36 protein-coding genes and 2 riboswitches (1 of these 38 cut by a window edge) are annotated in these 43,675 nt (G+C 65.3%); of the genes, 12 read left to right on the top strand and 24 right to left on the bottom strand.

The window, feature by feature from the left end:
- The 8 genes from BMY84_RS21715 to BMY84_RS21680 all read right to left on the bottom strand — a co-directional run.
- Positions 1 to 233, bottom strand: a 233-nt coding sequence (locus tag BMY84_RS21715; protein ID WP_143075127.1) for a transposase, incomplete at its 3' end; no start/stop codon positions are given.
- 114 nt (positions 234 to 347) lie between these two features.
- Positions 348 to 1,955, bottom strand: a complete 1,608-nt coding sequence (locus BMY84_RS21710) for a DUF5597 domain-containing protein (protein WP_093086518.1) — start codon at positions 1,953 to 1,955, stop codon at positions 348 to 350.
- A gap of 11 nt (positions 1,956 to 1,966) precedes the next feature.
- On the bottom strand, positions 1,967 to 2,311 hold the full coding sequence (locus BMY84_RS21705; protein ID WP_093086516.1) for an L-rhamnose mutarotase: 345 nt from the start codon (positions 2,309 to 2,311) through the stop codon (positions 1,967 to 1,969).
- Positions 2,311 to 3,066, bottom strand: a complete 756-nt coding sequence (locus BMY84_RS21700; RefSeq protein WP_093086515.1) for an SDR family oxidoreductase — start codon at positions 3,064 to 3,066, stop codon at positions 2,311 to 2,313. The genes BMY84_RS21705 and BMY84_RS21700 overlap by 1 nt, the downstream gene beginning before the upstream one ends.
- The gene (locus tag BMY84_RS21695; RefSeq protein WP_093086513.1) at positions 3,039 to 4,241 is read right to left on the bottom strand and encodes a UxaA family hydrolase; all 1,203 of its coding nucleotides are present in this window, start codon (positions 4,239 to 4,241) and stop codon (positions 3,039 to 3,041) included. Before BMY84_RS21695 ends, BMY84_RS21700 begins: the two co-directional genes overlap by 28 nt.
- Positions 4,238 to 5,503: an aldo/keto reductase gene (locus BMY84_RS21690; protein ID WP_177204118.1), complete on the bottom strand. Its 1,266-nt coding sequence runs from the start codon at positions 5,501 to 5,503 to the stop codon at positions 4,238 to 4,240. The genes BMY84_RS21695 and BMY84_RS21690 overlap by 4 nt, the downstream gene beginning before the upstream one ends.
- On the bottom strand, positions 5,500 to 6,732 hold the full coding sequence (gene fucP, locus BMY84_RS21685) for an L-fucose:H+ symporter permease (protein ID WP_256215352.1): 1,233 nt from the start codon (positions 6,730 to 6,732) through the stop codon (positions 5,500 to 5,502). The genes BMY84_RS21690 and fucP overlap by 4 nt, the downstream gene beginning before the upstream one ends.
- Positions 6,733 to 6,831: 99 nt before the next feature.
- Positions 6,832 to 9,597 carry a TonB-dependent receptor gene (locus BMY84_RS21680; protein WP_093086512.1) on the bottom strand — a complete coding sequence of 922 codons (2,766 nt, stop codon included), beginning with the start codon at positions 9,595 to 9,597 and terminating at the stop codon, positions 6,832 to 6,834.
- A 245-nt stretch (positions 9,598 to 9,842) separates the two neighbouring features.
- On the opposite strand from BMY84_RS21680, the gene BMY84_RS21675 reads away from it, so the two are divergent.
- The 7 genes from BMY84_RS21675 to BMY84_RS21645 are packed head-to-tail and all read left to right on the top strand — an operon-like array spanning position 9,843 to position 18,629.
- Positions 9,843 to 10,628: an IclR family transcriptional regulator gene (locus tag BMY84_RS21675; protein ID WP_093086510.1), complete on the top strand. Its 786-nt coding sequence runs from the start codon at positions 9,843 to 9,845 to the stop codon at positions 10,626 to 10,628.
- Positions 10,625 to 11,593 (top strand): alpha/beta hydrolase, encoded by a 969-nt coding sequence (locus tag BMY84_RS21670; RefSeq protein WP_093086508.1) that lies wholly within the window; start codon positions 10,625 to 10,627, stop codon positions 11,591 to 11,593. The genes BMY84_RS21675 and BMY84_RS21670 overlap by 4 nt, the downstream gene beginning before the upstream one ends.
- Positions 11,590 to 12,378 (top strand): GDSL-type esterase/lipase family protein, encoded by a 789-nt coding sequence (locus BMY84_RS21665; protein ID WP_093086507.1) that lies wholly within the window; start codon positions 11,590 to 11,592, stop codon positions 12,376 to 12,378. The genes BMY84_RS21670 and BMY84_RS21665 overlap by 4 nt, the downstream gene beginning before the upstream one ends.
- 17 nt (positions 12,379 to 12,395) lie before the next feature.
- Positions 12,396 to 13,190 carry an SGNH/GDSL hydrolase family protein gene (locus BMY84_RS21660; RefSeq protein WP_093086505.1) on the top strand — a complete coding sequence of 265 codons (795 nt, stop codon included), beginning with the start codon at positions 12,396 to 12,398 and terminating at the stop codon, positions 13,188 to 13,190.
- Entirely contained in the window at positions 13,190 to 14,815 is a 1,626-nt protein-coding gene (locus tag BMY84_RS21655) for an alpha-L-fucosidase (protein WP_093086503.1), read from the top strand. The genes BMY84_RS21660 and BMY84_RS21655 overlap by 1 nt, the downstream gene beginning before the upstream one ends.
- An 18-nt stretch (positions 14,816 to 14,833) precedes the next feature.
- Positions 14,834 to 17,158, top strand: a complete 2,325-nt coding sequence (locus tag BMY84_RS21650) for a glycoside hydrolase family 31 protein (protein WP_093086502.1) — start codon at positions 14,834 to 14,836, stop codon at positions 17,156 to 17,158.
- A gap of 13 nt (positions 17,159 to 17,171) precedes the next feature.
- Positions 17,172 to 18,629 carry a GH1 family beta-glucosidase gene (locus tag BMY84_RS21645; RefSeq protein WP_093086500.1) on the top strand — a complete coding sequence of 486 codons (1,458 nt, stop codon included), beginning with the start codon at positions 17,172 to 17,174 and terminating at the stop codon, positions 18,627 to 18,629.
- A gap of 36 nt (positions 18,630 to 18,665) precedes the next feature.
- On the opposite strand, the gene bluB is transcribed toward BMY84_RS21645, so the two are convergent.
- Genes bluB through cbiE form a run of 7 tightly spaced genes read right to left on the bottom strand, consistent with a single transcriptional unit; the run spans position 18,666 to position 24,317 of the window.
- Positions 18,666 to 19,313, bottom strand: coding sequence for a 5,6-dimethylbenzimidazole synthase (gene bluB, locus BMY84_RS21640; protein WP_093086498.1), 648 nt, complete (start codon positions 19,311 to 19,313; stop codon positions 18,666 to 18,668).
- A complete protein-coding gene (gene cobO, locus BMY84_RS21635) occupies positions 19,310 to 19,915 on the bottom strand; it encodes a cob(I)yrinic acid a,c-diamide adenosyltransferase (RefSeq protein WP_093086497.1) in 606 nt (201 codons plus the stop codon). Before cobO ends, bluB begins: the two co-directional genes overlap by 4 nt.
- A complete protein-coding gene (cobF, locus tag BMY84_RS21630; protein ID WP_093086495.1) occupies positions 19,912 to 20,667 on the bottom strand; it encodes a precorrin-6A synthase (deacetylating) in 756 nt (251 codons plus the stop codon). The genes cobO and cobF overlap by 4 nt, the downstream gene beginning before the upstream one ends.
- Positions 20,664 to 21,971, bottom strand: a complete 1,308-nt coding sequence (locus tag BMY84_RS21625; RefSeq protein ID WP_093086493.1) for a cobyrinate a,c-diamide synthase — start codon at positions 21,969 to 21,971, stop codon at positions 20,664 to 20,666. The genes cobF and BMY84_RS21625 overlap by 4 nt, the downstream gene beginning before the upstream one ends.
- A complete protein-coding gene (gene cobM, locus BMY84_RS21620) occupies positions 21,968 to 22,753 on the bottom strand; it encodes a precorrin-4 C(11)-methyltransferase (RefSeq protein ID WP_093086492.1) in 786 nt (261 codons plus the stop codon). The genes BMY84_RS21625 and cobM overlap by 4 nt, the downstream gene beginning before the upstream one ends.
- The gene (locus BMY84_RS21615; RefSeq protein ID WP_093086490.1) at positions 22,750 to 23,115 is read right to left on the bottom strand and encodes a cobalamin biosynthesis protein; all 366 of its coding nucleotides are present in this window, start codon (positions 23,113 to 23,115) and stop codon (positions 22,750 to 22,752) included. The genes cobM and BMY84_RS21615 overlap by 4 nt, the downstream gene beginning before the upstream one ends.
- Positions 23,112 to 24,317, bottom strand: coding sequence for a precorrin-6y C5,15-methyltransferase (decarboxylating) subunit CbiE (gene cbiE, locus BMY84_RS21610; protein WP_093086489.1), 1,206 nt, complete (start codon positions 24,315 to 24,317; stop codon positions 23,112 to 23,114). The genes BMY84_RS21615 and cbiE overlap by 4 nt, the downstream gene beginning before the upstream one ends.
- On the opposite strand from cbiE, the gene BMY84_RS21605 reads away from it, so the two are divergent.
- Positions 24,316 to 25,065, top strand: coding sequence for a cobalt-precorrin-6A reductase (locus BMY84_RS21605; RefSeq protein ID WP_093086531.1), 750 nt, complete (start codon positions 24,316 to 24,318; stop codon positions 25,063 to 25,065). The two genes, cbiE and BMY84_RS21605, sit on opposite strands and share 2 nt — an antisense overlap.
- Here the strand turns inward: BMY84_RS21605 and cobJ are convergent.
- From cobJ to BMY84_RS21560, 9 genes are all read right to left on the bottom strand, one after another.
- Positions 25,041 to 25,790: a precorrin-3B C(17)-methyltransferase gene (gene cobJ, locus BMY84_RS21600; protein ID WP_093086487.1), complete on the bottom strand. Its 750-nt coding sequence runs from the start codon at positions 25,788 to 25,790 to the stop codon at positions 25,041 to 25,043. The genes BMY84_RS21605 and cobJ overlap by 25 nt on opposite strands.
- Positions 25,787 to 26,509 (bottom strand): precorrin-2 C(20)-methyltransferase, encoded by a 723-nt coding sequence (gene cobI, locus BMY84_RS21595; RefSeq protein ID WP_093086486.1) that lies wholly within the window; start codon positions 26,507 to 26,509, stop codon positions 25,787 to 25,789. Before cobI ends, cobJ begins: the two co-directional genes overlap by 4 nt.
- Positions 26,510 to 26,514: 5 nt before the next feature.
- Positions 26,515 to 27,144, bottom strand: a complete 630-nt coding sequence (locus BMY84_RS21590; RefSeq protein ID WP_093086485.1) for a precorrin-8X methylmutase — start codon at positions 27,142 to 27,144, stop codon at positions 26,515 to 26,517.
- Positions 27,128 to 28,255, bottom strand: a complete 1,128-nt coding sequence (locus tag BMY84_RS21585; protein WP_093086483.1) for a cobalamin biosynthesis protein CobG — start codon at positions 28,253 to 28,255, stop codon at positions 27,128 to 27,130. The genes BMY84_RS21590 and BMY84_RS21585 overlap by 17 nt, the downstream gene beginning before the upstream one ends.
- A complete protein-coding gene (gene cobN, locus BMY84_RS21580) occupies positions 28,252 to 31,491 on the bottom strand; it encodes a cobaltochelatase subunit CobN (protein WP_093086482.1) in 3,240 nt (1,079 codons plus the stop codon). The genes BMY84_RS21585 and cobN overlap by 4 nt, the downstream gene beginning before the upstream one ends.
- Before the next feature lie 9 nt (positions 31,492 to 31,500).
- Complete coding sequence (gene cobW / locus BMY84_RS21575) at positions 31,501 to 32,538, bottom strand: cobalamin biosynthesis protein CobW (RefSeq protein WP_093086481.1); 1,038 nt, start codon at positions 32,536 to 32,538, stop codon at positions 31,501 to 31,503.
- A 188-nt stretch (positions 32,539 to 32,726) separates the two neighbouring features.
- A riboswitch (cobalamin riboswitch) is annotated at positions 32,727 to 32,949 on the bottom strand.
- A 36-nt stretch (positions 32,950 to 32,985) separates the two neighbouring features.
- Complete coding sequence (locus BMY84_RS21570; RefSeq protein WP_093086479.1) at positions 32,986 to 34,032, bottom strand: HoxN/HupN/NixA family nickel/cobalt transporter; 1,047 nt, start codon at positions 34,030 to 34,032, stop codon at positions 32,986 to 32,988.
- A 160-nt stretch (positions 34,033 to 34,192) separates the two neighbouring features.
- Positions 34,193 to 34,434: riboswitch (cobalamin riboswitch) on the bottom strand.
- 211 nt (positions 34,435 to 34,645) lie between these two features.
- A complete protein-coding gene (locus BMY84_RS21565) occupies positions 34,646 to 38,041 on the bottom strand; it encodes an acyl-[ACP]--phospholipid O-acyltransferase (RefSeq protein WP_256215346.1) in 3,396 nt (1,131 codons plus the stop codon).
- A gap of 51 nt (positions 38,042 to 38,092) precedes the next feature.
- Complete coding sequence (locus tag BMY84_RS21560; protein ID WP_093086478.1) at positions 38,093 to 40,999, bottom strand: DUF2339 domain-containing protein; 2,907 nt, start codon at positions 40,997 to 40,999, stop codon at positions 38,093 to 38,095.
- Between the two features lie 105 nt (positions 41,000 to 41,104).
- Between BMY84_RS21560 and BMY84_RS21555 the strand changes: the two genes are divergently transcribed.
- From BMY84_RS21555 to BMY84_RS21540, 4 genes are all read left to right on the top strand, one after another.
- Entirely contained in the window at positions 41,105 to 41,698 is a 594-nt protein-coding gene (locus tag BMY84_RS21555; protein ID WP_093086476.1) for a TetR/AcrR family transcriptional regulator, read from the top strand.
- A gap of 108 nt (positions 41,699 to 41,806) precedes the next feature.
- Positions 41,807 to 42,625 carry a tonB-system energizer ExbB gene (gene exbB, locus BMY84_RS21550; RefSeq protein ID WP_218147000.1) on the top strand — a complete coding sequence of 273 codons (819 nt, stop codon included), beginning with the start codon at positions 41,807 to 41,809 and terminating at the stop codon, positions 42,623 to 42,625.
- A 5-nt stretch (positions 42,626 to 42,630) separates the two neighbouring features.
- On the top strand, positions 42,631 to 43,047 hold the full coding sequence (exbD, locus tag BMY84_RS21545) for a TonB system transport protein ExbD (RefSeq protein ID WP_093086473.1): 417 nt from the start codon (positions 42,631 to 42,633) through the stop codon (positions 43,045 to 43,047).
- Positions 43,048 to 43,052: 5 nt separating this feature from the next.
- Positions 43,053 to 43,675 carry the 5' portion of an energy transducer TonB gene (locus BMY84_RS21540; protein ID WP_256215351.1) on the top strand. Its footprint extends 166 nt past the window's final position, so 623 of the gene's 789 nt are visible here — the first part of the coding sequence; it begins with the start codon at positions 43,053 to 43,055; its stop codon lies beyond the right edge, outside the window.

Raw genomic sequence — 43,675 nt, 5'->3', positions numbered from 1 at the left:
ATCTTGGCGTGCAACTTCTCTACCTCGCTCTCGCTGGCAGCCTTGACCGCATCGCCGGCTCCGGAGAACGTGCTTGCCATCCCGTCAATGGCCTGACGCTTCCACGCCGCGATCATCATATGATGCACGCCATGCTTGGCTGCCAATTCCGCCAGCGTCAGATCCCCACGGATCGCCTCCAGCGCTACCTTCGCCTTGAAGTCTGCAAAATACCGCTTTCTCGTCGTCTTCATTCCCGTCCGTTCCTCACGTCGGGATTAGCTTAGCATCCTGCCCAGAAAACCGGCACCACCTCAATGTTAAGTGGCGCAATGTCGGAGGACATCCGCCGCAGCATCAGACACTATTCACCGATAGCGACCCATCGTCACCTTGATCCAGACCGGCTTGTCGATCAGGTTCAGGCCGTAATCGGTCTGGTCGCCATTCCAGATGCGGTCCATCACCCATTGGCCCTTGTCGAAATGGCCTTCCTCCACCTTGACGATCATGCCGCCCGGCGCGCTGCCTTCCTTCGGGGCGAAGTCCACGCGGACATGGTCGCCGGTGAAGAGGAATTCATTGGCGGACAGTTGCGCCACCACCATGCCGCCGGTCGGCTCGGTCGCCCAGGCGGGCAGGTCCGCCTTGGGGAACCATTCGCGCTGGCCGAACTGCCACTGACCAAAGCTGGCGGTGATCGTCCAGTCGCCCATCGTCGTGCTGAGCGGGGTGCCGTCATCGGGCTTGGCCGCGCCCCAGACCGGATGGTCGAAGGCGATCTTCGCCCAGGGGGCGGCAGCCAGGATGCGATATTTCTGGCCGAAGGCATGGAGCGTCGCATCGTCGAAGCTTTTGGCGCCCAGCGGATAGTTGAAATAATCGGTGTCATCCATGCCGAAGGGCGAGAAGCCGATCGCCCCGCGCCCCAGCGTCGCCCAGAAATAGCGGGCATATTCGCGCGCATTGCCGATTTCCGGCACCATCAGCGCATTGTCCGGCCGTGTGTAGAGATCGAGATGCTTGAACACATTGCGGCTGGCGCGATCGTAAATGTCAGGCGCGGCGATATCGATGGAGGGGGCCGCCGCCTTCCAGATATCGATGACATCGCCCTGCGGCCCGCCGCTGGACAGCGCCATCGGATCGGGCTTGGCAAAGGGATCGCCCAGCGATGCGTTCACATACATGGGCAGCGGCTTGATCGCCTTGCCCTCTGCCGCCAGCGCTTCGATATAGCGGGCGGTATACCATGTGTTGAAGGCGCGGTCGGCCTGATCGCCAAAGACGCCGGCCCATGTCTCGCCCGGCTTCTTCAACGCCTTGGTCAGCGTGGCGGGCACCTGCCCGTCGAACAGCTTTTGCGCGGCCGGGGCATAGTCGCGCGGGTTCTTGTAGCTGCCAACCTCATTTTCCGGCTGCACCATGATGACCGTATTCTGGGCATCATGATCGCGGATATAGGTCATCAGCTTCAGGAAGGCGCGCTTGTCCGCCTCCAGCGTCGCCGCGCCATGGGGAGACAGGACGCCATGATCCTTGCCATCCTTGGTCTTCATGCGCGGGAAGCGGCGATTGTCGAGCTTCACCCAGTCGGGCGTATAGGCCAGCCCCGTATTCTTCCACGCACCGAACCACAGCAGCACGATGCGCTTGTCATGCTTGCGCGCTTCTTCGAGCAGGGTCTGGACGAAGCTATAGTCGAACGTCCCCTCCTTCGGCTCCAGTTGCTCCCAGGCGATCGGCACTTCGACCGTGTTGGCGCCGATCCGGTCGAGCGTTACCCAGACCTTTTCCAGCGGCGCGGCATAGTTGCTGCTGTTGTTGACCTGTCCGCCCAGCATCAGGAAGGGCGCGCCGTCCACGATCAGGGCATGGCGGCCAGCCTTGGTTTGGATATGCGGAACGTCACTTTGCGCCAGAACGGGCGTGGCGGTCAGAAGAGTGGCGGCGAGCAGAAGCCGGGCAAGGGTCATGAAAGGGCCTTTCAGGGCTGTTCGTCGAGGGAGAAGATGCGGGTCGCTTCGGTCCATTTGGCGCCGGGCACGGCCCAGGGCAGCGGGCGCTGGACACCGTCCATCTGCGCTTCCCAGGCTTGTACTGCCGGATCGGCCGCATCCGCCGCCGCCTTGACCGCAGGATCGAAAGCGGGGCCGGTTTCCATCAGCATGACGAGGCGATTGCCGCTGCGATAGATATCCATCGCCGTCACATCGGCGTTGCGGATACTGGCGCCGATCGCCGGTGGCAGCACCCCCGATGCGTGCCACGCCTCATAATGGGCGATGGCCTCCGCATCGTCGGCCAGATCGATCAGCAGGACATGCCGCATCAATTGACCCAGCCGCCGTCGATCACATGGACCGCGCCGGTAGTGAAGGCAGCCTCGTCACTGGCGAGATAGAGGACGAGATTGGCAATCTCCTCCGCCCGGCCGAGCCGACCCATGGGCTGACGCGCGACGAAGGCGGCCTGCGCCGCTTCATAATCGCCGGTGTCATGCAGGCGCTGTTGCAGCGAGGGCGTGTCGATCGTGCCGGGGCAGATGCAGTTGCAGCGCACCCCCTGCCCCACGAAATCGGCGGCCACCGCCTTGGTCAGGCCGATGACGCCCGCCTTGCTCGCGCCATAGGCGAAGCGATTGGGGATGCCCTTCACCGAACTGGCGATCGAGGACATGTTGACGATCGACCCGGCGCCCTTTTCCACCATGGCGGGCAGGAAGGCGCGGATCGTGTGATACATGGCGGTCATGTTGAGCGAGAGGGCGAAATCCCAATCCTCTTGGCTGCATTCCAGGATAGTACCGGCATGCACCACGCCCGCGATATTGGCGAGAATGTCGACCGGGCCGACTTCCGCCGCCAACGCCCGCACCGCTGCGCCATCGGTCGCGTCGAGCGCACGCAATTCGCAGCCGTCCAAACCTTCCAGCGCATCGAAATCCCGGTCGGTCGCGATCACCCGCGCGCCCTCCGCCACGAAACGCTGTGCGCTTGCCCGGCCGATGCCGCGCGCCGCCGCCGTGATCAGCGCGACTTTGCCTTCCAGACGGCCGCTCATGCGCGGACACTCGTCGGGAGACATTCGGGGCCGATGGGATCGAAAGCCTTGTAGGTCAAAATAAACTCCTGATGGCCAAGGGATTCTGAAATGCTGCGTGTCCCCGCCGCGATGGCGAGCACCTTGTCGTATATCTCCGTGCCGACCTGTTCCAGCGTCGCTTCGCCTTCCAGGATGCGGCCGGCATTGACGTCCATGTCGGCGGCCAGACGGCGGCCGGTGTCGGGATTGGCGCAGATCTTGATGACTGGCGAAATGGCCGATCCCACCACCGATCCGCGCCCGGTGGTGAACAACGTCAGATGCGCGCCGCACGCGATCAGTTCGACGATCTCGGCATTGTCGGAGATGTTGGGGAAGCCGAAGCGCGGCTCGCCATCGGGCACGACATCCAGCAGATAGAGGCCACCCGTCGGTGGCACATCGCCCGGCTTCAATATGCCGTCGATGGTCGAGGAGCCGGATTTGGAATAAGCCCCCATCGACTTTTCCTCCTGCGTCGTCAGCCCGCCTTCCGCATTGCCCGGCGCGAAGCTGCCAAAGCCCATGATGGTGTAATAGCGCTCCGCCTTCTGCACGCACTCCTCGATCGCGACCGCCAGTTCGGGCGTGCGGGCGCGATCGGCCATGATCGTTTCGCAGCCGACCAGTTCGCCTGTCTCCTCGAAAATGCAGGCCGCGCCGTCCGCGACCAGCCGGTCGAACGCGCGCCCCACCGCCGGATTGGCGGTGATGCCGCTGGTTCCGTCCGACCCGCCGCAGATGGTGCCGACGACCAGTTCCTCGACACCCATGTCGACGCGCGGCACATCGGCGATGGCGGCGCGCACGCGCGCCACCGCCTCCAGCCCCGCCGCGATCGTCGCCGCCGTGCCACCCACCTCCTGGATCACCAGCAGTTCGGCCGGCCGCCCGCTCGCCCGCGTCATCGCCAGCAGGCGCTCGCGGTTGAAGCTCTCGCAGCCCAGCGACACGATCACCAGCCCGCCGACATTGGGATGGGTGGCGATCGCCTCCATCACCTTGGCCGCATAGGCGTTGGGATAGCAGCCGGGAAAGCCGATCAACTGGACATCGGGATCATCCGCCTTGTCCACGATCCGCCGCGCGACATGATGGGCGCATTCCACCAGATAGGCGACCGCCACGACATTGCGGATGCCCTTGCGCCCATCCTGTCTCTGCCAGGCGCGGATCATGCCCCCTGCTCCAGTGCTGTGCGGGTGTGGCTGCTGATATAGTCGCTCTTCATATTGTGCATATGGACCCATTCGCCGGTAGCGGCGTCGGCGGTCATCGATCCGATCGGCGCGCCATATTTGATGATCTTGTCCCCGGCGCACAGCGCCGTGCGGGCGACCTTGTGCCCGATAGCGATCCCTTCGCGCGCCGGGATAGTGCCCCCCGAAGATGGCAGGATATCGCCAGCCTCAATCGCGCGGACGCAGATGAGGACATTGTCATTGGGATGCAGCAGGATCAGCCGCGCATCATCCTGAAGCATCGCATTTTCTTTCAAGGAAGCGTCGAGCGCGGGCCAGAGCGCATCGGGCAGCGGGACGGCCATCCGCGCCATCGTGTCCGCCACCTGATCGGCACCGACCAGACCGGGGATGACGCTGACGACCGCCGGATGGCGCAACGGGAATTGCAGTGCCGCGACAGGCAGCGGGACATCATATTGGCCGCAGGTGTCGGACAGGCGCTGCGCCTTGCCCAATATCTCCGCGCTGGGTACGGCATAGTCGAAATGCAGCGGGCCTTTGAGGTCGCGGGCCAATATGCCGCTATTATAGGGGCCGCCGACGATCACCCGCACGCCCAATTCCGCGCAACGCGCCAGCAGCCGTTCCGCGCTGCGGTCCAGCAACGTGTAGCGGCCGGCGAGCAGGATCATGTCCAGTTCCACATGGTCGAGCAGTTCGTCGCAGATCGCGACTTCATTCACGCCGATGCCGATCGCGCCGACCGCCCCCGCATCGCGCAAATCGCGCATCGCCCGGTAGCCGCCGTTCAGAAAGGCGCGCAGATGATCGGCATGCGCCTCGCCATGCGTCACCCGACCCAGATCATGCGCCAGCAACAGGTCGATCCGGTCCCGCCCCAGCCGCGCCCGGCTGCCGTCGAAAGCGTGCAATATCGCATCATAGCCATAGTCGAACACCGGCTCGAACGGATCGGCATCGACAAAGCCATGCCGTTCGCCCTGCGCATCGGTGGGCACCAGCAGGCGCCCGACCTTGGTCGACACCACAGCCTCGCCCGCCGGATCACGCTCCGCCAGCATCGCGCCGAGCCGCCGTTCGGCGAGGCCAAAGCCATAATGCGGCGCGCTGTCATAATAGCGAATGCCCACGTCCCAGGCGGCGTCCAGCGTGGCGCGCGCCTCCGTATCACTCACCACGCGATAGAGATTGCCGATGGGCGCGGTGCCCATGCCAAGGGTCGGAAAGGGGATCATGCGGTTCCTTCCCGGCACGCGGTGCGGGCATGGAGGGCGACGACGGCGAAACAGAAAGCGGGCACCAGCATCGCCATGCGGATCGTGCCGCTGATGTCGGACAGCAGGCCCATCGCCATGGTCAGCACGGCGCCGCCGATAATGGCCATGACGATCATCGATGCCCCCGCCTTGGTCAGCGGGCCAAGGTCACGCAACGACAACGCGAAGATGGTGGGGTACATGATCGACATGAAGAAGCTGGTGGCGACCAGCGCCACAAGGCCGACAAGCCCGCCAGCGACCGCCAGCAGAGACAGGGCGATATTGATCCCGGCAAACAAAGCCATCAGCCGCGCGCCCTCGACCTTCGCCAGCAGCGCGGCGCCAACGAAACGGCCGACCATGAACAGCGCCAGCGACAGGGTCAGCAGCCAGGCCGCCTTCTGCGCGCCGATGCCCGGCATCACCTGTTCGGCATAGCGGATCAGATAGCTCCAGATGCCGACCTGCGCACCGACATAGAAAAATTGCGCGACCACCCCGGCCAGATAGCGGGGTCGACGCAGCAGCGCGCCATAGCCCGCCAGCGCCGGGCCGCCATGGGGCTCGCCCTGCGTGGCGGCGCGCGGGAAACGGGTGAAGGCCAGCGCCGCCGCCCAGCCCAGCACGACGATCGCGATGGCAAGATAGGGCAAGCGTACCGCCGCCGCCCCGGCCGCGCCTTGCTGTGGCGCGTCGGACAGGATCAGCGTCGCGCCCAGCGCCACGCCTGCGATCGACCCCAGCGGGTTGAAGGCCTGCGCCAGATTGAGCCGCTGCGCGGACCTGTCCGCCGCGCCCATCACCGCGACCATCGGATTGGCTGCCGTCTCCAGAAAGGCGAGGCCACTGGCAATCACGAACAGCGCAAAAAGAAAGAAGCCATAGCTGAGCTGGCTTGAGGCCGGCAGAAACAGCAAGGCACCGCCGCCGAACAGCAGCAGGCCCAGGATCACCGTCGCCTTGTAACCCAGCCGTTCCGCCACCAGGGCGGCGGGAATGGCGAAGCAGAAATAGCCCAGATAAAAGGCCGACTGGACCAGCCCCGACTGAAAATCCGTCAGGGAAAAGACGTGCCGAAAATGCGCGATCAGCACGTCATTCAGATTATTCGCCATGCCCCACAGGAAAAACAGCCCCGTAGTCAGGACCATCGCCGCGCGGCTGCTCCGTTCGTGGTCGCTCCGTTCGACGCTGGCTCCAGGCATGTGCATCAGGCTCTCCTCTCTTCTACCCAAGAAGGCAGACCGGCCCTTTATGGGTCCGGTCTGCCAGGGGAGGGACGCTATGAACGCCCGCACCATGCATCAATAGGTGATGCGAGCGGTAATGCTGACGCGACGGTCGTTGACCACCGAAGACTGCGGACGGCTGGCAATGCCATAATAGGTCTTGTTCTCGGTATTGGTCAGGTTCACGCCATCCACGGTCAGGCCGAAATGATCGTTGACGGTATAGGTCAGCGATGCATCCACCTGGCCACGGGCCGCGTTGAAGATCGGCAGGTTGCCGCTGCCATTGCCGCTGGTGGTTACGACATATTTGCTACGCCAGTTATAGGCGACACGCGCCGATAACGGACCCTTGTCGTAGAAACCGATCAGGTTGTAGCTGTATTTGGACAGCTGCTCCAGCGGCACGAACAACTGGTTGCCTTCATTGTCCGTCGCGCCGGGGCTGGGTGCCTTGCTGTCGACATAAGTGAAGTTGGCCTGCACGCCAAAGCCCGACCACAGACCCGGCAGGAAGTCGAAGAAGGTGTTGCCGCCGACTTCGAAGCCCTTGATCTTGCCATTGTCGCCATTCACCGGACGCGACACCTGATAGGTGTAGCTATTATCGCCGAAGGTATAGGTTTCCGGCGTGGTCACATTGGCGATGAAGCCGTCAACCTTCTTGTAGAAGGCCGCCGCATAGACCGACGATGTGCGCGAGAAATAATATTCCAGGCTGGCATCAAGCTGCTTGGCCGTCAGCGGCTTCAGATAGGGGTTGCCCGACGAAGCGGTACGCTGCGCACCGGTCGGGTTCAGCTCATAGATGATGATGTTCGGATTGAGCTGGGTGAAGTCCGGACGGCTGAGTGCTTCTGATGCCGCCAGACGCAATTGCAGCCGGTCGGTCAGGTGGAAGTTCAGGTTCAGGCTGGGCAGCGCCTTGGTATAGCTCGAATTGACACTGATCGCCTGATAATTGATCGGACCATTGGTTGGCAGGCCATTGTCGTCAGTGATCTCTTCCGAATAGCCCTGGAAGCCCGAAGTGCCGACCTTCGTCTTCACCACGCGAACGCCGATATTGCCTTCGAACGGCACGACGAAACCGTCGGACCCGAACTTGGCCAGCGCATAGGCGGTATAGGTCTTTTCGCTCTGCGTGTTGCGATCGCTGGGCTGATAGCCCACGCCTTGCAGCAGGGCAGCGGAATTGGCGGTATAGGGCGCCAGCGCCGCACGGGTCGCATCATAATCCAGCACTGTGCCGCGATCGAAGAAGACCGCGCCAGCAGGCACATTCGCAGCGCCGCGATACAGGTCACTGAAGCTATGCACTTCCAGCAGGCTCGCTGGCAGCGTGCTCAGGCCATAATAGGCGTAGGTGCTGCTGTCGGTGACGGCCGAACGATCCGTGTAGCGCGCGCCCACCTTGATCGACCGCAGGAAGCTGTCGTCGAACTTATATTCCGCGTCCAGACGACCGGCATATTCGGTGCCGACCGAATGTTCGATATGGTCGAGATAGCCTGCACCCGATGCATAATTGGCAGGGTCGGTAACCAGACCATTGCCGTTGCTGGCATCATTGTCAGGCGTGATGATCATCGTCGGCACGCCATTGCCGACTTCCTGATACAGACGCTCGGCCGTGGAGGAGAGGATCACGATCGAGCGCTGGCCGTCGGTAACACCCTTGATATACTGGAAGTCGCCCGTGAAGGACAGGCGATCGGTCGGCTTCCACTTGGCGTTGAACGAATAATCACTCGTCACCGAATGGCGCGTTTCCAGGCTGGTGTTCGAATTGATCGGCACATTGACGAAGGTACCGCTGCGGAAATTGCCGTCTTCGTCATAGGTGAAGGGCGCCGAATAATCGGGGGTGATGTCATTGTCGCCGGTATAGGCGAAGAAGCTGTAGTCACCGTAACGGAACTTATAATCCGAACGGACATATTCCGCAGTCAGTTCCAGCGTGTCGCTGGGCCGCCACTGAACGGCGGCGTCGATGCCCAAGCGGCGGCGATCGCCCAGATACTGACCGATGCCCACGCCATGCGCGAGATAGGTCGTCTGGCCGGTGCGACCAAGGCCGCTGAGAACGGCGGCGTCCGCTTCATCGCTGGGATCGAGCAGATAGAAGGGCTGGCTCGAAACCTGGTCCTGACGGAAGGAGGTCTTCTGATAGCCGACGTCGACCATGACGCCGATTTCACCGATGCCCGTGTTCCAGCGATCCGACAGCAGCAGGTTCGCCTGCGGCTGCGACTTGCCATACAGGTCATAATAGTTGTTCGACACGCTGGCCGATGCCTTGAACCCGTCAAAGTCGAACGGCTTGCGGGTGCGCAGGTTGATCAGGCCGCCAATGCCGCCTTCGATCAGGTCGGCCGACGGGTTCTTATACACGTCCACGCCGGCGAGCAGTTCGGAGGGCACATCCTCCAGGCTCAGATTGCGGCCGCCATTGGCGGTGAAGACGTCGCGGCCGTTGATTTCGGTACGGACCTGGCTGAGGCCGCGAATGGCGACGGAGGAGCCTTCGCCAAAGCTGCGCTGAATCTGGATGCCGGTGATGCGTTGCAGGGCTTCGGCGACGTTGCGGTCGGGCAGCTTGCCGATGTCTTCCGCGACGATGGAGTCGACGATCACGTCGCTGTTGCGCTTGATCGACTGCGCGCTGGACAGGCTGGCGCGGACGCCGGTGACGACGATGTCGCCATCTTCGACTGCGGCCGTGGCCTGATCAGGGGAGGTCGCATCCTGCGCATGGGCGCTGACGCCCAGCGTCAGGCTGGCGATCGAAATGCCGGCCAGCAGCACGGCGCGACGCGGCGTGTAAATCATCTTGGTCATGAAACCCTTCCTCTCCCTGGCTCCCGATCGGAGCGCTCAATCGATTCGCGGCCGCAAACTGGCCGAAATATTTCCCTTTCATGTCCTGAGCCGCGTTTGGGAGCGGTACCAAGACGCGGTCCTATTACTCCCACATTTTCGATTATGAAATATAAAAATTGATTTCACATGTGGATTACGCTTAGGAAGCGCTGTCCATGCAGTCGATTGCGACAGCCAAGGGCCCATAAATTCGGGGGAGGAAAATGACCGGGAAGACGCGCTATCAAGCCCCGGCGCTGACGAAGGGCCTGGAAATATTGGAGCTTCTCGCCGCCGCGAGTGAGCCGCTTATCATGTCTGACATATCCATCGCCCTTGGCCGGTCTGTCAGTGAAATATTCCGCATGCTGCAAGTGCTGGAAGAGCATGGCTATATCGCCCGGGCAGAAGAGGGCTATCGCCTGACCAACCGCCTCTTCGCGCTGGGCATGAGCCAGCCCCCCATTCGCGACCTGGCATCCACCGCCCTGCCGGTGATGCAGGATCTGGCGCGCAAGGCCGGCCAGAGTTGCCATCTGGGTGTCGTATCCGGCGCGGAAATGGTCGTCATCATCGCGATCGAAGCGCCGGGCCTGTCGGGCTTCGCCGTGCGCGTCGGCTATCGTCGGCCGCTTTACCGATCCAATTCGGGTCGCATCCTCCTCGCCTTCCAGTCGCCCGATGTACGGGCCGCCATGCTGGAGGATATCCGCGCAACCGGCGCTCCCTTCGATGAAGCCGAACTGATTGCCAGACTGGATGCGGCCGTGGCGACGGGCGGCGCCGTTTCGCCCAGCCCGATGCTGACCGGCATTACCGATCTGTCCGCGCCGATCCTGGTCGGCGATGTCGCCCGCGCGGCGCTGACCATGCCCTTTGTCGATGGCGCGGCCAACCGGGTGAGCATGGACGATTGCAACAGCATGTTGCGCAGCGCCGCCGCATCAATCGGCACCGCCATGTCGCCATTCATGGCGATCCCCCCGCGCCCCATGGAGAATGGACAATGACCGCCATCGACCGCCGCGCCGCGCTGATCGCCGCTGCCGGACTGGCCGCCCTGCCCAGCCTTGCCAGCGCGCAGATCATGGCCGCCGACGAGATTATCGATCTGTGGCCCGGCACCCCGCCCGGCGGCACCAACGCGCGCATCGTCCGCAAGATAGCCGATCAATCCAAAGACCCGTCCAAGCCCGATCGCTTTGTGACCGGCATCGACCGTCCCATTCTGGTCGTGCGTCGCCCTGCCCGCCCCAATGGCGCGGCGATGCTGGTGGTGCCTGGCGGCGGCTATGGCTTCCTGTCCTATGACAATGAAGGCACCCGTCAGGCCGCATGGCTCAATGCGCGCGGCATCACCGCCTTCATCCTGCTCTATCGCCTGCCCGGCGAAGGCTGGAAGCGGCGGGAGGATGTCCCGCTTCAGGATGCCCAGCGCGCCATGCGCCTGATACGCGCAAGAGCTGTCTCGCTCGGTGTCGCAAAAGACCGGATCGGCGTACTCGGCTTTTCCGCTGGCGGCCATCTGGCCGGATCGCTCGCGACGCGCCATGGCGAGCCGGTCTATGATCCCGTCGACGCCGCCGATCGCGAAACGGCCCGGCCCGATCTGGCGGCCCTGATCTATCCTGTGGTCAGTCTGGACGCCCCCTTCACCCATGGCGGGTCGCGCGACATGCTGCTGGGCGAAAGCGCCGATGCACAGGCGCGCCGCAACCGGTCGGTCGAACTGCGGGTCGATGCCGCCACGCCCCCCGTCTTCCTCGTCCATGCGAGCGACGACGGGCTGGTCCCGCCCGCCAACAGCATTGCGCTGTTTCAGGCGATGGAAGCGGCCAAGCATCCGGTCGCGCTGCACATCTTCGAGGATGGCGGCCATGGCTTCGGTACGCGCCTACCCCGCACGATGCAGGCCGCCGCATGGCCAGACCTGTTCGCGACTTTCGCTGCAAAGCACGGGCTGATCCCGGCATGAAATATATGCTGCCTGTCCTGTTTCTGCTGACGGCAGGTGCGGCGCAGGCCGTGGCCGGCGACTATCAAAGCTCGCCCGAACGGCGTACTGTGGCAGAGAAGGATTGGGGGCCATGGCTTGGCCCCTTCCGTGCCAAGCTGGTGCCCAGCCTGATGCAGGATTTCGGCGAACGTTATCTCTATGCCCCCGCCAATGCTGCCCTGCCCGCGCCGAAACCTGGCGAGCAGCGCGTAGTCTTTCTGGGCGATTCCATCACCGATCGCTGGAATCTGGCCGCCAGCTTCCCCGGCAAGCCCTATGTCAATCGCGGCATCGGCAGTCAGGTGACGGCGCAGATGCTGCTGCGCTTCCATCAGGATGTGGTGGCGCTGAAGCCCAAGGTCGTGGTGATCCTGTCCGGCATCAATGACGTGCAGGGCTTCCTGCAACAGGAAACACCCGATCAAATCGAGGCCAATTGGGAAGCGATGGCCGACATCGCCACCGCTCATCATATCAGGGTCGTGTTCGGATCGATCCTGCCGGTCAACAACTACACCGACGCGGCAAAAGATGTCGTTGCGGAACGCAAGCCTGCCGAACTGGTCGCACTCAACCAGTGGCTGCGCGCCTATTGTGCGCAGCATGGCCATGTGTTCGCGGACTATCATAGCGCGATGGTCGACCCGAACGGCCTGATGACCGCCGCCTATACGCAGGACGGCGTGCATCCGCTCGACAATGGCTATGCCGTGATGGCGCCGATCGCGCAGCAGGCGATCGACCGGGCGCTGCGACAGAAATGAAAAAGGGAGAGATAAGGATGTTTCGCCTGACGGCTGCTCTTTGCGCGCTGGCACTCGCCGGCGCCGCGCATGCGGAAACCAAGGTGCCGGGCGATCCCCATGCCGACGATCCGGTCGGCATCGTCGCCGATCCCTGCCCGGTCCACCCTAAACCGACCGATGAGGCGGGCTGGAAATTTTGGAACCTGCACATGCTGACCCGCGATTTCGGGCAGCTGTGCCGCTATGCCGCCGCCAACAAGGCGATTGAGGGGCAAAAGGTGCGGGTCGTCTTCATGGGTGATTCCATCACCGACAACTGGATCAACCTGGACCCGGCCATGTTCCAGAACGGGCTGGTCGATCGCGGCATCAGCGGCCAGACGACGCAGCAGATGCTGGTGCGCTTCCGCAATGACGTGATCGCGCTGAAGCCGCAGGCGGTCCACATCATGGCGATGACCAACGACATCGCCGGCAATACCGGCGCGGCGACGATGGAAACGGTGCTGGGCAATATCCAGACCATGGCCGACCTCGCCCGTGCGCACGGCATCAAGGTCATCATCGCCTCCGTGCCGCCCGCCGCAGCCTTCCCCTGGAGCCCCGGCATGACGCCCGCGCCGCAGGTCGCCGCGATCAACAAGTGGCTAGCCGACTATGCCCGCGCCAACGGCTTCACCTTCGTCGATTATCATAGCGCGATGGCGCAGCCCGATGGCGCGATGAAGCCGGGCCTGTCCAGCGACGGCGTCCATCCGACCAGGGAAGGCTATGCCATCATGCGCCCGCTGGCCGAAGCCGCGATCGCCCAGACTTTGGGGAAGAAGTGATGCAGGATTTCGGACGCCGATCCTTCCTGGCGGGCGCGGCTGCGCTGGGCCTCGCCAATGCCGCCCGCGCGGCCAGCCCGATGGGCACCGCCAAGGGCCCGGTGCAGGCAAGCTGGCCCTCGCTGGTCGACAATTACCGCTATCCCGACTGGTTCCGCGACGCGAAGCTGGGGATGTGGTCGCACTGGGGGCCGCAATCGGTGCCGGCGCAGGGCGACTGGTATGGCCGCTTCCTATATATGCAGGGCCACCCGATGTACGAGCACCACCTCAAGACCTACGGCCATCCGTCGGTCGCGGGGATGAAGGACATCCAGAATCTGTGGACCGCCGACAAATGGGATCCCGATGCGCTGATGGCCAAATATCAGAAGGCCGGCGCCAAATATTTCATGGCGCTGGCCTGCCATCACGACAATCTGGACTGTTACGACAGCCGCTACCATGCCTGGAACAGCCTGCGCGTCGGGCCGAAGAAGGACATCGTCGGCATCTGGGAAAAGGCGGCGCGCAAGGCCGGCCTGAAATTCGGCGTGTCGAACCATGCCGCCCATGCCTGGCACTGGTATCAGCCCGCTTATGGCTATGATCCGGTCGGCCCGCAGAAGGGCGTGCGCTACGACGCGTACCGGCTGCGCAAGGAAGACGGCAAGGGCCAATGGTGGGACGGTCTCGACCCGCGCGAACTCTATACCGGCGGCCATGCCGTGCTGCCCGACGGCATCGACACGATCGAGGCGATGGACAAGTGGCACGACGCGAATAACGGCCAGTGGATCGAGACCGGGCCGAAGGACGACCCGGCCTATGTCACCCGCTGGCTGCTGCGCCAGACCGATCTGGTCGCAAAGTACAAGCCCGACATGGTCTATATGGACGATCATGAACTGCCCTTCGGACCCGTAGGGCTGGAAGCGGCGGCGGACTATTATAACCGCTCGATCGAGTGGCACGGCAACATCGATGTGGTGCTGACCGGCAAGCAGCTCAAACCCTATGCCCGTTTCGGCATGGTGCAGGATGTGGAGCGCGGCTTCACCGACCATCTGTGGGACGAACCCTGGCAGACCGACACCTGCATCGGCGACTGGTTCTACAATGAAGCGCGCCTGCACGACAAAAGCTACAAGAGCGCCGAGGAGGTCATCCAGCGCCTCGCCGATGTCGTGTCAAAGAACGGCAACCTCATGCTCTCCATCCCGCAGCCCGGCGATGGCTCCATCGACAGCGAGACGGAGAAGGTGCTGGACGGCATGGCCGGATGGATGGTCCATGGTGGCGAAGCGATCTTCGGGTCGCGGCCCTGGCGCATTTATGGCGAAGGGCCGACCCAACTCATCGCCGGCATGCAGAATGAGGAGAAGGCCAAGCCCTTCACCGCGCAGGATATCCGCTTCACCACCAACAAGGGCGCGCTTTACGCTCTGTTCCTCGGCCGGGCGCAGGGATCTACGACTATAAGCGCACTGGCGCGCGGCCGCACGGGCGGTCAGATCGAACGGGTGACACTGCTCGGCGGTGGCCCGCTTGCCTTCCGACAGGATAGCGCGGGCCTTCATTTCACCATGCCGCATGGCGTCAATTTCGTGCCGGCCGTCCGCATCGACGGCCATGGCCTCGTTTAAGAACAGGGATTTACAGGGATGATCGCAAGAAAACTCACCGCCTTCGCGCTTGGCGCGTCCTGCCTTGCCATGGCCGCGCCCGCCTTTGCCGAACCGATGGCGCTGCTCGATCGCCATGGCAGCCGGGTCGCAGTCGAACCCTATGCGCCCAACATCGTGCGCGTGACGATCGCGGTCGACCCTGACCTTGCCTCCGCCGCGCCGGGCGAAGGGCCGAACGCGAAGGCGGATGCATCGGGCTGGACCCACCGCACCGACGCGACTGGCGACATCTTCTCCTCCTCCGCCATCAGCCTGACCATCGATGCCAAGGAATGGCCCAAGGCACCGACCCAGATGGAGCGCTATTTCGCGCCCGCCCTGCCGCCGGTCAGCCTGTCGGTGAAGGATGCCAGCGGCAATCTCCTCACCAAGATGACCGGCTGGGAAATGTCCCCCGTGACGGTCAATGGCGAAAAGACCTTCAAGGTCGGCGCCAGCTTCGATTCCCCGGCGGACGAACATTATTATGGCCTGGGCCAGAACCAGGAAGGCTATATGGATCTGCGCGGTAAGCAGATCGACTGTTCGCACAGCTATGACGCGCCGGCGGGTGAAACCGTCTGCGTGCCCTTCCTCGTCACCAACAAGGGCTATGGCATCGTCTGGGACAATCCAGCCCGCACTTTGGTCTGGCCGGGCCTGCACAGCAGCACCCGCTTCCAGAGCCAGGTCGGCGAGCGCGTTTCCTTCTTCGTCATCACCGGCAAGACCACCGACGAACTCTATGCCGGCTATGCCAAGCTGACCGGCGCAACGCCGCTGCCGCCCAAGGCCGGCTTCGGCCTGATCCAGAGCAAGGCGCGCTACGAGAGCCAGAAGGAACTGCTCGACATCGCCAATGGCTATCGTCAACGCAATCTGCCGCTCGACGTCATGGTGCTCGACTGGTTCTACTGGACCCGCATGGGCCAGCTCGACATCGACCACACCTATTATCCCGATCCCAAGGGGATGAACGACACGCTCAATGCCATGGGCATGCGATCGATCGTCAGCGTCTGGCCCCGTTTCGAGCGCGAGGGCCGCTATTTCGAATATTTGAAGGCCAAGGGCTGGTTCCTGCATGACAAGGACGGCAATCCCATCGACGGCCTGCCATCTCGCTCCGACCGGGCTGGCGCGCTGATCGACAGCACCAATCCGCAGGCGCGCGAATGGTTCTGGGGCAAGATCCGCGACAATATCGCGAGCCAGGGCTTCGACTGGTTCTGGCTGGACGAGACCGAGCCGGACCTGATCCCCGACGGCTATCAATATTCGATCGGGTCGGGCGACCGCTATCACAACCTGTTCCCGCTGGTGCACACCACCGGTGTCGCCGAAGGATCGGAGCGGGACCGCCCCAATTTCCGCAACATGATTCTGGCCCGCGCCGCCTATCTGGGGTCGCAGCGCAATGGCGGCCTGTTCTGGTCGTCGGACGTCAAGTCGACCTGGGAAGCGCTGGAGCGGCAGGTGCCCGCCGGCCTCAACTTCACCGCGTCGGGCCTGGCCTATTGGGGCAGCGACATTGGCGGCTGGCAGTGGCCGAGCGGCCCGAAGGCGGAAAATCCCATTCTGGTCGATCCCGCCGGGGCTACCGCGATGGGCGCGGATTATCCCGACTATCCCGAACTGTTCGTGCGCTGGTTCCAGTATAGCGTGTTCACGCCGACGCTGCGCATCCATGGCCAGCGCCCCGGCACGGCGCTGTGGGAATATGGCAAGGCGGCCGAGCCGATCCTGGCCGACTGGCTGCGCCTGCGCTACACGCTGATGCCCTATATCTATGCGCTGGGCCGTCACACCTATGACACTGGCGCGCCGTTCATGCGCGGCCTGTTCATGGACTTCCCGAACGATCCCAAGGTGTCGGATATCGGCGACCAATATATGTTCGGCCCCGCCTTCCTGGTCGCCCCGGTGACGAAGCAGGGCCAGACCAAGCGGTCGGTCTATCTGCCCGCCGGCACCGGCTGGTATGATTACTGGACCAACCAGAAGTTTGAGGGCGGCCAGACGATCGAGGTCGACGCCCCGATCAACCGCCTGCCCGTGTTCGTGAAGGCCGGTTCGATCGTGCCGATGGGCGTGCAGGTGAAGAGCACGGCCGAGAAGCAGGCTCTGGAAAGCATCCGCGTTTATCCGGGTGCCGATGCGCGCTTCACCCTGTATGACGATGACGGCACGACCAATGCCTATCGCAAGGGCGGCATGAAGGCCGAACTGGTCTGGGACGACAAGGCAAAGACGCTGACGAGCAAGACGAAGCTGCCCACCGGCCAGGCCATCGGCGGCCTGGTGCAGATCGTCGGTCAATAAGGAGACTAGAGACATGACGGGTATCAATCGCCGCGAACTGGGCCTGGGCCTTGGCGCCGCTGCGCTGGGTGCGGGCCTGGCCGGATCGACGGGCGTTTCCGCGCAGGCGACCGCCACCGGCGCGCCGCAGGGCAATCTCGCCTTCCCTTCCGACTTCCTCTGGGGCTGCGCGACAGCCTCCTATCAGATCGAAGGCGCGGTGAACGCGGATGGCCGGGGCCAGACCAACTGGGATGTGTTTTCGCACACCCCCGGCAAGGTCGCCAATGGCGACACCGGCGACGTCGCCTGCGACAGCTATAACCGCTATCAGGACGATATCGCGCTGCTGAAGGCGCTGGGCGTCAAGGCCTATCGCTTCTCGATCGCCTGGTCGCGCATCTTCCCCAATGGCCGGGGCAAGCCCAATGCCAAGGGGCTGGACTATTATAACCGTCTGGTCGACGGGCTGCTGGCGGCGGGCATCACACCCCATGTCACCATGTTCCATTGGGATCTGCCGCACGCGCTGCCGGGCGGCTGGCAGAATCGCGACACCAGTTATGCCTTTGCCGATTATGCCGGCTACACCGCGGGCAAGCTGGGTGATCGCGTCAATCACTTCATGACGCTCAACGAACTGCGCTGCTTCACCGACCTCAGCTACATGACCGGCGGCAAGGCGCCGGGCCTGAAACTGCCGATGAAGGAGGTGAACCAGGTGCGCCACCATGGCGTGCTGGCCCATGGTCTGGGCGTGCAGGCGATCCGCGCGGCGACCAAATCGGGCACGCAGGTCGGCATTGCCGACAATCCCAACATCTATGTCCCCGCGATCGAGACGCCCGAACATATCGAGGCGGTGAAGAAGGCCGTGCGCGAAGAAAACGCCATGTTCCTGACCGCGATCATGGAAGGCCGCTATATCGACAGCTATCTGACCGCGCAGGGCAAGGATGCGCCGGTGGTCAAGGAAGGCGACATGAAACTGATCGGCGCGCCGCTCGATTTCCTGTCGGTCAATGTCTATACCGGCAACACCGTTCGCGCCGACGAAACTGCGCCCTCGGGCTACAAAATCCTGCCCCATCCGGGTCAGGCGCCGCGCATGCCCTCCCCCTGGCTCTATGTCACGCCGGAGGTCATCTATTGGGGCATGCGCGCCATCAGTGAGAACTGGAAGCCCAAGGGCCTCTATATCTCCGAAAATGGCTGCTCGGCCGACGATACGGTCGCGGCGGACGGCAAGGTCTATGACACCGACCGCGTCATGTATCTGCGCAACTACCTCACCCACCTCCAGCGCGCCACGCGCGAGGGCATCCCGGTGAAGGGCTATTTCGTCTGGAGCCTGATGGACAATTTCGAGTGGGAGGATGGCTATACCAAGCTGTTCGGCATTCACCATGTCGACTTCAAGACCCAGAAGCGCACGCCCAAGCTCTCCGCCGACTGGTATCGCGAACTGGTGCGCACCAACAAGCTGGTGTGATCCGATGAAAGGACGGCCCGGTGATCCGGGCTGTCCCTATCGTTCGAACAGGCGATCGGCCAGCGGCTCGCGCGCCTGCCAGCCGCGTTGCTCCAGTTCCGGCGTATCGGAAGATTGCGCCGGATAGCCGATGCACAGCAAAGCGATCAGCGTCCATTCGCTCGGCACGTCGAGCATCGCCGCCAGCGCCGCCGGATCGACGATCGACACCCAACCCATGCCGATCCCTCGCGCCCGCGCCGCCAGCCACAGGCCATGGATCGCCATCACCGTCGAATAGCGCAACATTTCGGGCATGGTGGCGATGCCCAGCCCATGGCCCGCGACCGGCCGATCATCGGAAAAGACGGCGAGGATTTCCGGTGCCTCCCGCAGGCCATGCAATTTCAGCCTGCGATACTGGTCACGCTGAACCGGATCGGCATAGCGCTCCGCCGCCGCCACTATCTGCGCATCGACATGATTGGCAAGGCGCGCACGCCGCTCGCCCGATCGCACCCGCACCAGCCGCCAGGGCTGGGCATGACCGACCGAGGGCGCCAGACTGACGCTGGCCAGCACCGCCTGCATCTCCGCCTCCGGCACCGGATCGTTACGAAAATGGCGCACATCTCGCCGCCAGCGCATCAGCGCGTCGAGTTGCTTCCCGAAAGCCGCATCGAAATCCGGCGGGCCATCGGTCAAAATTCGATGCCCTTCTGCGCCTTCACCCCCGACCGGAAGGGATGCTTCACCATCACCATGTCGGTGACGAGGTCCGCCGCCTCGACCAGCGCATCGGGCGCATTTCGGCCGGTTATGATGACATGCTTCATCGGATCGCGGGCATTCACCACCGCCAGCACCTCCTCGACCGGCAGATAGTCGTAACGCAGCACGATATTCAGCTCGTCCGCCAGCACCATGGCGTAGGACGGATCGGCGATCATTCGCTTCACCTCGTCCCAGGCGGCGCGGGCATTGGCGATGTCGCGGCTGCGATCCTGCGTGTTCCAGGTAAAGCCCTCGCCCATCGGCTTGAATTCGACATGGTCGGGGAAAGCGTCAAACACCGCCTTTTCGCCGGTCGCCATCGCGCCCTTCACGAACTGGACGACGCCGACCTTCATGTCATGGCCGATGGCGCGCGCCACCATGCCCAGCGCGGCGCTCGTCTTGCCCTTGCCCTTGCCGGTATGGACGATCAGCAGCCCCTTTTCCTGGGTCTTGTTGGCCATGATCTTCGCCTGCGCCGCCTGTTTCTTGCGCATCTTTTCGGCGTGGCGGGCTTCGTCCGCTTCGCTCATCTCGCTTCCTTCCGCATCAGATAGACATCCATGATCCAGCCATGCCGCGCCCGCAGCGCCGCCCGTTCGGCGATGATGCGGGGACCGACTTCGTTAAGCGGCCCGGCGATCAGCGCCTGCTGCGCCATGCCCAGATAGGCACCCCACCAGATGGTGACGCCGGCCGGATCGACCGCCTGAAACGCCCCGCCGCCATCCAGCATCACCGCGACGCTGTCCGCCTGAACGGGCCAGCCATGATCGCGCAACTGCCGCCCCGTTGTGATGACGACCGGCTCGGCCAGCGCGTTCAGGGGGATGGCATGGGCAGCGGTCAGCGCCTGAAGGCTGCTGATCCCCGGCACCACATGGACGCGCAGGTCCATGCCCTGCCCGCGCAGCCGGTCAGCGATCCGCAATGTGCTGTCATAGAGCGACGGATCGCCCCAGACGAGCAGCGCCAGCCTGCCGCCATCGGGCAGATGCGCGGCGATCTGCGCACGCCAGCATAGCGCAATGGCATCATGCCAGTCGCTCACCGCCCCCAGATAGTCGCCCTGCGCGCGTCGGACCGGCAGGTCGAATTCGACCACATTCGTCGCGCCGGTCAGCACATCGGCACATATCTGCCGCCGCACCGCGATCAGGTCGCTTTTCTCCTCGCCCTTGCGCGGCAGCAGGATCAGGTCGGCGGCGTTCATCGCCTTGATCGCCGCCAGCGTTAGTTGCTGCGGATCGCCGGTGCCGATGCCGATCAGCGTGAGGTCGATCATCGGACGGGCGCGATCATGTGGAAGAAAGTGCCGGTTACTTGGTCGCGATGCGACCCGGTTTCGGGGACGGCCACGCCATCAGCATCCGTGACATGCGCCAGCGGGGCGTCCGGCTGGTCGATGATCGTCGAATAATGAAATTCATGCCCCCGCAAAGCCGTACCGGCCGCCATCCCCGCGACCGGGGCCAGCAGCGCCGCATGCCGATAGCCCAGATGCATCCGCCGCTGCGCGTAGCTGGTGACGAGGCCGAGCAGCCCGGCCATCGCATGTCTCTCGCCCGCCTTGTCGATCAGTGCTTCCCCCAGCACCATATAGCCGCCGCACTCGCCATGCACCGGCCGGCTTTGCGCATGACGACACAGCCCGGCGAGGAAATGCGATGCCGCCGCGATCCGCCCGGCATGGAGTTCGGGATAGCCACCGGGCAGCCAGACCAGATCGGCATCGGCCGCAGGGGCTTCATCGGCCAATGGCGAGAAGGGCAGTATCTCCGCCCCGGCCCGCTGCCAGCCTTCCAGCAGATGCGGGTAGGTGAAGGAAAAGGCCTCGTCCCGCGCCAGCGCGATACGCTGGGCGGGCGGCAACGGCAGGCCATCGCCCTGCCCCAGCGCCCTGCCCTGCGCCGCCTGCCGGATAGCCTCCAGATCGGCATGGGCGCGAAGGAAGGCCGCATAATCGGCGATGGCGCGATCCAGATCGGGATGCTCGACCGCCTGCACCAACCCCAGATGCCGCTCCGGCAGCGTCAGGTCGCCACGCCGGGGCAGCGCGCCCAGCACCCTGATCCCCGCTGCCTCCATGCCCCTTCGCGCCAGCCGCTCATGGCGCGGACTGGCGACCCGGTTCAGGATCACCCCGGCAAAGGGCAGGTCGGGATCGAAACTGGCAAAGCCCAGCGCAGTGGCGGCGGCGGACTGCGCCTGGCCCGACACATCGATCACCAGCACCACCGGCCAGCCCATGCGTTTGGCGATGTCGGCGCTGGCGCCATGGCCGGTCCCGCCGATGCTGGCAACGCCATCATAGAGCCCCATCGATCCTTCGGCGATGACGATGTCTGCGCCTGCCGCCTCTCCCGCGATGGCATCGATCAGGCCGGGCGCCATCGCCCAGCTATCAAGGTTGAAGGACGCCCGGCCACAGGCGGCACGGTGGAAGGCCGGATCGATATAGTCCGGGCCGCTCTTGTAGGGCTGGACGGTCAGGCCATCTTCGGACAGCGCCCGAAGCAGCCCCAGCATCACCGTGGTCTTGCCAGTGCCCGAAGCAGGCGCGGCGATCATCAGGCCGGGGACGCTCATTCGTTGGACTCCGCAAAGCGCGAATCCGCCGATTGCGGGCGGAAACGGCGGTCATAATCGGGGGCGTAGAGGCTGCTTTCGCCGAAGTCGGGCGATCCCAGCACCTGCCCGACGAGGATCAGGGCGGTGCGCTCCATGCTGCCCGCGACGGCCGCTTCGATGGTGGAAAGCGTGGCACGGACGATGCGCTGGTCGGGCCAGCTTGCGCGCCACACCACCGCCACCGGGCAGTCCGCGCCATGATGCGGGATCAAATCCGCCACCGTCTGCGCCAGATTATGGATCGACAGATGAATGGCGAGCGTCGCGCCGGTCGCACCAAAGGCGGCAAGGCTTTCGGCCGGTGGCATGGCGCTGGCGCGTCCAGGCGTGCGGGTCAACACCAGCGACTGTGCGAGGCCCGGCAGGGTCAGCTCCGCCTCCAGCGCTGCGGCGGCAGCGGCAAAGGACGGTACGCCGGGCGTCACGTCGAAAGGGATGTTTAGCGCCCGCAAGCGCCGCAACTGCTCGCCCATCGCCGACCAGATCGACAGGTCGCCTGAATGGAGCCGCGCCACATCATGGCCATCTTCATGGGCGGCGGCCATTTCGGCGATGATATCGTCCAGCGAGAGCGATGCCGTGTTCACGATCCGCGCGCCAGGCGGGCAATGGTCGAGCAGAGCCGCCGGCACCAGCGACCCGGCATAGAGGCAGACCGGCGAGGCCGTGATCAGATCGCGCCCACGCAGGGTCAGCAGGTCGGGCGCGCCGGGGCCAGCGCCGATGAAATGAATGGTCATAGGGTTGGTCCTTGAGCGATGGCACAGGTCGCCATGCGATCGGATGAGATGCTGCGATGGACGATCAGCCGCGCACCAGAACCGACGGCGGCCAGCGCAGCGGCTTCGCTGACGCTACCTACCCCACGTTCCGCCAGACTGGGGACAAACCGGCTCGGGGTTTCAATGGCGGTCAGCGCGCCGGGGCCAACACCGATGACAGGCAGACCCAAATCCTGTGCCAAAGCCTCCAGCAACGGCAGCTTGTCCTGCGGCGCGGCCAGATGGGTGATCGACAGTCGGCCATCCCGCGCGCCCTCCAGCGCCAGATGCAGCGACTCCACCGTCGCTCCGGTGCGAAAACCGAAACCGGCGACGATCATAGCGTAACGCTCCATTGCACCAGCGGATAACTGGCCCGCCAGCCCCGCCGCGACCCGATCGGCGCAACTTCGGCCAGATCGATCCGCAGCAGATGGCCGCCCTTCTCCGCCTGCCAGCGCACCAGCAGAGCTTCGGACTCTAGCGTCACGGCATTGGCCACCAGCCGCCGCCCGGCGGGCAACCGCGCCCAGAGCGTTTCAAGCAGCGCCTGCGACAGCCCGCCACCGATGAACACAGCGTCCGGCACGCCTTCGGGCAGTCGTTCCGGCGCACGGCCGGTCAGGATCGCGATCCGGTCGACGCCCAGCGCATCGGCATTGGCCCTGATCCGCGTGGCACGCACCGGATCATACTCCACGGCGACCGCCCGATTGGCGGGATGGGCGAGCAGCCATTCGATGCCGATCGATCCCGACCCCGCGCCAATATCCCACAGCAATTCGCCCGGCCGGGGCGCGAGCGCCGACAGGGTCAGCGCCCGCGCCGGACGCTTGCTGATCTGGCCATCATGGTCGAACCAGTCGTCGCTGATCCCCGATGCGCAGGGCAGCACCCGCCCTTCGCCCGCAGTATCGATGCCGATGGCAACGGGGTGCACGATATCCTCAGGGATAGGCGCATCGGCGCGAACCACCCGCACCCGTTCACGCGGGCCGCCCAGTGCCTCAAGGATATGCAAGGGCGTTGCGCCAAAGCCATGATCGCACAGATAGCCAGCCACCTCGCCCACCGCCGCACCATCGCGCAGCAACGCCACGATCCGCTGGCCCGGCGCCAGATACGGCCGCAACCGAGTCACCGGCGCGGCATGAAGCGCCACGCACGCCATGTCCTGCACCGCCCAGCCCAGCCTCGCCGCCCCCAAGGCAAAGGTCGAGGGTGCGGGATGCGCCACCCACTCGTGCGGTGCCAGATGCCGGGTCAGGCTGCTCCCCGCGCCGAACCAGAAGGGATCGCCCGATGCCAGCACCACCACGCGCCGACCCCGCTGCGCCAACAGCAGCGCTATGCCATCGGCAAAGGGGACTGGCCATTCGACCGCCTGCCCCTTATGCTCGCCCAGCAGCGCCAGATGCCGGGCCGGTCCCATGACCAGTTTCGCCGCCTCGATCGCCGCGCGGGCCGGTGATGCCAGCCCGTCCCATCCATCCTCGCCCACGCCGACGATCGTCAGCCATGGCTCTTCCGGACCCTCAACCATACGCAACATCCTGATTTTGGGCGGAACGACTGAGGCAAGCGCGCTCGCCCGCTTGCTGGCCGAACGCGGCGAGCAGGCGACGCTCAGCTATGCCGGTCGGGTCGACAATCCCCGGCCGCAGCCGGTGCCGGTGCGCGTCGGCGGCTTTGGCGGCGCGGAAGGACTGGCCGCCTATCTGCGCCAGCAAGGCATCACCCATCTGGTCGACGCCACTCATCCCTTCGCCGCCATGATGAGCGGCAATGCCGTCATGGCGGCACGACAGACCGGCATCCCGCTCATCGCCCTGACGCGGCCCGCGTGGCGCGCGGAAGAGGGCGATCACTGGACCCATGTGCCCGACATCGCCGCCGCGATCGCCGCGCTGGATGGCCCCACCCGGCGCATCATGCTGGCGCTCGGCCGGATGCACGCCGATGCCTTCGCCGCCCAGCCGCAGCATTTCTATCTGCTGCGCTTCGTCGATGCGCCGATTGTGCCGCCGATCCTGCCCAACCATCATCTGCTGATCGATCGCGGCCCCTTCGATGCCGATGGCGACATGCGATTGATGCAGGATCATGGCATCGACCTGATCCTCTGCAAAAATGCCGGGGGCAGCGGCGCACAGGCGAAACTGATCGCCGCCCGGCACCTTGGCCTGCCTGTGATGATGATCGACCGACCGGCCCTGGCCGACCGGCTGGAGGTCCATGATCCGCGTGCCGTGCTGCACTGGCTGGATCATGCCACCGACCGAGGCGTGTAGAGGATCGGCGCACCCGCCCGCGGGATGAGCCGCGTCTGGCTCGACCCGATGATGACCATGGTACGCATGTCCGCCATCTCCGGCTTCGCCTGTGACAGGGGCACGATGGTCAGCACCTCCTCCGGCGTAGAAACGGCGCGGGCGAACAGGATCGGCCGATCGTCGCCACAGGTTTCGCGCAACAAATCAAGCGTGCGGACAAACCCCTCCGGCCGCGCCTTCGACCGGGGATTATACAAGGCAATGGCAAAGTCCGCCTCGACCGCCAGCCGCAACCGCCGTTCGATCAAATCCCAAGGCTTCAGATTATCCGACAGGTTGATCGCGCAAAAATCATGGCCCAGCGGCGCGCCCGCCCTCGCACTGGCCGCCAGCATCGCGGTAATGCCGGGCAGCACCCTTATGTCGATGTCCCGCCATGCCTCCGGCCCCGCCTCCAGCGCTTCGAACACCGCCGCCGCCATGGCGAAGACGCCCGGATCGCCGGACGACACCACCACCACGCGCCGCCCCGCCGCCGCCATCGCCAGCGCATGGGCCGCCCGCTCCCCCTCCACCCGATTGTCGGTGGGGTGCAGGGTCAGCCCCTCGCGCGGCGCGACCCGCGCGACATAGGGAATATAGCCGACAATGTCGGTCGCTTGCGCCAGCGCCGCTATGACTTCGGGCGTCACCAGCGCCTCGCTGCCCGGCCCCAGCCCGGCAACCATCAGCCAGCCGCTCATGGCCGCCGCCCCTGTCCATGGATCAGCAGGATCGAGAAATAGGGGGTAACGCTGTCCGCCTCCAGCAAAGGCGTCACTTTCTGCTCCGGCATGGCGGCATGTTCGACCAGCCAGGCCTCCGCCTCCCGCCCGGCCGCCGCCACCGCGCGGCGCAGCTTGGGCAGGTTGCGGCCGATCTTCATCACCACCAGCGCATCGGTATCGCTTATGCGACGAACCAGATCCTCCTCCGGCAGGGTCGCCATCAGGACTGTCAGCACATCATCGCCCCAGGTGATCGGCGCGCCGCTGGCGGTCCAGGCCCCCGCCATGCCGCTGATCCCCGGCACGATCCGCACCGGAACCACGCCCGTCAGGCGGCTGTGCAGATGCATGAAGGAGCCATAGAAAAAGGGATCGCCTTCGCACAGCACGACGACATCCTCGCCCGCCTGCGCCAGCGCGGCCAGCCGGTCGGTGCAGTCGGCGTAAAAGGCAGACAGGCTTTCATTATAGCGCGGGTCGCTCAGCGGAATTTCCGTCGTCACCGGATATTCCATCGCAATCTCGATCGCGTCAGGGCGCAGCATCCCCTCAACGATGCGGCGCGCCTGACCGGGTCGACCCGCCTTGCGAAAATAGGCGATGTGGCGCGCGCCACGCACCAGCCGGTCGGTGCGCACGCTCATCAGATCCTGCGCGCCGGGGCCAAGGCCCACGCCATGGATGGTGCCGGGCATATTGCTCATTCCGCGTAGCTCGCCAATGCGTTGATCGCTGCCACGGTGATCGCGCTGCCGCCCAGCCGCCCTTCCACGATGCAGCAGGGCACGGGCTGTTCCGCCCACAGCGCCGCCTTGGATTCCGCCGCGCCGACAAAGCCGACCGGGCAACCGATGATCGCCGCCGGGCGCGGACAGGCCGGGTCAGCCAGCATATCGAGCAGATGAAAGAGTGCTGTCGGCGCATTGCCGATCGCCACCACCGCACCCGCCAGATGCGGCCGCCATAGCTCCAGCGCTGCGGCGGAGCGGGTGTTGCCCATGGCGCGCGCCCGCTCCGGCACCGATGGATCGCCCAGCGTGCAGATCACGTCATTGTCGGCGGGCAGGCGCGCGCGCGTCACCCCTTCGGACACCATCCGCACATCGCACAGGATCGGCGCACCCTGCGCCAAGGCGCGACGCGCCGCTTCCGCAAAGCCGGGAGAAAAACGGATATGCCGCGCGAGATCGACCATTCCGGCGGCATGGATCATGCGAACCGCGACCGGCTCCTCTTCGGCCGAGAAGCGGTCCAGCGCCGCCTCCGCCCGGATGATGCTGAAGGACTGGCGATAGATGGCCGCGCCATCGGTTTCATAGACATGCGGCATCGGTCACTCCCAAATGGGCCAATATGTCGGAATGGGTCATGCCGACCCGCTGCGGCGGCCCGCCGGCTTTGGCATGGCGGGCAAGGTCGTAGCGGCCCTCGCGTCCTGTCAGGCAGAGAGCCGCTGGCGCGGATCGCGCACAACCCTTGGCACAGCCGGAAACATGGAGGCGTCCGGTCACATAGGGCGCGACCTCCCGCGCCAGCGCGCGGGTTTCGACACTGGCCTGCGGGCAGGAGGGCTGACCGGGACAGGCATCGACGCGCAGCAGCGGATCGGCCGGATCATGCAGCAGGCCATCGATCGCCCTGCCCTCCGCCCCCTCAACGATCAGCATCCGCCATGGCGTCAGCCGGACGGAATACGGCGCCAGTTCCGCCAAAGTCGCTGCGTCGATCTGCCCGAACGGCACGCCATAGATAAAGCCAAGCGCATGCCGCCCCGGTCGCAGCGGCAGGACAGGCGTCGCCGCCGCGACATCTCCCTGCGCCCAGTCGGGCAGCGCCGCCTTGTGCCGCACCATGCGTCCGGCTTCGTGGCCACCGCTGGCGACGAACCAGTGCGCCACAGCCAGCAGCGCATCGACGGCATCGCTCCGCGTCACCGCCACGCCCGTCAGTCGGCCGGCCGCGCGCAGGATCAATCCGCCCTGCGCACCCGGCTCGATCCGGAAATCGCCTGCCTTGCCCGTCAACAGTGGCGCGGGGCCGGCATCGATCGCAAAGCCCACCTTGGCCGGCAGGTCGGGAAACTCCGCGAGCCGATCGGCCCATTGCGCAGCGATACAAGCGGTGTCATCCCCCGCTTCCCAATCGGGCGCGACCAACAGCGCCCGGCGCGCTTCCATGACCGGATCGGGATGGACAAGCCGCAGGGCTATCAACCGCCCAATCAGAAGCTCCCAGCCTTGTTCGCTGACACCGCGTATCTGGAGATTGGCGCGGCTGGTCAGATCGATCAGCCCATTGCCATAGGCCAGAGCCGCTTCGCACAGCCCCGCCAATTGCGCGCCATCGATCCGCCCCATAATCGGACGCACCCGCACCAGCAGGCCATCGCCCGCCCCCATCGGATGCCATGCATCGGGACACCAGCCCTTGATCAGGCTCATGGCACATCCCCCAGACTGGCGAGGATCGAGTTGCGCCGCGTGCGCCACAGACCTGCCGCATGAAGCGCCGCAAAGCGCGCCTCCATTGCCGCCAACGCGCCGGGATTTGCATCGCTCAGGAAGGTGCGAACCTCCGCCCGCCCCAGCGTCGCGTCATGATAGAGATCGAACAGATGATCCGGCACGCTGCCTGCCAGATGCGCAAAGGCGCCCAGATGATCGAGCGTCGCCGCCAGTTCCGCCCCGCCGCGAAAGCCATGGCGCATCATGCCGTCCACCCAGCCGGGATTGGCGGCCCGCGCGCGCACCACGCGGGCGATCTCCTCGGTCAGCGGCCGCGCCGCCAGCCGCGCCGGATCACGCGCGTCGAGATGATAAAGCGCCGCCTTGCCCCCGACCACCGCCTGCGCGGCGGCAAAGCCCGCTTCATGCGCGGCATAGTCGGCGGCAAGCAGAAGGTCGGTTTCCGGCAAATCCTGCGCATGCACAAAGGCATCCGCCGCCGCGACACGCGCGCGCAGGCCATCGTCATCCCGCGCATCCACGTCCAGTGCCTGAGCGGAAGCAGCAAGCCATGCCTCCCCGGCAGCCCGGCGCGCTTCGTCGGTATAGGTTTCCGCCGCATCGCCCATGTTCAGCCCATAATGGCCGGGCTGCGGCCCATAGACGCGCGAGGCGGGCGCCGTTCCCGCAAAGGGATTCCAGTCGGTCGGCTCATCCCTGCCGCACAGCGCGTGCACCGCCTGCCCGAACAGCACGGGCAGCGTCGGAAAGGCATCGCGAAACAGGCCGGAGACGCGCAGGGTCACGTCGATACGCGGCCGATCGAGCATCGCCAGCGGCAGGATTTCGATCCCCGTCACCCGTTCCGACGCAAAATCCCAGACCGGCTTGGCGCCGAGCAGATGCAGCGCCATGGCATAATCCTCACCCGCCGTGCGCATCGTCGCCGATCCCCACAGGTCCACCACCAGCCCCTTGGGGTAATCGCCATGATCCTGCAAATGACGACGGATCAGTTCCTCGGCCAAGCGGATGCCCTGCGCATGGGCCGCGCGGGATGGCACCGCGCGCGGATCGACCATGAACAGGTTGCGGCCGGTCGGCAGCACATCGGTCCGCCCCCGATGCGGCGACCCCGATGGCCCCGGCGCGACCCGCCGCCCATCCAGCGCCGCCAGCAGACCATCGCGCTCAGCCACGCCTTGCTCGCCCCGCCCGAAAATATGCAGGCCGTCGCCATATTGGCTTTCCTTGACGTCGCAAACGAAACGATCGATCCGGCTGATCGCCTCGGCCGGGGACAGACTGGCGTCGATGCCCAGTTCCGCCTCCAGCCCCAGCGCGCGCGCTTCCTCGCTAATGTCCGCCTGCAACCGTTGCCGCCGCGCCGGATCAAGCCCGTCGGCATTGGAAAATTCATCGAGCAGCGCCTCAATGCGCCCCAGCCCGGCCCCGCGTCCTGCTGGCGCGAGCGGCGGCGGCGCATGGCCGATTGTCACCGCGCCGATACGCCGCTTGGCCTGCGCCGCCTCACCCGGATCGTTGACGATGAAGGGATAGATGACCGGCGTCGGCCCGATCAGCGCTTCGGGCCAGCAGGCGTCGGACAGCGCAACCGCCTTCCCCGGCAGCCATTCCAGCGTGCCATGCGCACCCATATGGACCAGCGCATCGATCCCCTGCGCCCGCAGCCACAGATAGAAAGCCACATAGGCATGGCGCGGACAGCGCGACAGGTCATGATAGCTGTCAGCGCGATCATGATTGAAGCCGCGTTCAGGCTGGAGCGCAACAATCATCGCGCCGCGCCGCACAGCCGGAAAATGGAAAGCCCCGTCCCGCACATCAGGATCGGCTTCAGGCTCTCCCCATGCCGCATGAAGATCATCGCGCAGCACGGCAGGCAGAGATGCCAATGCGCGGCTATACTCCCCCAGCGACCAGGTCAGACATTCGCCCTGAATATCTGCGACCAGATCGCCCGCCGCCTCGACCGCATAGCCAGCCCCGGCCAGATCGCCGAGCATCGCCTCAGCCGAAGCGATCGCATCCAGCCCTACCGCATGCGCCATTTGATGCGCCTTGCCGGGATAGGTCGACAGGATCAGCACCAGTGTCCGCTCCACCACCGGACGCTGGCGCAGACACACCCACGCTGCCACCCGGTCCACAATGGCCGCAATCCTCGCCGGGTCCGCCCGATGCGCGCCGCGCGCAAATTCCAGCGCCGGGTCGCGCGTCTGCGCTTCCTTGAAACTGGCCACACCGGCAAACAGCCGCCCATCCACTTCGGGCAGCACGACATGCATGGCCAGATCGGCCGGTGACAGGCCCCGCGCCGACTCCCGCCAAGCCTGCCGCCCCGATGTCGCCAGCGCCAGTTGGAACACCGGCACGCCCGCCCCATCGAGCGGGGTCGTGCCATCCTCCCCCCGCGCGGAAAAGGCGGTGGCATTGATGATCGCGGCGGGCGCATAGGCCGTCACCCAGCGGGCAATCTGATCCCGTATCTCAACCGGCTTGAGCGACGGCGCGAACATGCCGACCATATCGAAACCGCGCGCGGCAAAGGCATCCCGCAACGCCTCGAACGGCTGGGTATCGGCCGCAGTCAGATAGGAGCGATAGAAGACCAGCAGGATACGCGGCCGGTCCGTCCGGCTTTCGAAAACCGCCGGAGCCGCCAGATCGCCATCCCACGCCCCAACCATCGGCACAGGCGCAACCGGCGCCTCCGCCCCGCTTAGTCCGGCAGCGCCCGCCAGCAGCCCCAGCGCCGCCTGCGCCGCCACCGCGCCGCCCTCGTCACAAAGCCGCACCAGTTCCCGCAACGCAGCAGTTGGCACGGTCGAGGCAGCCTCCAGCCGCGTATCGGGCCGCCCGTCCCCCGGCAGCACTGCCAGCGCGATCCCCCGCGTCCGCGCCAGCGCCTCGACCTGTTGCAAGCCATAGCTCCAATAGGATGCGCCACCGATCAGCCGGATCAGGATCGCCTTGGCCCCGCTCAACGTCCGCTCGATATAGGTGTCGACCGACAGCGGATGCGTCAGCGCCGCCAGATTGGCGAGTCGCAGCGGCGGCAACGCTCCGCGCGCGCCATGCCATCCCGCCGCAAAAGCGGCCAGATCGCTGTCCGAAAAGGACAGGAAGACAAGATCGGCGGGCGTCTGCCCCAGATCCTGCGGGACAGCCGCTTCCTCGATCCCATGGGTCTCGCGGAAGATGACGTGCATCGGTGTAGCTCAGCCTTCCAGCACAGCCCGGATCGCAACTTCATCGATGCGATCATGCTCGGCGATCACAACCAGCGCCGTCACGCGCGCTTCGCCGTCGCGCCAGGGCCGGTCATATTGGTGCCGCACCCGCGCGCCCACCGCCTGCACCAGCAGGCGCATCGGCTTGCCCGCGACGGCCGCATAGCCCTTCACCCGCAAAATCTGCTGCTCGCGCGCCAGCCGCTCGATCCGCGCGGTCAGGTCGGCCGGATCGGCAATCTCGCCCAACGTCAGGACGATGCTGTCGAAATCCTCATGCTCATGATCATCCTCGCCATCATGGTGCGATGGACGCGCCGCCAGATCATCCTCCGCCGCCGCGTTCAGGCCCAGCAACACGCGCGGGTCGATCACCCCGTCGACCAGTTCGATCACCGGCAAGGGACGCGGCGTCTCGGCCGCAATCACCGCTCGCGCGGCGGCGACGCCTTCCGGCCCGGCAAGGTCCACCTTGGTCAGCAGCACCATGTCGGCGCAGGCCAGTTGATCCTCGAACACTTCGGACAAAGGCGTTTCATGGTCGATGCCCGGATCGGCCAGACGCTGCGCCTCCAGCGCTTCCAGATCGGGCGCAAACCGCCCGTCCGCAACCGCCTCCGCATCGGCCAGCGCAATCACGCCATCCACGGTGATGCGCGACCGGATCGCCGGCCAGTCGAATGCCTTGAGCAACGGCTTGGGCAGCGCCAGCCCGGAGGTTTCGATCAATATATGATCAGGGCTCGGCTCCAGCGCCAGCAGCGCCTCGACCGTGGGAATGAAATCATCGGCGACGGTGCAGCAGATGCAGCCATTGGCCAGCTCGACGATATTTTCCGCCGGGCAATCGGGAATGGCGCAGCTTTTCAATATGTCGCCATCGACACCCAAGGTGCCGAATTCATTGACGACCACCGCCAGCCGCCGCCCGCCCGCATTGCGGATCAGATGGCTGATCAGCGTGGTCTTGCCCGCGCCCAGAAAGCCGGTGACGATAGTGACCGGCAGCTTGGCCAGATCGGACATAAATCTCTCCCGCGCGCCGAACGACGACAGGCGGGGCTTGCCGGTGTCCCATCAGGACGCCAGCCGACGCGCGACGACGGGCGGACGCGACAGGGCGCCCGGCATCCCGCACCGTGCAGCCCCAGCCGCACGATTTCGTCGCTCAGACGGAAGAAACTACCGTGCCATGGCCATCCCCTGGACCAGAGCAAGAGCGACCAGACGCCGGCAGGTCTCCTGGCTCGCGGGTCAAGGCTTGATGCGCGCCTTCCCAGACCTTTTGGGGTCCAGTGGCTGCTCTCGCAAGGAGAGCATGCGCATCGCGCTCGCCGCTTACAGTTGCAGGGACAGCCGCGGAATTGAGGGATAAGTCCCCCTCACCGCATTCCCATTTAAAGCCCCTTGCGGGGCACCGACGCGATCAATGTCCGTCGCCCTAGACCAATTCAGCGCCCAAGCCAACGACGTTCAGCCAGCCGTCCGCACTTCGATCTCGTCAAAGCGTTTCCAGCGATAAATGCCGAAGCTCAGCAGCCAGCAGAGGATGAACAGCCCAATGATCGCAAAGCCCAGACTGTTGAAATTCTCGCCCAGTTCCGCCGCGATCCGCCAGGGCGCGCCCTCCAGCCCCAGCTTGTCGCCGATCAGCGCCATCGCCTCGATCCCGCCGATGACGATCGCGACCAGCGCTGAAATCAGGGTGATGGTGATGTTGTAATAGAGTTTGCGGATCGGCTTCACGAACGCCCATTCATAGGCGCCCAGCATCACCACCCCGTCGGCCGTATCGACCAGCGCCATGCCAGCGGCGAACAGAGCGGGCAGCACCAAAATCGTGCCGATCGCCATGCCATCGGCCGCCTGACTGGCCGACAGACCCAATATCGCCACCTCGGTCGCGGTATCGAAGCCCAGACCAAAGATGAAACCCAGCGGCGCCATATGCCAGCTGCGGCTGACCAGCCGGAACATCGGCCGGAACAGGCGCGCCAGCAGCCCGCGATTGCCCAGCAACAGGTCCAGATCCTCCTCGACATAGGTGCCGCCCGCCCGGACATGGGCAAAGCTCTTCCACACCGACCGCAGGATCATCAGGTTCATCGCAGCGATCGCGAACAGGAAGGTCGCCGACACCCCGGTCGCGACGATGCCGCCAACCTCGCGAAAACTCTCGAACCGGCTCAGCGCGCTGGCGGTCAGCGCGATCGTGACGGAGGCGATGGCGATGATCGCCGAATGGCCGATCGCGAACCAGAAGCCGACGGTGATCGGCCGCTGCCCATCCTGCATCAGCTTGCGCGTCACATTGTCGATCGCGGCGATATGATCGGCATCGACAGCATGGCGCAGCCCCAGCCCCCAGGCAAGCAGCGCCGTCCCCAGCATCAGGGGCTGGTCATGAAACTGGCCGAAGGCCCATAGCCATACAGCGATATTCGCCACGATCAGCGCGGCCATCAAACCGGTCACGCGATGCCGCAGGCGCGGCGTCGAAGATTTGGACATGTCAGTCATGGGAAAAGGAAACACCCCGGCATCATGCGACAAGACAGGGGCCAGCGCGCATCGACCGGACGCCATCAGCGACCGACGCACGGTTCCAAAGGCGGCCCCCGCCGCTCTTTCGTCGCTCAGACGGAGTGATACCGTGCCATGGCCATCCCCTGGACCAGGGCAAGAGCGACCAGACGCCGGCAGGTCTCCTGGCTCGCGGGTCGACGCTTGACGCATGGCCTTCCCGGGCCTCGCAGGATTTAGCGTCCGGCCCAGTGGCTGCCTTCCTTATTTCAGAAAGGCCTATGCGTCGCACTCACCGCTTACAGTTGCAGGGACAGCCGCGGATTTGGGAGGAAACACCCCCCGCACCGCATTCCCTTTTAAAGCCCCTCACGGGGCACCGGCGCGATCGGCAGCCAACAGGTAAACCCATCGGCCAGCGCCGGGCATAACGCGGCATCACCTGCTTGCCAAGCGGATGACGATTCAGAGTCTTGCCTCCGGCGCATCCGCACCGGCCCACACCCCCACCCGACCGCCCAAACATAGTATTCCAGTTGGGTGGTCGGGTGGGGGTATGGGCCGGTGCGGCATCGAAAATGCGCTCTTTCGCGCATTTTCCAAACAGGTTCTAACCCGCCGCCATCGCATTCATGCTGACATAGTCCAGCTTGCCCGTGCCCAGCACCGGCAGTGCGTCCAATTCCCGAATGTCGCGCGGAATGGCGAGTTCGGTAACGCCATTGGCGCGGCCCCAGGCCTGAAGATCGCCCGCCTTCGCACCCTTCTTCGTGGTGAACAGCACCAGTTGCTCGCCTTTACGCGCGTCCGGCCGGGTGACCACGGCATGTTCGGCATCCGGCCAGAGCGCGGCGGCATAGCCCTCCACCGCCGGCAACGATACCATTTCACCGCCAATCTTGGCAAAGCGCTTGGCGCGGCCCCGGATCGTGACGAAGCCTTCGCCATCGATGGTGACGATATCGCCGCTATCATGCCAGCCTTCCTCCGGCGGTTGCAGCACGCCCGGCGCATCGGCCTTCATATAGCCGGTCATGATGTTCGGTCCCCGGATGGACAGGCGGCCACCCTCTATAGTGCCCGGCACATCGTCCAGTTTCGCCTCGATCCCCGGCAGCAGGCGGCCGACGGTCCCTGCGCGGAAATGCATCGGCGTATTGACCGCGATCACCGGCCCCGCCTCGGTCGCGCCATAGCCCTCCAATATGCGCAGGCCGAACTTGTCGGCATAGGCCTTGCGCGTTTCGTCCCGCACCCGCTCGGCCCCGGCAAAGATGTAGCGCAGCGAATAGAAATCATAACCATGCGCCATCCGCGCATAGCCCGACAGGAAGGTGTCGGTGCCGAACAGGATCGTCGCATTGCTGTCATAAGCCAGCGCGGGGACGATCCGATAATGCAGCGGGCTGGGATAGAGCAATGTCTTCACCCCGTGCAGGATCGGCAGCAATGTGCCGCCGGTCAGGCCGAAGCTGTGGAACACCGGCAGCGCGTTCAGCACCATGTCCGCCGTGTTGAAATCGATCCGCGCGGCAAGCTGGCGACAATTGGACAGCAGGTTGCGGTGGCTCAGCACCACGCCCTTGGGCAGCCCCTCCGACCCGCTGGTGAACAGGATCACCGCCGGTGCGTCAGGCGCGATGCGCAACCGCTTATGCGCCCGCCCGGCAAAGCGGCTGGCGATCAGCGCACGCAGCTTCGCTCCCGTGCCGATGGTCGCGCCGATATCCTCCAGCCACAGGATGGTCAGCCCCTCGGCCTCCAGCGCAGCAACGATCTCCCCCAGCTTCGCCTGATCGACAAAGGCGCGCGCGGTGACGATCGTGCGGATCTGCGCGGCGGTGCAGGCGGCCTTCAAATTGGTGAGGCCCGCCGTATAGTTGAGCATTGCCGGCACCCGGCCATGCGCCTGCAACGCGAAGAAGGTTGCGACCACCGCCGCCACATTGGGCAGCAATACACCCACCGCCTCCCCCTGCCGAGTCGGCGCCGCCAGCGGGCGACCCAGCGCCAGACTGCCCACGACCAGCCGACCATAGCTCATCTGCTCGCGCTTGATATCCTCCACCACGGGCGCCTTGGCCCCATGGATATGCCGCGCCTCCAGCAGCGCCTGAAACAGCGTTTCTTCCGTCCGCGACGTGGCGAAGATCATCGCGCTCATTTCGTCATAGAGGCGACGACCTGCGATCGCACGGCGCGCCCGCGCCGTCATCTCGCCATCTATGCTGAAGCGGCGCGGCGGCAGCACGGTCAGCTTGATCTTGGGGAAGCTGCGCAACCGCACCTTGCCGCGCAGACGCGAGAAGGGCGTAAATTGCGCGCCGTCGATGCGCACTGGGATGATCGGCGCGTCGGCCTTGTCGGCGACCATGCCGGGACCGTCGAATATCTTCATCAGCGCGCCGGTCACGGTGATGCGCCCTTCCGGGAAGATCACCAGCGTCCGCCCTTCGCGCACTGCCTTCACCATCGCCTTGGCCGCCATCGGATTGGTCGGGTCGACCGGGAAAGCGTCGAACAGCGGCAGGAACGGCTTGATCCACCAGGCTTTGGCAATGCGGGTATGCACCGCAAAGGTCGGCTTGCCCGGCAGGAAGGCGGCAAGCAGCAGCCCGTCGAGAAAGGACACATGGTTGACCACGACCACGGCGGGCGTGCCCACCGCCGGCATATTCTCCGCGCCCGACACCTCGACCCGATAGAGCAGCCGCAACAGCCCCCGGAACAGCGACTTGATAACGGTTTCGGGCAGCAGCCAGCAGGAAATCAGCGCAATGGTCAGCGTCGCAAAGCCCAGCGTACCGATCACACCGGGCACGCTTTCGCCGCGCGCCAGCATCAGCGTCACCACCAGCACCACGGCCACGCTGACGGCGGCATTGACGATATTGTTCGCCGCGATCGTGCGCGACCGCTCCTCGCGCGGGGCATGGGTCTGAAGAATCGCATAGAGCGGCACGATGAACATGCCCCCGGCAAAGGCGATGCCGAACAGATCGAACAGGATGCGCCAGCTTCCCGCCGACGCGACGAAGGCGGCGATACTCGCTTCACCAGCCTGCGGCACATAGGCGCTGGTCGACAGCCACAGATCGATCAGGCAACCGGCCAGTGCCAGCGCGGACAGCGGCACGAAACGGGCCGACACTTCACCACGCAGCAGGCGATTGACCAGCAGCGATCCCAGCGCCACGCTCAGCGAGAAGACCAGCAGGAACAGCGTGGCGACTTCCTGCTTCGCATGCAGCACGCCGCTCACCAATGGCGCGAATTGCGCCAGCAGCACCGCGCCCATGCCGAAGAACCAGCTGATCCCCAGGATGGACAGCCACACCCCGCGTCCATGGCGCGCCGCCTTCAATATCTGCCAGGTGCTGCGGAATATATTGGGGTCGATCCGCAGCCCCTTCGCCACCGGTGGCGCAGACGGGACGGCAAGGCTGGAGAGGAACCCCAGCAACGCAATGCCGACCGCGACAAGGCCCGCCGTCTGCGCCGAAATCACCCCGGCCAGCAACTGTCCGCTCAGGATCGCAAGGAAGGTGCCCGCCTCGATCAGCCCGGTGCCGCCCATCATCTCCTGAGGATGCAGGTGCTGCGGCAGGATCGAGAATTTGACGGGGCCGAAGATGGTGGAATGCAACCCCATCAGGAACAGGCAGGTCAGCAGCAGCGGCACCGATTGCAGCCAGAAGCCGATCAGCGCCATCGTCATGATGACGATTTCCGCCGCCTTGACCGCCCGCACCAGCTTCGCCTTGTCCCAGGCGTCGGCAATCTGCCCGGCCAGCGCAGAAAAGAGGAAATAGGGCAGGATGAACAGGCCCGTCGCGATCGTCGCCAGCAGCTCCGCCTTGCCCGGTTCCGCCCGGAACAGGACGAAATTGGCCAGAAATAGCAGGGCGAACTTCAGCAGATTATCATTGAACGCCCCCAGAAACTGGACGACGAACAAAGGTGCGAACCGACGTTTGGCAAGCAAAGACAGATCAGGTGCGGACATGAACAATACCCCTCATGATCAAGGCCATAAGCGTGAAGTAATGACGAGACGTTAATCGGTGTCAGCGCGCAGATGGCGACTATAGAGCCAGCCGATACCGATCAGGCTGAAGCCCAGCGCCAGGAAGGAGGCGATGCGCAGCAACCCGGTCAGCCCCGACGCATCGAGCAGGAACACCTTGGCCACCGCCCCCAGCATCAACAGCAGCGATGCAATCCGCCAGTCACGCCCACCCCGGCGAATACCCCATAGCAGGAAGCTGATGGCCAGCGCGATCGCCAGAACAGAGCGGCCAATATCCTCGCCCGCCGACAGATAGGGCAGGTTGAGCATCGGCCCGCAGAACAACTGGCGCAGCATGGTAAAGGCGAACAGCAGGATCAGGACCATATAGGCGCCGTCGCGATAGCGCGTGCAGCGCTCCGCCAGGTCTGGCGCCATCCGCCCGACCAGCCACAGCCCGACCAGCGGAATGGCAAAGGCAGGCAGCAGCAGGTTGAACAGTGGCACGCTACCGACTGCCTGCGCCGCCCAGAGTGGGTTATGCAGCAACAGTGTATAGAGCAGATTATGCGCGATCCCGGCCGCCACCAGCGTCAGGGCGATCTCCCGCTGAGTGAACCGGCGCCATGCGGCCCAGCCCGCCATGATCAGCAGACCCTCCCAAAGCGTGCGCTCCGCAAGGCCCATCCGCACGAAGGCGGCATGGCCCGCGATCGCGAAGACCTGCTTGTACAGAATATGCAGGGCAATCATGCCGAACAGACCGGCCGCAATCACCGCCAGTTGCCGTCCGATCGGCCCGATCGCCCGCTTCCCCCGGACCACCGCCAGCGCAATCAGCGCGGCCGGCAGGGCAAGGCGAAGCAGCATGTCGGCCCTATCGGGCAACAGGCTCACCAGCATCGACCGCCCCAGCAGCGACAGCATCGCCGGGTCGATCCACGCCAGCAGCGGTTCCGCTGCCCAGAGGAACGTCAGCAGGAACAAAGTCGCCAGCGCAGGCAACAGGCGCAACGGCGGCAGGCGGCGCGCGCCTTCGGCCAGCAACGGCAAGGCCAGCGCAACGATCGGGGCGAGCCAGAGCACCGGCACGACCTGCACAAGGGCGCCATAGGCGCAGAGCGTGGCGACGATCTGCGCCACCAGCCGCCCTTCGGCCAGTCGCGCCCGCCAGGCATAGAGCATCAGCGCCAGCCCCACGCCGCTCCAGCGCAACAGGGCGATCCCCGGCGCGGCATCCGCGCTCACCCCGGCCAGTCGGCCCAACTCATCCAACCCCCGGTCCCCGGACACCAGCGACGCGACGGCCGTGAAGACAAAAGCCCAGCCGCTATATTCGATCCGCATGTCCCCGGCCCGCGCCGCCAGCATCAATAGCGCGACCGCGACGATCCCCACCACCAGCGGCAGGGTCCATCCGGCAAGGCCGAAAATACCGGCAAGCACCAGCAGGATCGCCGCGCTGGTCGCCAGCAGGGCAAGCCGTGCATCGTCCCTCCGCGCCGGATTATGCCACCCCATCGCCACCGCGACGGCGGGCAAGGCGCTGGCCACGAGCGCGATCAGGGCAAAGCGCAGATCGTCCGCCGCCGACCCGCGATAAAAGTGCAGCGCGCTCACCGCCAGCCCACCCAGCGCCACGCCCGCAACCTGCCCCGCCTCGATCAGACCACCCGCCGGGCGCCAGAGCCGCCACAGCGCTCCGCCGCCATAGATCATGGCCAGTCCCAGGACGACCAGCGTGAAGCTGGAAGCCGCCGGCGCAGGCCAGGCCCCGGCCAGCAACAGCCCCACCGCCAGCCCGACAGGCATCAGGCGGCGCAACGCCGGCTCCCGACCGCTCAGCCAGAGGAAGGCGACCGACAACAGGCCGAACAGCGCCCAGTGCAGCAGCGCAAAACCACCGGTCGCGATCAGCGCCGCCATCTGCGCCGATGCCACCACGGCCGACACCGCGCGGATCAGCGCGGCCCGGCTGCCCGAGAAAGCGAACAGCGGAAAGGCGATGCCGATCGCCAGAATGAGCAGACCAACCGACAGCGAAGACGCCAGATCCAGTGCACCGGACAGCAGCAGCAGGCTGCCCCAGCCCGCGCCACCGATCAGCGCGCCCATGCCCAGCCACATCCAGCGCTGCGTCCGGGACAAGGCGCACAGGCCGCCGATGGTGAGCGCCAGATAGCAGGACAGCAGCGGAATATTGGGCTCGTCCGCCCCTGCCAGCGCCGGCGCGGCCAGACCGCCTACCAGCCCCAGCATCGCACTGGGCGCACCAAAGCGCAGCGACAGGCCCATGGCCAGCGCGGTCACTCCGGCCAGACCGACAAAGGCCGTGCCCGGCCCGACCAGATGATAGAGATTGGCCGCCGCCAAAATGACGGCATAAAGGGTGGCAAGGCCAGCACCCGCCAGCGACTGCCGCACGCGGGCATCGCGCACCCGCGCTTCCTGCCGCAGCGCGACTTCCGCGCCAGCGATCAGCCCGCCGCCGAAGATCAGGCCCAGCAGCACGCGAATGACAGGCGACAACAGCCCGGAATCGATCGAATATTTGACCAGCAGCACGCCCGCCACAGCCAGCGTGACACCACCCGCCCAGATCGGCAGGCGTCGCCCGAACAATTCTTCAAACCCGAAGGCGGGGCGTGCGGACGCGATCTCTTCGATTGGTTCGGCAGCAAAAACTTCCGGCTCCGGCGCGGCCTCCGGCTGAACAACCGTCTCTGCCCATGGCGTCCGACGTGCAGTCACCCTGGGCGTGGGCGGCGGCGGAACCACCACCCTCTCGCGCACCACCCGCACCGGTTCCGGCACGATCGGTACGGGCGCAACTGATACGCGCACAGGCTGCGCCTCCGCCTCCAGCATGGCGATGCGCGCCTCCAGCGCCATCATGCGGCGTCGCGTATCGAACAACACGGCACCCAACAGGATCAAAAGCAGCGCAACCAGCATGACAGACCTTCCATTCGCCATGGAGGACTGCTGGATAAAGCGAAATTGAACAGTGATCAATTAAAATATTAGACAGTGATCAATTAAATTTCTAAACCGGCCCTCATGGGCAGACGATCCGACCATAGCCGCGCCGAACTGGAGGTGCTGATCCTGGAGGAAGGCCATCGCCTGATGGCGGAGGTCGGCTTCGCGCGCTTTTCCGCGCGGGAAGTGGCAAAGCGGATCGGTTATGCCGTGGGCACGCTCTATAATGTGTTCGGCAGCTACGATCTGCTGCTCGCCGCGATCAACACGCGCACCTTTGAGCTATGGGCCGCGCATCTGGAAGAGCAGCTGGCATCGCCCTCGACCGATCGGATCGCGGCGCTGGTGCAGGGCTATTTCAGCTTCGCCGCCGACAATCTCAATCTGTGGACGGCAATCTACGACCATCGCCTGCCCGCCGACATGGCGATGCCCGACACGCTCGCCATCCGGCGCGGCGGCCTGACCGATGTAGTGGTGCGCGAAGTCGCAGCGATATTGCCCCCCCAAACCCGCGATCAGGCGCCCCGGCTGGCACGGTCTCTGATCGCAACGGTGCATGGCCATTGCACCTTCGCCCTCAACGGCAGCTTTCTGTTGCTGGGGGAGACGGAGCCGCTCGAACTGGCGATAGCACGGGTCCGGGAATCGCTCTCGGCGGCCATCGCCTGACGCCTGCCCTGCCAGTTTCACAGTGGGCATAATGGTTATTCATGTGGAGGGGGTGCCAGAGTCGAAGCGAGTTAACTAATGCGAACCAATATCATATTGGGGGTCAACATGGCTTTTGCATCGATTTTGCCGTCCCGTCCGCGCGCGTCCACGACACGCAGCACCGTCCTCCTTGCCGCCATGGCGCTGGCCGCAACCGCCGAACCCGCCCTCGCCGCAGCCCCCACCCTGCCGCATAACCTGACGGCCTGGGGCATGTTCATGGCGGCCGACTGGGTGGTGAAGTCGGTGATGATCGGCCTCGCCCTCGCATCGGTCGCGACATGGACCGTGCTGGTCGCCAAATCGCTGGAACTCAAGAAGCTGGTCGCCCTCCACCGGACCGCCTTCACCCAGATCGATGACGCGCGCGGCCTGGGCGACGCATCCCGCGCAGTCAGTACCGATGCCATCGCTGCCGCCGCCTTCCTCAGCGCCGCCCGCGTGGAAATCCAGCAGTCCGATGGTGCGCTCGATGATGTCGATGGCCTCAAGGAACGTATCGTCTCGCGCCTCGACCGCACCGAAACCGCCGCCGTTCGCCGGATGCAGCGCGGCACCAGCATCCTCGCGACCATCGGCTCCACCGCACCCTTCGTCGGCCTGTTCGGCACCGTCTGGGGCATCATGAACAGCTTCGTGGGAATCGCCGAAACCCAGACCACCAATCTGGCCGTCGTCGCGCCGGGCATCGCCGAAGCGCTGCTGGCGACTGCCCTGGGTCTGGTCGCGGCCATTCCGGCCGTCGTCATCTACAATCATTTCGCCCGCCAGATCGCCGGTTACAAGGCACTGGTCGGCGACACTTCCGCCGCCGTGTTGCGCCTCGTCTCGCGCGACGCCAGCCGGGGTCAGGTGAAGCCCAAAATGCTTCAGGCGGCGGAGTAAACCGCATGGCCGCAAAGCTCAGCCATGACGATGATCTCAGCGAAAATCATGAGATCAACGTCACGCCGTTCATCGACGTCATGCTGGTGCTGCTGATCATCTTCATGGTGGCGGCCCCGCTCGCCACCGTGGATGTGAAGGTCGACCTGCCCGCCGCCTCTGCCCTGCCTGCGCCCAAGCCGGACAAGCCCCTCTATGTCACCATCTCGGCCGACCGCAGCCTCTCGATCGGCAATGATGCGGTCACGGAAAATGCGCTGGCCGCCGGTATCGCACAGGCGACCGGGGGCGATACCGAACAGCGCATCTTCCTGCGCGCCGACAAGAGCGTCGATTATGACCGGTTGATGCAGGTCATGAACCTGCTGCGCGGCGCAGGCTATCTGAAGATCGCGCTGGTCGGCGCGGAGAGCGCCACTTGAGCGCGGTGGCCCTCAACCCGGCGCACCTCTTCGATGATCGCGGTGACACGAAGCGATGGCGCCGCTCGCTCAGCGCGGTCGCCGCGGCGCATGGCGTCGCGCTGGTGATCGCGGCAAGCTGGAGCGGCGCGCATCTGGTGCGCCTGCCAGAACCGCCGCCGATCGCGATCGATCTCGCGCCACTGCCCATCGCGCAGGAAATCGCCCCGTCGGCTCAGGCATCGGCCGCTGCCCCCGCACCCGCCCCGGCGGCAAAGCCGGTGCCGCAGCAGACGGTCGTGCAAAAAAGCGAACCGACGCCCATCATAGAGACGCCCCGTCCCATCGTCCCTGTCAGCCTGCCCGCCGCCCGCCCGTCTCCTGCTCCGGCGGCAGCCCCCAGCGCGGCGGCCGGCACCGGCAGCAGCCAGGCAGGTACAACCGGAACGGCCAGTGGCGCGGCAACCGGCGCCTCGACCGGATCGTCAGCAGGTGAAAGCGCACGTGGCGGGGGCAATGCAGCCGCCGTCTGGCGCGGCCGGGTTCTCGCCCATCTCGATCGGCATAAACGCTATCCCCAGGCCGCCAAGCTGATGAAACGCGAAGGCCGCGTACAGATCAGCCTGACGCTCGACCGCCGGGGCAAGGT

The organism is Sphingobium sp. AP50 (assembly GCF_900109095.1).
Lineage (GTDB): Bacteria > Pseudomonadota > Alphaproteobacteria > Sphingomonadales > Sphingomonadaceae > Sphingobium.
This window is presented reverse-complemented; position numbering and strand designations above follow the sequence as displayed.

Bases quoted from the DNA above. Each gene is read 5' to 3' on its own strand.
- BMY84_RS21710 (WP_093086518.1), bottom strand. From the start codon at position 1,955: ATGACCCTTGCCCGGCTTCTGCTCGCCGCCACTCTTCTGACCGCCACG.
- BMY84_RS21705 (WP_093086516.1), bottom strand. From the start codon at position 2,311: ATGCGGCATGTCCTGCTGATCGATCTGGCCGACGATGCGGAGGCCATC.
- BMY84_RS21700 (WP_093086515.1), bottom strand. From the start codon at position 3,066: ATGTCTCCCGACGAGTGTCCGCGCATGAGCGGCCGTCTGGAAGGCAAA.
- BMY84_RS21695 (WP_093086513.1), bottom strand. From the start codon at position 4,241: ATGATCCGCGCCTGGCAGAGACAGGATGGGCGCAAGGGCATCCGCAAT.
- BMY84_RS21690 (WP_177204118.1), bottom strand. From the start codon at position 5,503: ATGATCCCCTTTCCGACCCTTGGCATGGGCACCGCGCCCATCGGCAAT.
- fucP (WP_256215352.1), bottom strand. From the start codon at position 6,732: ATGCCTGGAGCCAGCGTCGAACGGAGCGACCACGAACGGAGCAGCCGC.
- BMY84_RS21680 (WP_093086512.1), bottom strand. From the start codon at position 9,597: ATGACCAAGATGATTTACACGCCGCGTCGCGCCGTGCTGCTGGCCGGC.
- BMY84_RS21675 (WP_093086510.1), top strand. From the start codon at position 9,843: ATGACCGGGAAGACGCGCTATCAAGCCCCGGCGCTGACGAAGGGCCTG.
- BMY84_RS21670 (WP_093086508.1), top strand. From the start codon at position 10,625: ATGACCGCCATCGACCGCCGCGCCGCGCTGATCGCCGCTGCCGGACTG.
- BMY84_RS21665 (WP_093086507.1), top strand. From the start codon at position 11,590: ATGAAATATATGCTGCCTGTCCTGTTTCTGCTGACGGCAGGTGCGGCG.
- BMY84_RS21660 (WP_093086505.1), top strand. From the start codon at position 12,396: ATGTTTCGCCTGACGGCTGCTCTTTGCGCGCTGGCACTCGCCGGCGCC.
- BMY84_RS21655 (WP_093086503.1), top strand. From the start codon at position 13,190: ATGCAGGATTTCGGACGCCGATCCTTCCTGGCGGGCGCGGCTGCGCTG.
- BMY84_RS21650 (WP_093086502.1), top strand. From the start codon at position 14,834: ATGATCGCAAGAAAACTCACCGCCTTCGCGCTTGGCGCGTCCTGCCTT.
- BMY84_RS21645 (WP_093086500.1), top strand. From the start codon at position 17,172: ATGACGGGTATCAATCGCCGCGAACTGGGCCTGGGCCTTGGCGCCGCT.
- cobO (WP_093086497.1), bottom strand. From the start codon at position 19,915: ATGAGCGAAGCGGACGAAGCCCGCCACGCCGAAAAGATGCGCAAGAAA.
- cobF (WP_093086495.1), bottom strand. From the start codon at position 20,667: ATGATCGACCTCACGCTGATCGGCATCGGCACCGGCGATCCGCAGCAA.
- BMY84_RS21625 (WP_093086493.1), bottom strand. From the start codon at position 21,971: ATGAGCGTCCCCGGCCTGATGATCGCCGCGCCTGCTTCGGGCACTGGC.
- cobM (WP_093086492.1), bottom strand. From the start codon at position 22,753: ATGACCATTCATTTCATCGGCGCTGGCCCCGGCGCGCCCGACCTGCTG.
- BMY84_RS21615 (WP_093086490.1), bottom strand. From the start codon at position 23,115: ATGATCGTCGCCGGTTTCGGTTTTCGCACCGGAGCGACGGTGGAGTCG.
- cbiE (WP_093086489.1), bottom strand. From the start codon at position 24,317: ATGGTTGAGGGTCCGGAAGAGCCATGGCTGACGATCGTCGGCGTGGGC.
- cobJ (WP_093086487.1), bottom strand. From the start codon at position 25,790: ATGAGCGGCTGGCTGATGGTTGCCGGGCTGGGGCCGGGCAGCGAGGCG.
- cobI (WP_093086486.1), bottom strand. From the start codon at position 26,509: ATGCCCGGCACCATCCATGGCGTGGGCCTTGGCCCCGGCGCGCAGGAT.
- BMY84_RS21590 (WP_093086485.1), bottom strand. From the start codon at position 27,144: ATGCCGCATGTCTATGAAACCGATGGCGCGGCCATCTATCGCCAGTCC.
- BMY84_RS21585 (WP_093086483.1), bottom strand. From the start codon at position 28,255: ATGAGCCTGATCAAGGGCTGGTGTCCCGATGCATGGCATCCGATGGGG.
- cobN (WP_093086482.1), bottom strand. From the start codon at position 31,491: ATGCACGTCATCTTCCGCGAGACCCATGGGATCGAGGAAGCGGCTGTC.
- cobW (WP_093086481.1), bottom strand. From the start codon at position 32,538: ATGTCCGATCTGGCCAAGCTGCCGGTCACTATCGTCACCGGCTTTCTG.
- BMY84_RS21570 (WP_093086479.1), bottom strand. From the start codon at position 34,032: ATGACTGACATGTCCAAATCTTCGACGCCGCGCCTGCGGCATCGCGTG.
- BMY84_RS21565 (WP_256215346.1), bottom strand. From the start codon at position 38,041: ATGTCCGCACCTGATCTGTCTTTGCTTGCCAAACGTCGGTTCGCACCT.
- BMY84_RS21560 (WP_093086478.1), bottom strand. From the start codon at position 40,999: ATGCTGGTTGCGCTGCTTTTGATCCTGTTGGGTGCCGTGTTGTTCGAT.
- BMY84_RS21555 (WP_093086476.1), top strand. From the start codon at position 41,105: ATGGGCAGACGATCCGACCATAGCCGCGCCGAACTGGAGGTGCTGATC.
- exbB (WP_218147000.1), top strand. From the start codon at position 41,807: ATGGCTTTTGCATCGATTTTGCCGTCCCGTCCGCGCGCGTCCACGACA.
- exbD (WP_093086473.1), top strand. From the start codon at position 42,631: ATGGCCGCAAAGCTCAGCCATGACGATGATCTCAGCGAAAATCATGAG.